This is a genomic window from Heterorhizobium halophytocola (assembly GCF_017873095.1).
Lineage (GTDB): Bacteria > Pseudomonadota > Alphaproteobacteria > Rhizobiales > Rhizobiaceae > Allorhizobium > Allorhizobium halophytocola.
Window position 1 is genome coordinate 1 of the sequence record NZ_JAGGJU010000012.1, and the last position, 55331, is coordinate 55331.

General features: G+C 63.8%; 54 protein-coding genes and 1 other annotated feature (1 of these 55 running past the window's edge). Of the genes, 28 read left to right on the forward strand and 26 right to left on the reverse strand.

All coding sequences use genetic code 11. The features are described from left to right. Nucleotides 1-76: 76 nt before the first annotated feature. Both J2Z17_RS19685 and J2Z17_RS19690 read left to right on the forward strand, forming a co-directional pair. On the forward strand, nt 77-652 hold the full coding sequence (locus J2Z17_RS19685; RefSeq protein ID WP_209947409.1) for a hypothetical protein: 576 nt from the start codon (nt 77-79) through the stop codon (nt 650-652). A 446-nt stretch (nt 653-1098) separates the two neighbouring features. After that, nucleotides 1099-3660: a GcvT family protein gene (locus tag J2Z17_RS19690; RefSeq protein WP_209947411.1), complete on the forward strand. Its 2562-nt coding sequence runs from the start codon at nt 1099-1101 to the stop codon at nt 3658-3660. A 113-nt stretch (nt 3661-3773) separates the two neighbouring features. Here J2Z17_RS19690 and J2Z17_RS19695 read toward each other — a convergent pair whose 3' ends face one another. Continuing rightward, nucleotides 3774-4319: a MarR family winged helix-turn-helix transcriptional regulator gene (locus J2Z17_RS19695; protein ID WP_209947414.1), complete on the reverse strand. Its 546-nt coding sequence runs from the start codon at nt 4317-4319 to the stop codon at nt 3774-3776. Nucleotides 4320-4470: 151 nt separating this feature from the next. On the opposite strand from J2Z17_RS19695, the gene J2Z17_RS19700 reads away from it, so the two are divergent. Both J2Z17_RS19700 and J2Z17_RS19705 read left to right on the forward strand, forming a co-directional pair. Then, entirely contained in the window at nt 4471-4815 is a 345-nt protein-coding gene (locus J2Z17_RS19700; RefSeq protein ID WP_209947416.1) for a cupin domain-containing protein, read from the forward strand. A 55-nt stretch (nt 4816-4870) separates the two neighbouring features. Next, on the forward strand, nt 4871-5203 hold the full coding sequence (locus J2Z17_RS19705) for an HNH endonuclease (protein ID WP_209947418.1): 333 nt from the start codon (nt 4871-4873) through the stop codon (nt 5201-5203). 90 nt (nt 5204-5293) lie between these two features. On the opposite strand, the gene J2Z17_RS19710 is transcribed toward J2Z17_RS19705, so the two are convergent. Then, nucleotides 5294-6217 (reverse strand): LysR family transcriptional regulator, encoded by a 924-nt coding sequence (locus tag J2Z17_RS19710; RefSeq protein ID WP_209947805.1) that lies wholly within the window; start codon nt 6215-6217, stop codon nt 5294-5296. Between the two features lie 132 nt (nt 6218-6349). Here J2Z17_RS19710 and J2Z17_RS19715 point away from each other — a divergent pair, with 132 nt between their 5' ends. The 3 genes from J2Z17_RS19715 (at nt 6350) to J2Z17_RS19725 (ending at nt 9873) form a co-directional block, all read left to right on the forward strand. Next, nucleotides 6350-7066: an SDR family oxidoreductase gene (locus tag J2Z17_RS19715; RefSeq protein WP_245224240.1), complete on the forward strand. Its 717-nt coding sequence runs from the start codon at nt 6350-6352 to the stop codon at nt 7064-7066. Between the two features lie 126 nt (nt 7067-7192). Beyond that, complete coding sequence (locus J2Z17_RS19720) at nt 7193-7672, forward strand: avidin/streptavidin family protein (RefSeq protein WP_209947420.1); 480 nt, start codon at nt 7193-7195, stop codon at nt 7670-7672. Between the two features lie 125 nt (nt 7673-7797). Next, nucleotides 7798-9873, forward strand: a complete 2076-nt coding sequence (locus tag J2Z17_RS19725; RefSeq protein WP_425342642.1) for an ATP-dependent helicase — start codon at nt 7798-7800, stop codon at nt 9871-9873. A 3-nt stretch (nt 9874-9876) separates the two neighbouring features. Here J2Z17_RS19725 and J2Z17_RS19730 read toward each other — a convergent pair whose 3' ends face one another. Next, entirely contained in the window at nt 9877-10995 is a 1119-nt protein-coding gene (locus J2Z17_RS19730; RefSeq protein ID WP_209947423.1) for a saccharopine dehydrogenase family protein, read from the reverse strand. A 123-nt stretch (nt 10996-11118) separates the two neighbouring features. On the opposite strand from J2Z17_RS19730, the gene J2Z17_RS19735 reads away from it, so the two are divergent. From J2Z17_RS19735 to J2Z17_RS19765, 7 genes are all read left to right on the forward strand, one after another. Continuing rightward, on the forward strand, nt 11119-11550 hold the full coding sequence (locus J2Z17_RS19735) for an Lrp/AsnC family transcriptional regulator (RefSeq protein WP_209947425.1): 432 nt from the start codon (nt 11119-11121) through the stop codon (nt 11548-11550). 110 nt (nt 11551-11660) lie between these two features. After that, nucleotides 11661-12257, forward strand: a complete 597-nt coding sequence (locus J2Z17_RS19740) for an exopolysaccharide biosynthesis protein (protein ID WP_209947427.1) — start codon at nt 11661-11663, stop codon at nt 12255-12257. A gap of 51 nt (nt 12258-12308) precedes the next feature. After that, entirely contained in the window at nt 12309-12458 is a 150-nt protein-coding gene (locus tag J2Z17_RS19745) for a hypothetical protein (RefSeq protein WP_209947429.1), read from the forward strand. Beyond that, nucleotides 12455-13039: an ATP-dependent Clp protease proteolytic subunit gene (locus J2Z17_RS19750; protein WP_209947432.1), complete on the forward strand. Its 585-nt coding sequence runs from the start codon at nt 12455-12457 to the stop codon at nt 13037-13039. Before J2Z17_RS19745 ends, J2Z17_RS19750 begins: the two co-directional genes overlap by 4 nt. A gap of 175 nt (nt 13040-13214) precedes the next feature. Next, the gene (locus J2Z17_RS19755; RefSeq protein ID WP_209947433.1) at nt 13215-13832 is read left to right on the forward strand and encodes an O-methyltransferase; all 618 of its coding nucleotides are present in this window, start codon (nt 13215-13217) and stop codon (nt 13830-13832) included. A 122-nt stretch (nt 13833-13954) separates the two neighbouring features. After that, nucleotides 13955-14010 (forward strand) — a sequence feature (sul1 is cis-regulatory element that is thought to sense ions involved in sulfur or methionine metabolism; They are found in Alphaproteobacteria). Between the two features lie 71 nt (nt 14011-14081). Next, nucleotides 14082-15563 carry a SulP family inorganic anion transporter gene (locus J2Z17_RS19760; RefSeq protein ID WP_209947435.1) on the forward strand — a complete coding sequence of 494 codons (1482 nt, stop codon included), beginning with the start codon at nt 14082-14084 and terminating at the stop codon, nt 15561-15563. A 238-nt stretch (nt 15564-15801) separates the two neighbouring features. Then, complete coding sequence (locus tag J2Z17_RS19765; RefSeq protein ID WP_209947437.1) at nt 15802-16038, forward strand: hypothetical protein; 237 nt, start codon at nt 15802-15804, stop codon at nt 16036-16038. A gap of 148 nt (nt 16039-16186) precedes the next feature. On the opposite strand, the gene J2Z17_RS19770 is transcribed toward J2Z17_RS19765, so the two are convergent. Further along, a complete protein-coding gene (locus J2Z17_RS19770; RefSeq protein ID WP_209947439.1) occupies nt 16187-17608 on the reverse strand; it encodes an aminotransferase-like domain-containing protein in 1422 nt (473 codons plus the stop codon). 124 nt (nt 17609-17732) lie between these two features. On the opposite strand from J2Z17_RS19770, the gene J2Z17_RS19775 reads away from it, so the two are divergent. Beyond that, on the forward strand, nt 17733-18596 hold the full coding sequence (locus tag J2Z17_RS19775) for a DMT family transporter (protein ID WP_209947809.1): 864 nt from the start codon (nt 17733-17735) through the stop codon (nt 18594-18596). A gap of 73 nt (nt 18597-18669) precedes the next feature. Here J2Z17_RS19775 and J2Z17_RS19780 read toward each other — a convergent pair whose 3' ends face one another. Further along, nucleotides 18670-18879: a hypothetical protein gene (locus J2Z17_RS19780; protein ID WP_209947441.1), complete on the reverse strand. Its 210-nt coding sequence runs from the start codon at nt 18877-18879 to the stop codon at nt 18670-18672. A gap of 489 nt (nt 18880-19368) precedes the next feature. Between J2Z17_RS19780 and J2Z17_RS19785 the strand changes: the two genes are divergently transcribed. After that, the gene (locus tag J2Z17_RS19785; protein ID WP_209947443.1) at nt 19369-20262 is read left to right on the forward strand and encodes a LysR family transcriptional regulator; all 894 of its coding nucleotides are present in this window, start codon (nt 19369-19371) and stop codon (nt 20260-20262) included. Nucleotides 20263-20274: 12 nt separating this feature from the next. Here the strand turns inward: J2Z17_RS19785 and J2Z17_RS19790 are convergent, their stop codons facing one another. Further along, nucleotides 20275-20778, reverse strand: coding sequence for a DinB family protein (locus J2Z17_RS19790; protein ID WP_209947446.1), 504 nt, complete (start codon nt 20776-20778; stop codon nt 20275-20277). A 264-nt stretch (nt 20779-21042) separates the two neighbouring features. After that, a complete protein-coding gene (locus J2Z17_RS19795; protein WP_209947448.1) occupies nt 21043-21543 on the reverse strand; it encodes a hypothetical protein in 501 nt (166 codons plus the stop codon). Between the two features lie 293 nt (nt 21544-21836). On the opposite strand from J2Z17_RS19795, the gene J2Z17_RS19800 reads away from it, so the two are divergent. Next, nucleotides 21837-22472 (forward strand): hypothetical protein, encoded by a 636-nt coding sequence (locus J2Z17_RS19800; protein ID WP_209947450.1) that lies wholly within the window; start codon nt 21837-21839, stop codon nt 22470-22472. Nucleotides 22473-22729: 257 nt separating this feature from the next. Here J2Z17_RS19800 and J2Z17_RS19805 read toward each other — a convergent pair whose 3' ends face one another. Together J2Z17_RS19805 and nspC are read right to left on the reverse strand one after the other, a co-directional pair. Further along, complete coding sequence (locus tag J2Z17_RS19805; RefSeq protein WP_209947453.1) at nt 22730-23971, reverse strand: saccharopine dehydrogenase family protein; 1242 nt, start codon at nt 23969-23971, stop codon at nt 22730-22732. A 42-nt stretch (nt 23972-24013) separates the two neighbouring features. Further along, the gene (gene nspC, locus J2Z17_RS19810) at nt 24014-25111 is read right to left on the reverse strand and encodes a carboxynorspermidine decarboxylase (protein WP_209947455.1); all 1098 of its coding nucleotides are present in this window, start codon (nt 25109-25111) and stop codon (nt 24014-24016) included. Nucleotides 25112-25480: 369 nt separating this feature from the next. Here nspC and J2Z17_RS19815 point away from each other — a divergent pair, with 369 nt between their 5' ends. After that, on the forward strand, nt 25481-26464 hold the full coding sequence (locus J2Z17_RS19815) for an OmpA family protein (protein WP_209947457.1): 984 nt from the start codon (nt 25481-25483) through the stop codon (nt 26462-26464). A gap of 18 nt (nt 26465-26482) precedes the next feature. Here J2Z17_RS19815 and J2Z17_RS19820 read toward each other — a convergent pair whose 3' ends face one another. From J2Z17_RS19820 to J2Z17_RS19830, 3 genes are all read right to left on the reverse strand, one after another. Next, a complete protein-coding gene (locus J2Z17_RS19820; RefSeq protein WP_342454440.1) occupies nt 26483-29263 on the reverse strand; it encodes an EAL domain-containing protein in 2781 nt (926 codons plus the stop codon). 116 nt (nt 29264-29379) lie between these two features. Beyond that, nucleotides 29380-30438, reverse strand: a complete 1059-nt coding sequence (locus J2Z17_RS19825) for a FecR domain-containing protein (protein ID WP_209947461.1) — start codon at nt 30436-30438, stop codon at nt 29380-29382. A 41-nt stretch (nt 30439-30479) separates the two neighbouring features. Beyond that, a complete protein-coding gene (locus tag J2Z17_RS19830; protein ID WP_209947463.1) occupies nt 30480-30659 on the reverse strand; it encodes a hypothetical protein in 180 nt (59 codons plus the stop codon). Here J2Z17_RS19830 and J2Z17_RS19835 point away from each other — a divergent pair. Next, nucleotides 30652-31833 (forward strand): benzoate/H(+) symporter BenE family transporter, encoded by a 1182-nt coding sequence (locus tag J2Z17_RS19835; RefSeq protein ID WP_209947466.1) that lies wholly within the window; start codon nt 30652-30654, stop codon nt 31831-31833. The genes J2Z17_RS19830 and J2Z17_RS19835 overlap by 8 nt on opposite strands. A 28-nt stretch (nt 31834-31861) precedes the next feature. Here the strand turns inward: J2Z17_RS19835 and J2Z17_RS19840 are convergent, their stop codons facing one another. Genes J2Z17_RS19840 through J2Z17_RS19850 form a run of 3 tightly spaced genes read right to left on the reverse strand, consistent with a single transcriptional unit; the run spans nt 31862 to nt 33766 of the window. Beyond that, nucleotides 31862-32833, reverse strand: a complete 972-nt coding sequence (locus tag J2Z17_RS19840) for a DNA/RNA non-specific endonuclease (protein ID WP_209947468.1) — start codon at nt 32831-32833, stop codon at nt 31862-31864. Between the two features lie 49 nt (nt 32834-32882). Continuing rightward, a complete protein-coding gene (locus J2Z17_RS19845) occupies nt 32883-33434 on the reverse strand; it encodes a hypothetical protein (RefSeq protein ID WP_209947470.1) in 552 nt (183 codons plus the stop codon). Then, the gene (locus tag J2Z17_RS19850) at nt 33431-33766 is read right to left on the reverse strand and encodes a hypothetical protein (RefSeq protein WP_209947472.1); all 336 of its coding nucleotides are present in this window, start codon (nt 33764-33766) and stop codon (nt 33431-33433) included. The genes J2Z17_RS19845 and J2Z17_RS19850 overlap by 4 nt, the downstream gene beginning before the upstream one ends. 348 nt (nt 33767-34114) lie before the next feature. Here J2Z17_RS19850 and J2Z17_RS19855 point away from each other — a divergent pair, with 348 nt between their 5' ends. Further along, complete coding sequence (locus tag J2Z17_RS19855) at nt 34115-35068, forward strand: hypothetical protein (protein WP_209947474.1); 954 nt, start codon at nt 34115-34117, stop codon at nt 35066-35068. 384 nt (nt 35069-35452) lie between these two features. Continuing rightward, the gene (leuA, locus tag J2Z17_RS19860; protein WP_209947476.1) at nt 35453-37168 is read left to right on the forward strand and encodes a 2-isopropylmalate synthase; all 1716 of its coding nucleotides are present in this window, start codon (nt 35453-35455) and stop codon (nt 37166-37168) included. A gap of 117 nt (nt 37169-37285) precedes the next feature. Here the strand turns inward: leuA and J2Z17_RS19865 are convergent, their stop codons facing one another. Next, nucleotides 37286-38194 (reverse strand): metallophosphoesterase family protein, encoded by a 909-nt coding sequence (locus tag J2Z17_RS19865; RefSeq protein WP_209947478.1) that lies wholly within the window; start codon nt 38192-38194, stop codon nt 37286-37288. Between the two features lie 38 nt (nt 38195-38232). Here J2Z17_RS19865 and J2Z17_RS19870 point away from each other — a divergent pair, with 38 nt between their 5' ends. After that, nucleotides 38233-38718, forward strand: a complete 486-nt coding sequence (locus J2Z17_RS19870; protein WP_209947480.1) for an NUDIX domain-containing protein — start codon at nt 38233-38235, stop codon at nt 38716-38718. On the opposite strand, the gene J2Z17_RS19875 is transcribed toward J2Z17_RS19870, so the two are convergent. Further along, nucleotides 38684-39709, reverse strand: a complete 1026-nt coding sequence (locus J2Z17_RS19875; protein WP_209947482.1) for a glutathione S-transferase family protein — start codon at nt 39707-39709, stop codon at nt 38684-38686. The genes J2Z17_RS19870 and J2Z17_RS19875 overlap by 35 nt on opposite strands. Before the next feature lie 265 nt (nt 39710-39974). Between J2Z17_RS19875 and J2Z17_RS19880 the strand changes: the two genes are divergently transcribed. Then, nucleotides 39975-40529 (forward strand): GNAT family N-acetyltransferase, encoded by a 555-nt coding sequence (locus J2Z17_RS19880; protein ID WP_209947484.1) that lies wholly within the window; start codon nt 39975-39977, stop codon nt 40527-40529. Between the two features lie 51 nt (nt 40530-40580). Here the strand turns inward: J2Z17_RS19880 and J2Z17_RS19885 are convergent, their stop codons facing one another. From J2Z17_RS19885 to J2Z17_RS19905, 5 genes are read right to left on the reverse strand one after another with little or no spacing between them, the layout of a single operon-like run. Further along, a complete protein-coding gene (locus J2Z17_RS19885; RefSeq protein ID WP_209947486.1) occupies nt 40581-41009 on the reverse strand; it encodes a GNAT family N-acetyltransferase in 429 nt (142 codons plus the stop codon). A 5-nt stretch (nt 41010-41014) separates the two neighbouring features. Then, nucleotides 41015-43087: a hypothetical protein gene (locus J2Z17_RS19890; protein ID WP_209947489.1), complete on the reverse strand. Its 2073-nt coding sequence runs from the start codon at nt 43085-43087 to the stop codon at nt 41015-41017. After that, complete coding sequence (locus tag J2Z17_RS19895; RefSeq protein ID WP_209947491.1) at nt 43084-45903, reverse strand: DUF4159 domain-containing protein; 2820 nt, start codon at nt 45901-45903, stop codon at nt 43084-43086. The genes J2Z17_RS19890 and J2Z17_RS19895 overlap by 4 nt, the downstream gene beginning before the upstream one ends. Then, nucleotides 45900-46820 (reverse strand): DUF58 domain-containing protein, encoded by a 921-nt coding sequence (locus tag J2Z17_RS19900; RefSeq protein ID WP_209947493.1) that lies wholly within the window; start codon nt 46818-46820, stop codon nt 45900-45902. The genes J2Z17_RS19895 and J2Z17_RS19900 overlap by 4 nt, the downstream gene beginning before the upstream one ends. A gap of 16 nt (nt 46821-46836) precedes the next feature. Continuing rightward, on the reverse strand, nt 46837-47847 hold the full coding sequence (locus J2Z17_RS19905; RefSeq protein WP_209947495.1) for an AAA family ATPase: 1011 nt from the start codon (nt 47845-47847) through the stop codon (nt 46837-46839). Between the two features lie 174 nt (nt 47848-48021). Between J2Z17_RS19905 and J2Z17_RS19910 the strand changes: the two genes are divergently transcribed. Genes J2Z17_RS19910 through J2Z17_RS19920 form a run of 3 tightly spaced genes read left to right on the forward strand, consistent with a single transcriptional unit; the run spans nt 48022 to nt 50524 of the window. Then, on the forward strand, nt 48022-48645 hold the full coding sequence (locus J2Z17_RS19910) for a DUF1285 domain-containing protein (protein ID WP_209947497.1): 624 nt from the start codon (nt 48022-48024) through the stop codon (nt 48643-48645). Then, nucleotides 48642-49280, forward strand: coding sequence for a CoA pyrophosphatase (locus J2Z17_RS19915; protein ID WP_209947499.1), 639 nt, complete (start codon nt 48642-48644; stop codon nt 49278-49280). Before J2Z17_RS19910 ends, J2Z17_RS19915 begins: the two co-directional genes overlap by 4 nt. Further along, nucleotides 49277-50524, forward strand: a complete 1248-nt coding sequence (locus tag J2Z17_RS19920) for a CCA tRNA nucleotidyltransferase (protein WP_209947501.1) — start codon at nt 49277-49279, stop codon at nt 50522-50524. The genes J2Z17_RS19915 and J2Z17_RS19920 overlap by 4 nt, the downstream gene beginning before the upstream one ends. 42 nt (nt 50525-50566) lie before the next feature. Here J2Z17_RS19920 and J2Z17_RS19925 read toward each other — a convergent pair whose 3' ends face one another. From J2Z17_RS19925 to hemF, 3 genes are all read right to left on the reverse strand, one after another. Further along, on the reverse strand, nt 50567-50752 hold the full coding sequence (locus J2Z17_RS19925; RefSeq protein ID WP_209947503.1) for a DUF1059 domain-containing protein: 186 nt from the start codon (nt 50750-50752) through the stop codon (nt 50567-50569). Nucleotides 50753-50954: 202 nt separating this feature from the next. Beyond that, nucleotides 50955-51245, reverse strand: coding sequence for a hypothetical protein (locus J2Z17_RS19930; RefSeq protein WP_209947505.1), 291 nt, complete (start codon nt 51243-51245; stop codon nt 50955-50957). Nucleotides 51246-51377: 132 nt separating this feature from the next. After that, the gene (hemF, locus tag J2Z17_RS19935; protein ID WP_209947507.1) at nt 51378-52292 is read right to left on the reverse strand and encodes an oxygen-dependent coproporphyrinogen oxidase; all 915 of its coding nucleotides are present in this window, start codon (nt 52290-52292) and stop codon (nt 51378-51380) included. A gap of 164 nt (nt 52293-52456) precedes the next feature. Here hemF and J2Z17_RS19940 point away from each other — a divergent pair, with 164 nt between their 5' ends. Continuing rightward, nucleotides 52457-52723, forward strand: a complete 267-nt coding sequence (locus J2Z17_RS19940; protein ID WP_209947509.1) for a hypothetical protein — start codon at nt 52457-52459, stop codon at nt 52721-52723. A 168-nt stretch (nt 52724-52891) separates the two neighbouring features. After that, nucleotides 52892-53851 carry a flagellin N-terminal helical domain-containing protein gene (locus J2Z17_RS19945; protein WP_209947511.1) on the forward strand — a complete coding sequence of 320 codons (960 nt, stop codon included), beginning with the start codon at nt 52892-52894 and terminating at the stop codon, nt 53849-53851. 112 nt (nt 53852-53963) lie between these two features. Here the strand turns inward: J2Z17_RS19945 and J2Z17_RS19950 are convergent, their stop codons facing one another. Further along, nucleotides 53964-55331, reverse strand: partial view of a cell envelope biogenesis protein OmpA gene (locus tag J2Z17_RS19950; RefSeq protein WP_209947513.1) — the 3' portion only. Its footprint extends 447 nt past the window's final position; 1368 of the gene's 1815 nt are visible here — the last part of the coding sequence; its start codon lies off the right edge, out of view; it ends in the stop codon at nt 53964-53966.

The following is a 55331-nucleotide window of genomic DNA, read 5'->3' on the forward strand; positions in this document are numbered from 1 at the left end:
GTCAGGTCGCCGCGAGCCAAAACCGCCTCCTAAAAGGCAGCCTTGAATCACGCTTCAGCTGATTTGGGAATCCACTTTGTCAACAGGACCTAGTGCATTTGCTCTAATTTCAATGATTTTATTGGGGTTTTTATTTCTCAATGAATTGATCTCTGCGTCCGCTCCGCCCGATGAAAGTCTCCAGTTCTCCGAGCTTCTTGTAGGGCGGCAGTTGGATTCTCAGATTGTTACTTTAGGGTTGGAGCAAGATGCGCTTGGATTGCGAAACAAAAGAGGTTTGGCGGCTCTCTATATGAGGGCATATTCTCAATTTCTTGCAATTATCGGCGGAACGATCCTGTCCATTCTGGGCGCCATATTTGTTCTGGCGAGGGTGGATGCGGTGCCGACTGCTGCGAGCGGTGAGTGGAACGACGTTAAGTGGGTCTTCAACTCCAGCTCTCCTGGAATAGTTTTAGCTTTGGTAGGGATCGGATTGATTGGTATGGTTGTTTGGATGACGTCCAGTCAACCGATTGTGGTCAATGACGCCGCATTGTTCGTGACGCGAAGTAACCCTTCCCCCGAGGCCCAAGAGACCGTCGCCGAATCTGAGTTCTATAAAGGGCGCCGTGAAGAGAGACTTAAAGATTTGCGGGGGGGCTATGAGTAAAATTATATTCGAGCTGTTTTCTTGCACCGGTATGTTGTTTTTTCCGATAATTGCAAGCGCTGATGCTCTTCAGGAGGCTTATGATCGCGGCTATGCCGACGGGCTCGCTGCTAGCACAGTATTCGGCAGATCGGCCGCGACAGTTCACCTTGGAACTGATGTGCCAAATGCACCACTCGTTCCTGGGACAACGTTCATTCCGGTGCCCCCGGGCGGGGCGTGGGCCGTTATGCCCAATAGGTCTTATGAAGGGTTCCTTGAGAAGCTGGGGAAGCCGTATATGGAAGGCAGCGGCATTATTTCCAATCAGGGCGCTTCGCAATAATTTAGAATTTGACCCCGTCGCCCCGCTGACCGTCCATGTCGCAGACAGGCTGTTTTGCATTTTCGCGCGCCCCTAATATCCTGACCTGATTTCCACTCCGTCCTTCAGGGTTTCAAACAGCATGGCAGAGTTTCCGACCAAGGCAAAAGTCGTCATCATCGGTCTCGGCGGGATCGTCGGCGCGTCGATCGCGCATCATCTGATCGAGCGCGGCTGGGACGATATCGTCGGCATCGACAAGTCGGGCATCCCGACCGATATCGGCTCGACGGCGCACGCCTCCGACTTCTGCTACACGACCAGCCATGACTATCTCTCGGTCTGGACGACGCAGTACTCGATCGATTTCTACGAGAAGATGGGCCATTACGCCCGGATCGGCGGGCTGGAAGTGGCGCGCACCGGCGACGACGCCTGGATGGAGGAGATCCGTCGCAAGGTGACCTCCGGCAAGGCCTTCGGCACCAATGTGCGCCTCGTCGATCCGGCCGAGATCAAGGCGATGTTCCCGCTGATCGAGGAGGACCAGGTGCAGGGCGGCATGTTCGACCCCGACGCCGGCCTTGTCATTCCGCGCAGCCAGACGGTTGCCGGCAAGCTGGTCGACGCGGCGGAAAAGTCCGGCAAGCTTCAGATGTTCGGCAATACGCCGGCCCAGTCGCTGATCGTCGAGGGCGGCAAAATCAAGGGCGTCGTTACCCATCGCGGCACGATCATGGCCGATCACGTCATCGTCTGTGCCGGCCTCTGGGGCCGGCTGATCGCCGAAATGGTCGGCGAGGATCTGCCGGTCATGCCGGTTGACCATCCGCTGACCTTTTTCGGCCCCTATACCGAATTCGAAGGCACCGGCAAGGAAATCGGCTTCCCGCTTTTGCGCGACCAGGGCAATTCGGCCTATATGCGCGATACCGGCGACCCGAAGACCACTGAGGGTGGCCAGATCGAGTGGGGCTATTACGAGACCACCAATCCGCGCATGTGCCATCCGCGGGAGCTGCTCGAAAAGCACGAGGCACGCCTGTCGCCCTCGCAGCGCGATCTCGACATGGAGCAGATCCTCGAGCCGCTGGAACGCGCGATGGAACTGACGCCGATCCTCGGCGAGCTCGGCTACAACGAGGGTCATTCGTTCAACGGGCTGCTGCAGGTGTCGGCCGGCGGTGGCGCCTCCTGCGGCGAAAGCCAGAAGGTGCGGGGCTTGTGGTACTGCGTCGCCATCTGGGTCAAGGACGGCCCCGGCTACGGCAAGCTGATCGCCGACTGGATGACGGATGGTCGCACCGAAATCGACCACAACTCGATCGACTATGCCCGTTTCTATCCGCACCAGATGACGGAAGAATTCATCGCCAATCGCTGCTATGAGGCGGCGCAGAAGATCTATTTCCCGGCCGTGCATCCGCGCGAGCCCTATGCGTCGTCGCGCGGCGTCAAGCGTTCGCCCTTCCACGAGCGCGAGAAGGAACTCGGCGGCCACTTCATGGAACTCGGCGGCTGGGAGCGTGCGCATGGCTATGCGGCCAATGAGCACCTGCTGGAAAAGTATGGTGACTGGGTTCCGGTGCGCGAAAACGAGTGGGACAGCCGACATTTCTGGCGCGTCTCCAATGCCGAGCATCTGGCGATGAGCGAGGATTGCGGCATCGTCAACCTCTCCCACTTCCATATGGTCGACATCGAGGGGCCCGACCATGTCGACATGCTGGAATGGCTGTGCGCGGCCAAGATCGGCGGCGACGCCAATATCGGCAAGGGCATCTACACCCACTTCCTCGACGACGAGGGCATGGTGCGCGCCGACTTCACGGTGATCCGCATGGCCGACCGCTGCCGGCTGATCAACGGTGCCGACGCCGGCCCGCGCGATTTCCACTATATGCGCCGCGTGGCCGAGGACCGGGGCTATGACGTCACCATCACCGATGTGACGGAGAAATTCATCACCATCGGCATCTGGGGCCCGAATGCCCGCGAGACGCTGAAAAAGGTGGTGGCCGATCCGGCCGGTCTCGACATCGAGAACTTCCCCTTTGCCGCGATCAAGCCGATCGAGATTGCCGGCAAGACCGTGTCCGCCTTCCGGCTCTCCTATGTCGGCGAGCAGGGCTGGGAACTGCATATGAAATACGAGGACGGGCTCGCCGTGTGGGATGCGCTGCGGGCGACCGGCGTGATGGCCTTCGGCGTCGAGACCTATGCGAACTCGCGCCGCATGGAAAAGTCGCTGCGCCTGCAGAACGGCGATCTCTTGACCCAGTACAACCTGATCGAAGCCGATCTGGCGCGCCCGAAGGTCAAGGAAGCCGATTTCCGCGGCAAGGCCAAGCATCTCGAATACAAGGCCCGTGACCATCAGCCGGCGATGCTCTGCACGCTGGTGATGACCGAGAATACCGACAGCCACGGCGTCAAGCGCTTTCCGGTCGGATCGATGCCTGTGATGGATCCTGATACGGGCAAGACGCTGGTCGACGACCTCGGCCGCATCTCCTACACGACCTCGGTCGCCTATGGCCCGACGATCGGCAAGAACATCATGCTGGCCTACCTGCCGCATGATTATTGCCAGGTGGGGCGGACACTGAATGTCGAGTATTTCTCGGAGGCCTACCCGGTCGAAGTGGCGGCCGTCGGCTACAAGCCGCTGTACGACCCGGAGAATCTGAAGCCGCGCAGCTGAGGCAAAAGCCCGGCAGTGCCCAGGTCCATCAGAACCCGGCGGTCGAAAGGCCGCCGGGTTTTGCGATATGGCGCAAGAGCGGCCTCGCTACCGGTGCGGCGTCTGAGGCGTGCTCAGCGGCTTTCGAGCGGCAGGAGGAGTTTGCGCAGCAGGCCGGCCAGCATCTCTCGCTCGGCGTCGGTAAGCGGCGCGAGCGCCTTCATCGCCTCCGCCATATCGGCGCGAAAGGCGGTTTCGGCGCGTGCTTGGCCGGTTTCGGTGAGGGCCACAAGCAGGCTGCGGCCATCCTGTTCCGACTTCCGCCGGCAGACGAGGCCCGCCTTTTCCAGCCGCCCCAGCCTGTGCGTCAGTCCGCCCGAAGACAGCATCAGCTGGGTATAGAGGTCGGTCGGGGTCAGCTCATAGGGTGGTCCGGCGCGCCGGAGGCTGGCGATGACGTCGAACTCGCCGCGATCGAGCCCATGCTCGGCAAAGAGCCTCTCGATGCCGGGGGCGAGGAGATCCGATAACCGCTTGGCCCGCCCGAGGATCGCCATCGGCGTGGTATCGAGGTCGGACAATTCTGCGCGCCATTGCCGACGCAAACGATCGACATGATCCGCCGGCGCGAGGGCGTCGGAGCGAGAGCGGTCATTGTTGATCTTCGGGCCTGCCGTCATGAGATATCTGCTCTTCGATGGAAAGGGTTCGACAATAGCGACCGGCAGGCATTGGTTCAAGATATCTTTGTGTGAAGATAATTACCTTGACGCAAAGATAATTATGGCGTTCCCTTCGCTTCTTTGAAATTGGCTTCGAGGGGGAATGACGATGATGGCGAGCCACGAAACCAGGCCGCCCGTCGGCGGTGAAAGCCGGACGATCAGGGTGGAAGGAGCCGAGATTGGCAGTGAGGCCTCGTTCTTTCTCGTCGATACCGATCCCGGCCGCGGCTCCCTGCTGCACAAGCATCCCTATGCGGAAACCTGGATCGTGCGGTCGGGGCAGGTGGCCTTCACAGTCGGGGATGAAACGGTGCTGGCTGCAGCAGGCGATATCGTGGTTGGCCCGGCCGAAACACCGCATCGGTTCGAAAATATCGGCGATGGACCGCTGAAAATGGTCTGCATCCATCCGCGGCCGACAATCGAGCAGACGAATATCGCTCCGGCCTGAGCAATCGCGGCGACCGCAGCTTGAGCCGGACGCGCGATCTTCCTAGATTGGGCGCATGCCCCGCAAACGCGATATCGAGATCAAGTCCTGGCACGCGGTGCCGCCGCCCGAGGTCTGTCCACTCTGCGGGCGGGCGATTCCGCCCGATCAGCGCGACCTGCACCATTTCATTCCGAAAAGCCGAGGTGGCCGCGAGACCGTGCCGCTGCACCGCATTTGTCATCGCCAGATCCATGCACTGTTTTCCGAGGCCGAGCTGGAGCAATCCTACTCCACCACCAAACAGCTGCTGACGGATCCGGCGATCCGCAAATTCGTCGCCTGGGTCAGAAAGAAGCCGCCCGGTTATTACGATGGCACGCGCCGCAGCCGGCGGCGGCTGGGATAGGCGGGCGCCTAAGCGACGGTCCACGGTTGCGGGGGCTTGACGGCCCGCGCCTTGATGGCAGGGCCGCCCCTGCCATGCGGGGCTTCGCCCTCAGGGATAGGCCGCCTTGCAGACGGTCATCACGGTGTGGCGCAGCCAGCGATGGGCGGGATCGGCGTCGAGGCGGGGATGCCAGATCGAGGAGATGACGAAGTCCGGCGTCCCGACGGGCAGGTCAAAGGCGGCAATGCCGAGCCCGGCTGCGTGCTCGCCCGCCAGCGCATCGCCAAGGCAGCTTTGTGGCACGAGGCCGACAAGATCCGAGGCGCGCACCACCCGCATCGCATCGGGATAATCCGGCACGACCAGCACCGCCCGGCGCGTCAGCCCCCGGTCTTCCAGCGCCGCATCGACCGGCTGGGCGAAATGGCCGCGGCGGGAGGCCGAGACATGGGCGCAGGCGGCGTAGCGCTCGGTCGTGACAGGCCCGCCGGCCAGAAGCGGATGACCGATCCGGGCAATCCCGACCAGCCGGTCGCGAAACAGCAATTGTGTGCGCAGCTCAGGCGCTGCCGTGCCGAGGACGCCGATTTCCAGATCGATCTCGCCTTCGCGAAGCGGCCGTGCGTCCTTGTCGGGTTTGGGCACGAAGCGGAGCCGGACGCCGGGCGCCGCCTTTGATATCGCCTGCATCAGCGGGGCTGCAAGCCGTTCGATAAAGCCGGTGCTGGCGCGAAGTGTGAAGGTGTGCTCAAGGGCGGTCAGATCAAGAGGGTTCACCGGGGGCTGCAGAACCGCCAGCGCTTCGCGGGTGAGGGCATGTACCCGTTCGCCCAGGGCTTCGGCATGCGGTGTGGGCACGAGGCCGCGCCCGGCCTGGACCAGAAGGGGATCGCCCGTCACCCGCCGCAGCCGCGCCAGGCTGCGGCTCATGGCCGAGGGGCTGAGGCCAAGGCGCTTGGCCGCACCCGTCACGCTGCGCGCTTGCAACAGGGCGTCGAGCGCGATCAGGAGGTTGAGGTCGATGGTCTGCATCCCCAGAGGATAGCCGGAATGGATGCCGAGGCATAGCGTCTTGTGCACATGTTGTTTGTATATCGTGCGTCTGGTGCATGAATTGCGATGGGCCATATGCCTTGTCACGACATTTTCAGAAGGAACAGACCCATGCCCAATCCAATGACACGACAAGATCGTCCCACCATCCTGATCGTCGGCGCCTCGCGGGGCCTTGGCCATGCGATGGCGGCCGAATTCGTCCGCCGCGACTGGAATGTCGTCGGCACGGTGCGCGCAGCGGCGCGCACGCCGTTGCATGATCTGGCAGCGGCCCATCCGGAACGCGTCGAGATCGAGACGGTCGACATCAACGAACCGCAAGAGGTCGCCGGCCTGCACGAGCGCCTGTCCGGCCGCAGGTTCGACATACTGTTCGTCAATGCCGGGACGACCACGAAGGACGAGCATGTGGCGATCGGGACCGTGACGACGGACGAGTTCATGCGGGTGATGATCACCAATGCGCTGAGCCCGATGCGGGTCATCGAGCGGCTCGAGGACCTGGTGCCGCCGGACGGTCTGATCGGCGCGATGTCGTCCGGCCAGGGCAGCATCGCCAACAACGAGACGGGGTTGCGCGAGGTCTACCGCGGCAGCAAGGCGGCACTGAACCAGTTCATGCGCAGCTTCGTGGCCCGGCAGGGCGACACGCCGCGTGCCATGGCGGTGATGGCGCCGGGCTGGGTCAAGACCGATCTCGGCGGACCGGGCGCCCGGCTGACGATCGAGGAAAGCATTCCCCGGCTGGTCGACGTGCTGCTCGCCAAGCAGGCGCGGCCGGGTCTGGAATATCTGGACTATCAGGGAAAGACGGTGCCGTGGTGAAGGACATGCTGTAGGCGGCCGAAGGATCCCTTCGTTCCTATGATTGCTTGTTCCTGAAATACAATCATAAGTAGATATTTGCCTTTACCTGTGCTAGGTGTTTTCAATCATCAAGGGGAGGTGGCAATGGTTAGGCAAATAACGCTTACGCTTGGCAGCTGGTTGTTGGTAACGGCTTCCGCACTCGCTTTCAGTGATTTTGAACCGGGATCATTCAAGGGATTTGACAGCCTGGTCTCCACAGCGACAAACTGGCAAAACCAGTCCGGTTCGACGATGACGATTACGGTGGACGGGGCAGGCAATGTCACCGGACAGTATATCAATCGTGCCGCCAACACAGGCTGCATGAATTCGCCTTACCAGATCTCAGGTCGGGTCAATGGCAACTTCATTTCCTTTTCCGTTGCGTGGAGCAATGGTGCTGAGAATTGCAACTCCGTGACTGGTTGGACTGGATTTGCCAAGATGAACAGCAATTCCCTCCAGATCGTGACTGACTGGAACCTAGCCTATCAAAGCCCGAGTGTTCCAACAATCCAGAAGGGCAGTGATACTTTTACCTATCAGCCGACGCTTAGGACGACGTCGCTTTTAAAGAAGTAAGCTGAGACCCACTGGTTGTTCGGCTTCATCCGGCGGAACGGCAGGCTTGCGAGCCTGTTGTTCGCGCGCCCATGCGCACCCTTGCGAACAAACCGTAAACTTGGCATCAAGGGCGCATGGACCAGATGTCGCTCGATTCGCTGCAGCCGGAATATCTCAATCACCTCAATGACGCGCAGGCGCAGGCGGTGCTGCACGGGGGCGGCAGGCCGGGGCGGCCGCTGCTGATCATCGCGGGCGCCGGATCCGGCAAGACCAACACGCTGGCCCACAGGGTGGCGCATCTGCTGATCTCCGGTGCCGATCCCAGGCGGATCCTGCTTGCCACCTTTTCCAGGCGTGCCGCGCGCGAACTGGTCGGCCGGGTAGAGCGTGTCGCGCGCCGGGTGATGGGCGACAAGGCGGCGATCCTGACCGAGGGGCTTTCGTGGACCGGCACCTTCCATTCGATCGGCGCCCGGCTGTTGCGCGACTATGCCGAACAGATCGGTCTTGCCCCGGAATTCGTCATCCATGACCGGGAGGACAGCGCCGACCTGCTGAACCTTGCCCGCAACGATCTCGACCTCTCCCGGCTCGACAAGCGCTTTCCGACCAAGGGCACCTGCCTTGCGATCTATTCGCGCGCGGTCAATGCGCAGGAAGAGCTCGATGTTGTGCTGGCGAAACACTTTCCCTGGTGCCTGGAATGGGAGGTCGAGCTGAAGGCGCTGTTTGCGGCTTATGTCGAGGCCAAGCAGGCGGCCAATATCCTCGATTACGACGACCTGCTGCTCTACTGGCAGGCCATGGTGGAGGATGGCGGGCTCGGCGCGGAGATCGGCGCGCGTTTCGACCATGTGCTGATCGACGAATACCAGGATACCAACCGGCTGCAATCGGCGATCCTGATGGGGATGAAGCCGACGGGCGAGGGGGTGGCCGTCGTCGGCGACGACGCCCAGTCGATCTACAGTTTTCGCGCGGCCGAGGTGCGCAATATCCTCGATTTCCCGAAGCTCTTCGATCCGCCGGCAAGGGTGGTGACGCTTGCGCGCAATTACCGCTCCACGGCGCCTGTGCTCGATGCGGCAAACCGCGTCATCGGCGCTGCCCGCGAACGCCATGCCAAGGAACTGTTCACCGAACGCGAGGGCGGGGCAAAGCCGAAGCTCGTCACCGTGCTCGACGACAACGGCCAGGCCGACTATGTCGCGACGTCCGTGCTGGAAGCGCGCGAGGCCGGCGCCCGGCTGAAGGATCAGGCGGTGCTCTTCCGCGCCTCGCACCATTCCGGGGCGCTGGAGATCGAACTCACCCGCCGCGGCATTCCCTTCGTCAAGTTCGGCGGTCTGAAATTCCTCGATGCCGCGCATGTGAAGGATGTGCTCGCCGTGCTGCGGCTGGCGATCAATCCGCGTGACCGGATCGCCGGGTTTCGCGCCCTGCAGCTTCTGCCCGGTATCGGGCCGAAGGCGGCAGCCGCCGTGCTCGATGCGCTGGCGCTCTCGGAGGATCCTGTCGGAGAGCTGGAAGGTTTTCCCGTACCCCCAAGGGCACAGCAGGATTGGGCGGGCTTCGTGGCGATGATGGGCGAACTGAAGCGCGGCGACGCCGGCTGGCCGGTGCCGATCGAGCGGGTGCGCACATGGTATCAGCCGCATCTGGAGCGGATTCACGAGGACTACGAGACGCGGGCCGCCGACATCCTGCAGCTGGAATCGATTGCCGGTGGCTTTCGCGGCATGTCGGAATTCCTGACCGAACTGGCGCTCGACCCGCCGGAGGTGACCAGCGACCAGGCCGGCCCGGCGTTGAAGGACGAGGATTATCTGATCCTGTCCACCATTCATTCGGCCAAGGGACAGGAATGGACCCATGTCTTCCTGCTCAACTGCGTCGATGGCTGCATCCCGTCGGATCTGGCAGCCGGCGAGACGGACGAGATCGAGGAGGAGCGACGGCTCCTCTATGTGGCGATGACGCGGGCCAAGGACGGGCTGCACCTGATGGTGCCGCAACGCTTCTACGTGCACGGCCAGCACCGGCGCGGCGACCGGCATGTCTATGCCAACCGCACCCGGTTCATCTCGCCGCACATGCTGGACAAGTTCGACCGCACCAGCTTTCCGTTGGCCGACGCAGGCGGGCCGTCTGCCCGCCCAGGCGGCGCACGCCCGGTGGTCGACCTGAAGGCGAAGATGGCCGGGCGCTGGAAATAGGCGTCAGGCGAATTCGCGCGAGCGCGCCGGCTGCGGATCGTAGAAACGGCCGAAGCGGTTGGCGAGGAAGGCGTCAAGCGCGATCTCTTCCTGGCGGACGAAACCCTTCTGCGGCAGTGCGCCCGCGGCGAGCAGGTCCAGCGTGGCGCAGATGCCGCTGGCCGTGGTGATCTGGATGGCGCTCATCTTCTTTTCCGCGATCGTGCCGGCATAGACCTTGTTGGCATAGGTCTCCTGCAGATAGCGGCCGTCCTTCCAGCCGCAGGCGGTGACGAAGATCACCACCACGTCCTGCAGCGTGGCGGGAAGCGCGTTTTCGAACAGGTCCTTCAGCACGTCGCGACGGTTCTTCAGGTTGAGGTCGTTCAGAAGCGCCTTCATGATCTGCTGGTGGCCGGGATAGCGGATGGTGCGGTAGTTCATCATGCGCACCTTGCCGTCCAAAGTGCGGGCCAGGGTGCCGAGACCACCCGAGGTATTGAACGCCTCGTAGGTGACGCCGTCGAGGGAGAATTCCTCGCGCTCCTCCATCGCCGGCACGGTGGTCAGACGGCCTTCGACGATCGCCTCGCAGGGCTCGATATACTCGTTGATCAGACCGTCGGTCGACCAGGTCAGATTGTAGTTCAGCGCATTGGACGGATATTGCGGCAGCGCGCCGACCCGCATGCGCAGGCTGTCGAGCGCGTCGAAATTCTTCGCAAGATCATGGGCGACGATCGAGATGAAGCCGGGTGCCAGTCCGCATTGCGGGATCAGCGCGCAATCCGCGCCTTCGGCCAGAGCCTCGACGGTCCTGGTGGTGGCGACATCCTCGGTGAGGTCGAGATAATGCGTGGCCGTCTCGGCGGCCGCGGCCGCGACGGCACCGGTCAGATGGAAGGGGGCAGCCGAGAGGACGGCGAAGCGGCCGGCGAGCAGTGCGGTCAGCGCCTTCTGATCCGTAATGTCGATCTCGGCGCCCTTGATCGCCGGGTGGCGGTCGAGCTTGCCAAGCTGTGTGGCGCTGCTGTCGGCCACCATGACGCGGTAGTCGCCGCTGTCTGCCAGCATCAGGGCGATGGCGCCGCCGATCTTGCCGGCGCCGATGACGACGATGTCTTTCTGCTGGTCGCTGCGCATGGTCGGTTCCTCTGGTGGGGTTATCGTTGTGACCAGTCTGCGCTTAGCCAAGGTCGATTCCTAGTGACGCTCTGCGCGGTTTGCCGTATGTCTTTCAGCATATCGACGAGAGAAATGTGCAGAATGTCCATGACCGACGGCGACCGCAAGCTTATCGCGCTTCTGGGTGAGAATGCCCGCATGCCGGTGGCGGAACTGGCGCGCCGGCTCCATCTGTCTCGCACGACCGTGCAGGCGAGACTGGAAAAGCTGGAGCGGGAAGGCGTGATATCAGGCTATGCGGTGAAGCTGTCGGAGGCCTATCTGTCGGGGCTGGTGCGGGCACATCTGCTGATCACCATTGCGCCGAAGTCGCTCGCCGCCGTCACCGCCGAGCTTGCCGCCATCCGCGAGGTGACGACGCTGCATTCGGTAAGCGGCAGTTTCGACCTGATCGCCGTCATCGCGGCGCCGTCGATTGCCGAGCTCGACCGGCTGATCGATCTGATCGGCGAGCTCTCCGGCGTCGAGCGGACCCTGTCGTCGATCATCCTGTCGACGCGGATCTCGCGGTAACGGGGCCGGGGATCGCCCGCCTTCAGGAACCATGCCTGCAACAGGGCGTTGGCCATCAGCAGGCAGTGCCGCAATCGGTGGTGGTGCGGTTTCCAGAACCGGGACGAAAGATGACATCGACGAACAGTCAGACGACAGCCGAACTTTGCACCGTTCTCGACCGTGTGCAGGCGGCGGGCCATGACGACGGATCGGTGACGGTTGCCGACGTGCAGCATATCGCCGGCGATCGCGGCAGCGGGCCGCTGCTGCTGGTGCCGGGTCTGCTGGCGGTCTCGCCGCTGTCGGGTATTCCAAGCGTTCCGACGATCATCGGCGTGATCGTGCTGCTGGTCAGTGTTCAGATCGTGCTCGGGCGCCGTCATATCTGGCTGCCGCAGAAGATCCGCGATGCAGGGCTTTCGGCAAGGAAGGTCGACAAGGCGATTGCCTATCTGCGGCCGGTGGCGGGTCGGATCGATCGCTTCGCCACGCGGCGCTGGGCCTGGATGACGAGCCGGATCGCCGTCCGGCTGGCGAGCCTCGTCTGCGTCCTCATCGCGCTTGCCATGCCGGTGATGGAGGTGATCCCGTTCTCCAGCTCGGTCGCGGGCCTGGTGATCACCGTCTTCGGCCTGGCATTGATGACCGGCGACGGGCTGATGCTGCTGTCGGTCTTCGTGCTTTTCGTCGCAGGCCTCGGCCTTGCGGTGCCGCTGATCTGGTGATCGCAGGGGTGATGCGACCGCAGCGGGCGGTCCTGCAGGGACATCGAATTGATGCGCGTTCTTCTCGCGCCATTTACCTTTCCCGTGGCCAAGAGCGGTATTCCGGCCTTCGCCGCTTTCCCTTTCGCGGCCATTGTTTTAGGACTGATTTGGCACTATGTGCGGGAGAACGATACCCCAAGTGGAGACAAGTCCAGATGAATGAAGACGAAGACGACAAGAGCAAGGAACTGCCGATCGGCAAGGAGACGGAAGCCAATCTTTTCAAGTCGCGATCGATCTTCATCTATGGCGGCATCACCATGGAACTGGCGCAGAAGGTCTGCACCCAGCTCGTGGCGCTGGCGGCAGCCTCCGACGACGACATCCGCGTCTATGTCTGCTCGCCGGGCGGCCATGTGGAAGCGGGCGACGCCATCCACGACATGATCAAGTTCATCAAGCCGAAGGTCTTCGTGATCGCCAGCGGCTGGGCAGCGTCCGCCGGTTCGCTGATCTATGTCTCGGTGCCGAAGGAACGCCGGCTTTGCCTGCCGAATACCCGCTTCCTGATGCACCAGCCCTCCGGCGGCACCCGCGGCATGGTCTCCGACATCGAGATCCAGGCCAAGGAAATCATCAAGATGAACAAGCGCCTGATCGCGATCTACGCCAAGGCCACCGGCCAGACGGAAGACAAGATCGCCAAGGACATCGACCGTGACTACTGGCTGTCTGCCCAGGAAGCCAAGGAATACGGTCTGGTCGGCAAGATCATCGAGTCCGAAGCCGAAGTCGGCTGATCCGACGATCCGTTTCGTTTTTCAAGGAAGCCCCGCCTTTTGCCGAAGGCGGGGCTTCCTGTCTTTCAGGGCCATTCCACCTTTGGCTGCAAGCCATGCCAGCCTTACCGGTTTGTAACTGGTGATCCGTCTTTTCGCCCGCTTAGATGGCCGGTGATGTGACAGGAGACAGATCATGGACGCAAGGATCAGGGCGGTGCTCGACGAATATCACCAGCGCATGGAGGCCGAGCGGCAGACAGGCCGGGTCGAGGCGCCGGGCGGCCGGGACGGGGGCCACGACATGCGCATGCGCGCCGTCGGACCGCAGACCGGCCAGCTGATCAACATCCTGGCCAAAAGCCTTTCCAAACCCGTCATTCTGGAGATCGGCACCTCCTTCGGCTATTCCGGCGTCTGGCTGGCGGAAGCCGCGCGTGCCACCGGCGGGCGGCTGATCACCATGGAACTGCATGCCTACAAGAGCGATTTCGCCCGCGACATGCTCGACAAGGCAGGGCTTTCCGAACATGTCGAATTTCTGGTGGACGATGCCGAACAGCTGATCGGGGCCATGGCCGGCAAGGCCGACTTCGTCCTGCTCGATCTGTGGAAGGACCTCTATGTTCCCTGCCTGAAAGCCTTTCTGCCCAAGCTGGCAGCCGGTGCCATCGTGGTGGCCGACAACATGATCCGGCCCGGCGACGGTGATGTGCTCGCCTATCAGCGCGCCGTTCGCGCCATTCCGGGCATGACGAGCGTGATGCTGCCGGTCGGGCAGGGCCTTGAAATCAGCCGCTACCAGCCGGCCTGACCGCGGCACGGCAGGGTCTGCAGCGCCGGGCGCCCCGTCACTTTTTTGCCGCCTTTCGCCGCGTTGCAGCATTTGACCGTTGTCAGGCAGGCGTCTCCTGACATATAAGCACAGTCACTCACCACGGACCCGGTGCAATCCCGGGTGGCTCCTCTGGCCGCCGATCCGCCAGACAACGCATCAGCATCAAACCTTTGAACGGCCGCAGTCTCGTGTGGCCCGGTGCACTACTTTTGCGAAGAAGACCCAATGAATCTAGCAACTTACAAACGCGAATGGTTTCAGAACATCCGCGGCGACGTGCTGTCCGGCATCGTCGTCGCCATGGCGCTCATCCCTGAGGCCATCGGCTTTTCCATCATCGCCGGCGTCGATCCGAAGGTGGCGCTGTTCGCCTCGTTCGCGATTGCCTGCACCTCGGCCTTTGTCGGCGGACGGCCCGCGATGATCTCGGCGGCGACCGCCGCCACCGCCGTGCTGATGGGCTCGCTGGTGCGTGAGCACGGCGTCGAATACCTGTTTGCCGCAACCCTGTTGATGGGCGTCATCCAGATCATCGCCGGCATGCTGAAACTCGGCCGCGTCATGCGCTTCGTCTCGCGCTCGGTGATCACCGGCTTCGTCAATGCGCTGGCGATCCTGATCTTCATGGCGCAGCTGCCGGAACTGACCAATGTTCCCTATGCCACCTATGCCATGCTGGCCGGCGGTCTCGCGATCATCTATCTCTTCCCCTATCTCAACAAGTCCATCCCGTCGCCGCTGGTCGCCATTGTCGTCCTGACGCTGATCGCCTGGTTTACCGGCATGGACATCCGCACCGTCGGCGATCTCGGCGACCTGCCGGGCAGCTTCCCGATCTTTGCCATCCCGAATGTCCCGTTCAGCTTCGAGACGCTGCAGATCATCTTCCCGTATTCCGTCGGTCTTGCGGCCGTCGGCCTGCTGGAATCGCTGATGACGGCGCAGATCGTCGACGACATGACCGATACGGCGAGCTCCAAGAGCCAGGAATGCGTAGGCCAGGGCACGTCCAACATCGTCTCCGGCTTTCTTGGCGGCATGGGCGGCTGCGCGATGATCGGCCAGTCGGTGATCAACGTGACCTCCGGCGGCCGCGGCCGCCTGTCGACCTTCGTCGCCGGCGCCTTCCTGCTTGTGCTGATCGTCGTGCTCGACGACATCGTCCGGGTGATCCCGATGGCAGCGCTGGTCGCCGTCATGGTGATGGTGTCGATCGGCACCTTCTCCTGGCGCTCGATCCTGGAACTGAAGACCAATCCGCGCACCTCGTCCTTCGTCATGCTGGCAACGGTCGTCGTCACCGTCGGCACGCATGACCTGTCGAAGGGCGTGCTGGTCGGCGTGCTGCTGTCCGGCGTGTTCTTCGCCTCCAAGGTGGCGCGTCTGTTCCATGTCCGCTCGAAGCTTTCGGACGACGGCAGCACGCGCACCTATCATGTCGACGGTGCCGTGTTCTTCGTTTCGTCGGAGACCTTCATCATGGCCTTTGATTTCACGGAGCCGCTGAAGAAGGTGGTGATCGATGTGCATGAGGCGCATTTCTGGGACATCACCGCGGTCGGTGCGCTCGACAAGGTGGTGCTGAAATATCGCCGCCACGATGTCGAGGTCGAGGTGATCGGTGCCAATGAGGCGTCGAGCCATATGCTCGACCGCTTCGCCGTGCACGACAAGGACGATGCCGAGGCGCTGGCTGCAGCGCATTGAGCTTCGATCCTTCGATTGACTGACGGATCCGCCGAAGCGATTCGGCGTTTCTTTCGTCTCTGCTGACAAACGCCAGTTCGTCAGGGAAGACGCGGAAAAGGATTGTCGGGACGCTGATCCCCCGGCAGCTCAGGATAGGCGTGAATGTCGGGTCGCAAGCCATCACATGCATACTTGACAGTGTGCTTACTTTTGGATTCGACGGGGTCGGGCTGGTTTTGAGAGAAGGATAAGACTTTTGAAAAAGACCCGTATTGCGCTGTGTGTAGCCTCCGCCATGCTGCTGGGCGCCTCTTCGTCCATGGCGGCGATCCCATCCACGGTCACTGATCTGTCGGCTGCCGCTCAGACGAGCGCGCCGGAGTTGACCCAGACCGCCTCGTTCGCTTTGGGCTGCCACGATCCGAACTATTCCTGGTGGGAATATAGCGGCATCGAAGCCCTGACCTGCCTCTATAGCGGCCAATGGGGCTGATGCTCGCTGACACAGGTGAGCGGTGACGGCAAATGTCCATCGCTCGCCTTGACGCGGCCGAGACACAGTCTCCATGACGTATCGACAATTTTGGCGGGAGCAGTCCCGCCACTTTCATTCATAGGCGGGTGTGGGGCACGCCCCACTGTTAGCCACCCGCCTTCGGTGACCGATCAAGCGCCCTTTCCAGCACATGGAAGACTCGCGGATCGACCGACTGCGCCACGTTGAAGCGCATGAAATCGCCTGAAGTCTGCGAGACCGAAAAGACATTGCCGGGCGCCAGTACGACATTGTCCTTGATGGCGCGGCGCGCGATCGCGGCGGCGTCGAGGCCGTCGGGCAGGCGGCACCAGAGCAGCATGCCGCCGCGCGGTTCGATCCACGGGGTCAGCCCGATCGCGCCGACGCGCCGGATGGTCTCGCCCATGGCCCGCGCCAGCCGGGTGCGCAGCCCGTGGAGATGGCGGCGATAGCTGCCGTCCTTCAACACGCTGTAGGCCAGATGCTGCGGCAGCGCCGAGCCGGCAAACGAACTGGCGATCTTCAGGTCGATCAGGCCCTCGATCCAGTCCGGGCGCGCGGCGATATAGCCGATGCGGGCGGCTGCCGACAGCGTCTTGGAAAAGCTGGAAATCTGGATGACCCGCTCGAAACCGTCGAAGGCCGCGAGCCGGGGGGCAGGCTCGTGCTCGAAATCGCCGAAGATGTCGTCCTCGACGATGGTCAGTCGCGCCTGCTCGGCAAGTTTCAGCAGCCGGTGGGCGGTGACCGGCGACAGCGTCGCGCCAGTCGGGTTGTGAATGCCCGAATTGGTGATGTAAAGGCGCGGGCGATGGTCTGCCAGCGCTTCGGCGAAGCGTTCGAGATCGGGACCGGTCGCAGTGTAGGGCACGCCGACAGCCTTGACCCGGTGGGCACGCAGCAGCGCCAGAAAGTTGAAATAGCAGGGGTCGTCGACCAGCACGGCGTCGCCGGGCTCGAGGAAGAAGCGGCAGATCAGGTCGAGTGCTTGCGAGCCGGAATCGGTGAGCAGAATGCCGTCGGGCCCGATCTCCACGCCGTTTTCCGCCATGCGGCGGGCTAAAAGCTGGCGCAGCGGGCCGACGCCGAGCGGTGTGCCATAGTCGGTAAAGCCGGACGGGGTTGCGCGCGACAGGCTGCGCATCGCCCGGCGCAGGTCCTCCTGCGGCATCCAGTCCGGCGGCAGCCAGCCGCAGCCGGGCTTGAGCACGTCGGCTCCGGCTTCCAGAGACTGGCGCGACACCCAGAAGGGATCGACAGCACGGTCGAGGCGGGGCGCGAGATCCGCCAGCACCAGCGGTGCCTGCGGTGCCGAGACGTAAAAGCCGGAGCCCGGCCGCGAGCGGATCAACCCCTCGGCGGCCAGCCGCTCATAGGCCTCGACCACGGTGGAGGGCGAGACGGCAAAGCTCTGGGCACCCTTGCGGATCGAGGGCAGCCTCGCGCCGGCCTGCAGGGTGCGGGCGGCGATGCGGCGGCGGATCGCCTCCATCACCTGTTCGACACGGGTGCCGTCCGCTTCCCGAATATCGGCTGTCAGCGCCATCCGTACTGCTTTCAGTTTCCATACAGTTTGCCGAAACCGTACTCCTCCGTCTCTCCACGGTCCAGCCTTTCCCGGCTAGGAAGGAAGGATGCAGAAGGAGCATTGTGTAGCGATGAACGGGATGATGGACAGGACGACAATCGGCTGGCTCAACGGCGCGCTCGGCATGCTGATCTTTTCGGCCTCCCTGCCGGCAACGCGGCTGGCGGTGTCCGGTTTCGACCCGATCTTCCTGACGGCGGCGCGCGGCGCGATCGCGGGCACGCTGGCGCTGGCCCTGACCGTGGCACTCGGCTCGAAACGGCCGGAGCGTGGCGACCTCGTCTCGCTTGTGGTGATTGCGCTCGGTGTCGTGGTCGGCTTTCCGCTGCTGACGGCGCTGGCGCTGCAGCACATCACCTCGGCGCATTCGCTGGTGTTCATCGGGCTGCTGCCGCTGTCGACCGCGACCTTCGGGGTGTTGCGCGGCGGCGAGCGGCCGAAGCCGGCCTTCTGGGCGTTTTCGCTGGCCGGCAGCGGCATTGTCGCCGGCTTTGCGCTGATGGGCAATGGCGAGGCTTCGCTCAGCGGCGACCTGCTGATGGTCGCGGCGATCATCGCCTGCGGGCTCGGCTATGCCGAAGGCGGTCGGTTGACCCGGCGGCTGGGTGGCTTTGCGGTCATTGCCTGGGCGCTGATCCTGGCGCTGCCGATGATGCTGGTGATCGCAATCCTGCTCAAACCCATGTCGTTCGGGGGCGTCAGCGATGCGGCCTGGATCGGGCTTGGCTATGTCTCGCTGTTCTCCATGCTGATCGGCTTCGTGTTCTGGTATCGCGGCCTTGCGATGGGCGGCATCGCGGCGGTCGGGCAATTGCAGTTGCTGCAGCCGTTTTTCGGCCTGGCGCTCGCAGCGCTCCTGCTCGGAGAAACTGTCAGCTGGTCGATGGTGGGGGTCACGATGGCCGTCGTGCTCTGTGTGGCCGGTGCGCGGCGGTTCGCGCGGTAGACCAGGGCCGAACGAAAAACGTCCCCGCGGCTTTTTCCGCAGGGACGTCAAGGTCTCGGATCGTGTGCCTGCCTCACCGGTTGGTCCTGTGGCCGTTGAAACCATATTGGATCATCCGCTCGGCGCTGCTGCGGGTGAGGCCCACGTCTTCGAGCAGATGGCTATCCTTGCGGCGCATCAGATTGGTGAAGGCCAGCCGTTCGGCTTCCACCTTGCGGCGGCGTTGCAGCGCCTGGCGGACGGACTGGAAGAGGGTGGGGGACGGGGTGAGCATTTGCATCATGGTCTTAACTCCTTCGTGTTGCTGATCCGAAGATGATGTCCCAGCTGCCATATCGCAAACGAATAGTCTTTATAGCTGGTATCTGGAAACCGAATGGCTATTTTCGGACATCATTCATGCGGCTAACGGTCGAGGAGGTGCGGCGAAAAGTCGGTCTTCCCGGCGCCATTTTCACTCTTGCGGCATGGATCGGCAATGCTTGAATCCGCCCTTCGCCGTCTCGGCCGGATCGCGCGTCATGCCGATATCGTCCCGTAAGTGCCCGTTTTTCCGCAGCATTATCATGACAAAGGCACGCCGCTCTGCGGCGACCTGGCGCCGGGCATGCCAACACTGCGCTAGACGTTGCAGCAGGTGTGCCCGTGGCTGTTGCCGCCCCATATGGCTCTCCCGTGGTATTGCGATGGCAAGAGTGTGGCCGGCATGCTCGACATTTGGCTAACGAATAGTCATGATGCCTGGAATCAAATAATCAGATGGAGTGCGGTCATGGCGCTGCCGCTCGAAAGTGATCTGCTGCGGATTTTCCTTGCGGTCGCCGAATATGAGAATGTGACGCGGGCAGCCGACGTGCTGGGACGGACGCAATCGGCCGTCAGCATGCAGGTCAAGCGGCTGGAGGAGGTGGCGGGCACGCCGCTGTTTACCCGGGGGCCGCGCGGAATGACGCTCACGGAAACCGGCCAGCGGCTGCTGCCCTATGCGCGGCGCATCGTCAGGCTGGTGGACGAGACCACGGCCTCGCTTCGGGTTCAGCCGCTCGACGGACCGGTCAGGATCGGCATTCCCGAGGAATACAATCAACTGGTGCTGCCCCGGGCGCTGGCGGCCTTTGCCGAACGGCATCCGGCGACCGAGGTGACCGTCATGTGCGGCTACAGCGAGCAGCAGACGCGGGCGCTGACGGCGGGCCAGATCGACCTTGCAGTGGTGTTCGACGTCAATGGCAGCAGCGGCGAAGTGCTGGCGATCGACCCGACGGTCTGGGTCAGTTCGGTCGCCCATGACTGTCATCTGCGCGATCCCGTGCCCATTGGCATCTACTGGAATTCGAGCTGGTGCCGGGACTTCGCCATCCGCTCGCTGCAGAATCACGGGGTGAATTACCGGATCAGCTATACCTGCGACACGACGGGCGGGCTGAAGGGGGCGGCGGCGGCCGGACTTGCGGTGGTGCCGCTCGCCCGCTCCACCATTCCGGCCGACTGTCGGGAGCTGACGGCGGCGGAGGGGTTTCCGCCGATCGACGCCTCGCGCGTGGTGCTGCGGCGCAACCGCGAACGTTCAAGCCCGGCGGTCGAGGAACTGGCAAGCATGTTGCGCGATGCCTTCAGTCCGCTCACCAGTCCGTTGCCGCCGGGCAGTGCTGGCGATCCCGACTGACGGTGGCAGGTGTCACGCGCGCCGTTCCGGCTCGACGCGGTGCAGAAATCCGGACAGGATGTCGCGTCTGCCGACCGCGCCGACATGCGGCAGCAGCACCCCGACCTCGCCGCGGTGATAGCCGCTATGGGTGACGACATGGGCGAGCATTTCCTCGCGTGTCATGCGGCCCTTCTTGCCGTCTGCGAAGGTGAAGGCGATCTCTTCCTCGAAGGTCTCGGGCGCCAGGGCTGCGACGTGATCGATATACCACTGGTCGGTCTTGCGGATGTGCCGGGCGATATCCGGCAGCGGTAGGGTCTTCTCCGGCCAGTTGCTCTTCGGTGTCTGCTGGGTACCCGAGAGGTGGGCCTGGAAAATCCGGTCGACCGTGTTGATATGGCCGAGTCGCTCGAGCACGGGGTTGAGCAGGCCCGGCGAGGAGAGTTCGGCGATCGCCTCGATGGCGTACAGCAGTTCGTCTTCGATGCTCGCCTTCTGGGCGAAGAGCGCGTTGAACAGGCTCTGGGTGGACATTCGTGCCTCCATCCGGGGGGGAGGCCCCCGGTCACTACGTTGTTGCCTCCAAGAGAGCAGATGGCCGGAAACCGGTCTATCTTGAATTCACAGGGGTTTTTGTCGCAGTGCCAGAAACGCACAGGCAGCGCACACAAAAGGCCGCCGGGGCGCTGCGGCGGCAGCAGGTGAAGGGGGCGAGTTGAGGCTCGGTGTCAGGCGGCAGCGGGATCGAATGCCGGGTCACCGTCCCCGATAGCGAGGGTCGTGCGCCCCTGCACGGCGCTAGCGCCAGTCGTGCGCGTCTTGTCCGTCCGGATGCGCCGCTTTGAAGGCATGCGATCTGCCGGATGTCTCGACATAGGCGAGCGCGTCGGCTTTGTCATTGAACCCCACGAAGACCATGTCGAGCGAGCGGGTCTTCGGGGCGCCTTTCTTGCGATAGGCGAATCGCACCGCGCAGTGCGGGTAGTCGGCGTCCGGGACAGTGCCCGCCTGCGGACTGTCGGCAAGCGCCACGAACGCGCCAAGCGCAAGGAAACGCTCGATCGCGGCGAAGGCGGTCGCCTGGCTGATCTGCTGATTGGTGCCGGTCTTGACCGAACGGCCGTAATAAAGGCTGTCCGTCAGCCCCTTTCGTCGCTTCGTCTCATAGACCATCACATTGCCGGCAGCGGCCAGTTCCAGATGCACGTCATAGGTCTGGAAGCGGTCCGGCGTCTGGTCGAGTTCGGTGAAAAGGAGGCGGAGGTCGGCGATGAGGTCGGCATAGAGGGCAGGGGGCATGGTCGGGCTCGGAGGAGGCTGGCGTGGCGGCAGAACGCAGGAAGGCGGCTCGTAGCATGACGGCGGCCGCATGGATACAGGGCGGCCTCGGGGATCTGCGGCGTGAGATCGGCGCGTCTCCCTGCCGTCCGGGGATCTCGAAACAGGCTCGATACCCCCGCCGACCGATCTTCGAGCACTTTTCAGAGGGCTCCCATCTTAAAAAAAAACGCCTCTTATGAACCTTCGCGTCGGATCGGGTCACGTAGGCAGTGAAGCAACGATGGGCTCACCGCCTGGAAGGGGAAAATACCATGGCCACTCCGAATCTCGACAGAATCCGCAAGAACTCGGACATCGGAACCGTTTTCGTCAAGTTTCTTGCCGCCCAGAAACTCAGCCGGCTTTATCAGAATTACTACGAAATGGACGCAAAGGAGGCCTGGGATTGGTTCTCGACAATGACGCAGCAGGAAAAAAAGCTTGTCGGCAACGTCCATGCACTCCCTGCCATCATGACCATGAAAGCCATCGCGGCGGCCGAGGCCAAGAATGGCGGCACCCTCTCCACGGCAGAAAAGACCAAGATCGAAGACCGGATCAAGGCGGACTCCTGGGGCAATATCTACATCAAGGCGATGGAAACCATCGGCAAGAAGCTCGAGGAACTTGCCACGGATACATTCCTGAAGTCGAAGGAATACCAGAGCTATGTGAAGAAGACGATCAAGAGCCAGGGAAGCGCGCTGCGCAAAGACCTGAAGCTGGAGGCGGATGTCGACGATGTCATCGGCCTGGCCTTCGCGCTCGAAACGGGCGATACCGGCGCCGCCAACCGCATTTCCGTGCAGATCGCCAAGGCGGAAGTGGCTGCCGGCCGCAAGGGCACGAGCGCAAGCAGCATCCTAAAGATGATGCGCGCGAAGGTCGCCCAGAAATTCGGGTTCTAGCGCTGAAGCAGGTCCGGTAAACACGCGTTCACCGGACCTGCTCCAGCTTTTTTGTGCTTACGCATTTCCGGACGGAAAACCGCGACTACCCTTTTTCTGGAAATGCACGGGGATGGTCTGAAGCCCGTTTCGACCGGGTGATATACCGGCGAAGTGCACGTTACGAGACCTTTCCCGTTGACCTCTCCGGCAAAAAAACCCCGCCGGATCGCTCCGGCGGGGTTTTTGAATTGCGCGGTGTCGGGCCCGGATCGGCTTTACGAAAAGTCGATCGCCCGGTCGCCGTCCTCGTCCTTGATCCGCGTCGGCAGGCCGATATGGTTGAGGATGTGGAGGAAGGGCTTGGGCGGCAGTTCCTCGACGTTTGCCATCTTCTTCACATCCCATTCGCCCGAGGCGACCAGCATGGCGGCGGCGACCGGCGGAACGCCGGCGGTGTAGGAAATGCCCTGGCTGCCGACCTCGTTGTAGGCGTCCTTGTGATCGGCGACATTGTAGATGAAGACGGTCTTTTCCTTGCCGTCCTTGATGCCCTTCACATAGTCGCCGATGCAGGTCTTGCCTTCATACTCGGGTGCCAGCGAGGACGGGTCGGGCAGGCAGGCCTTGACCACCTTCAGCGGCACGACCTCGTCGCCATTGGCAAGCTTGACCGGCTGCTCGGACAAGAGGCCGATCGACTTCAACACGGTGAAGACGTTGATATAGTGGTCGCCGAAACCCATCCAGAAGCGGACGTCGGCGCCGTCCATGTTTTTCGCCAGCGAATGGACCTCGTCATGGCCGCACAGATAGGCGCGGCGGGTGCCGACGACGGGCAGGTCGTAGTCCTTGCCGATCTCGAACATCTTGTTGGTCTGCCATTCGCCGTTCTGCCAGGAATAGACGACACCGGTGAATTCGCGGAAATTGATCTCCGGGTCGAAGTTCGTGGCGAAATACTTGCCATGGCTGCCGGCGTTGATGTCGACGATGTCGACGTCGGTCACCTTGTCGAGATATTCGTCCTTGGCAAGCTTGGCATAGGCGTTGACCACACCCGGATCGAAGCCGGCGCCGAGAATGGCGGTGATGCCCTTCTCTTCGCATTCGGCGGCGCGCTTCCACTCGTAATTGCCGTACCAGGGCGGGGTTTCGCAGATCTTGTTCGGCTCTTCATGGATCGCCGTGTCGATATAGGCAACGCCGGTGTCCATGCAGGCGCGCAGCACCGACATGTTGAGGAAGGCGGTGCCGACATTGATGACGATCTCAGACTTCGTCGCGGTGATCAGCGCCTTGGTGGCCTCGATGTCCAGCGCATCCAGCGCATGACCTTCCAGCGCGCCCTCCTGCTTCATCGCCGCCTTCTCGCGGATCGAGGCGATGATCGCGTCGCATTTCGCCTTGGTGCGCGAGGCGATATTGATGTCGCCCAGAACGTCGTTGTTCTGCGCGCATTTATGCGCGACCACCTGGGCGACGCCGCCAGCACCGATAATGAGAACGTTCTTCTTCATGAGGGGGACTAACTCCTTATGTCCAATCGTCAGACGCCTTTTTCACGAAAGGCTTTGTTCGTAGTCCGTGTAGGAAAATTCACGGACCGTCCTGAGGCTGCCATCCAGTTCGCGGATGGCGATTGCCGGCATTTTCACACCGTTAAACCAGTTCTTCTTGACCATGGTATAACCGGCGGCATCCTGAATAGATATCCGGTCTCCGACCTTCAATTCGTGGTCGAAGTTGAACTCGCCGAAGATGTCGCCCGCCAGGCATGACTTGCCGCAGATCATGTAGCGGTGTTCTCCGTCATTCGGCGCCATGCGGGCGTTTTCGCGGTAGATCAGCAGGTCGAGCATATGCGCCTCGATCGAACTATCGACGATCGCGAGGTTCTTGCCGTTGTAGAGCGTGTCGAGAACGCTGACTTCGAGCGTGGTCGATTTGGTGATCGAGGCCTCGCCGGGCTCCAGATAGACCTGGACGCCGAATTCACCGGAGAAACGCTTCAGCCGTTCGGCGAGCCTTTCGAGCGGATAGTCGGGACCGGTGAAATGGATGCCGCCCCCGAGGCTCACCCATTCGGCCTTCTTCAGCAGCGTGCCGAACTTTTCCTCGATCTCGCCCAGCATCCGGTCGAAAAGCGCGAAGTCGCCATTCTCGCAGTTGTTGTGGATCATGAAGCCGGAGATCATGTCCATCACCGGCTCGACCTTGGCGACATCCCATTCGCCGAGCCGCGAGAAGGGGCGGGCGGGATCGGCGAGATCGAAACTGGACGACGACACGCCGGGGTTCAGCCTGAGGCCGCGGGTAATGCCGGCGGACTGGTCGGCGAAACGGGTCAGCTGGCCTGCGGTGTTGAAGATGATCTTGTCGGCATGCGACACGACTTCATCGATCTCGTGATCGGCATAGGCCACGGAATAGGCATGGGTCTCCTTGCCGAAGCGCTCGCGGCCGAGGCGCACCTCGTTCAGAGACGAAGAGGTGGTGCCATCCATGTAGTCGCGCATCAGGTCGAAGACCGACCAGGTGGCGAAGCATTTCAGCGCCAGGAGGGCTTTTGCGCCCGACTGCTCGCGCAGCATGGCGATCTTCTCCATGTTCTGGAGCAGCTTCGACTTGTCGATCAGGTAATAGGGAGTCTGGATCAAGGCTTTATCCTTCGTGTACCTCGCCGCGCTGTTGCAGCGGAAATAAGACGGGACGCCTCGAATGCGTCGGCTGGGTCCTTAGAAAAAAGGGGGGGCTATGGCAAGGGCCGGGGGGCCGCATTGGCAGAATTCACAATTTTGTCGTCTGCGAAACGGGATTTCGAACGATGTCGGCGCCCAAAGCACCGGTGTGGCACGGGGTGCTATACGCGGCCAGGCGGCGGGCATCTATGGACGTCTGGCTGTCACCCGGTCCTATTTACGAGCGATGGCGACGGCAGGCTTGCCACCCTGTAGCCGCATTCGGATCGGAAAAACGGCGGGCGCTGCGGCGAATACGATGCCGACCGAATGTTTGAAGGATATCAGATGCGCTCTTGCCTGACTGTCGGCCTTGTCGGCCTCGTCCTTGCCACCCTGACCATCGCGCCGGCCCTTGCCACACCGGTTCCGACCGCCGATGTCGACGGCGGCCATGACAGTCCGATCGTGTCCCGCTTCAAGGGGTCGGTGATCATCGGCTACCAGAACCAGGACTATGCCGAATTGACGCTGCCGCTCGGCCCCTATGACGAGGGCGGGTTCCAGAAGTCGCGCAAGGTCGAGGGGCGGCTCAGCCGCATTGCCTATGCCGTGCCCGCAGGCAAGTCCGCACTCGAAGTGTTTCGCAACTACGAACAGGCGCTGCAGGCGGCCGGCTTTGCCGTCGCCTATCAATGCGACCGCAACAGCTGCGGCGGGTTCGACTTCGCCTCGCAGGTCGTTGACCCGCTGCTCGACGAGATGTCGGGCGAGCGCAATGTGATGATCGACACGCTGATGGCGACCAATGGCAATGTCAGTGCGCTGACGGCCCATCTCGACCGGCCGCAGGGCGCCGTCGATCTGACGGTGCTGGTCAGCCAGGACGGGAACCGCCAGGCGGGCGTTCTGCTGCAGATTGCCGAAGGCAAGGCCATGCAGGGTGGCCAGGTGGCCGTCGATGCCAAAGCTATGAGCGAGGGTCTGGCCACGGCCGGCCATGTGGCGCTCTACGGTATCCGGTTTGCCAATGACAGCGCCGAGCTGGACCGGAGTTCCGACGAGACGCTGCAGCAGATGACGGCGCTGTTGCAGCAGCAGCCCGATCTCAAGGTCTATATCGTCGGGCACACCGACAATACCGGCGTCATCGACCACAATATGAGCCTGTCGCAGCAGCGGGCCGATGCGGTGGTCGACGTCCTCGAGAAGGCCGGCATTTCAGCTGCGCGCCTGGCGGCAAAGGGGATCGGCCCCTATGCGCCGGTTGCCAGCAATGACACGGACGACGGCCGGGCCCGCAACCGCCGCGTCGAACTGGTCAAGCAGTAGCGGGACAATCCGCGACGGTCAGGAGACGGCGGCCAGCGACCAGGTTTCGCGACCATGCAGTGACAGCAGCTGGGCTGGCCCCTGCGGCTTGCCGAAATGATAGCCCTGGCCCTGCTGGCATCCCATCTGCTGCAGCATGCGCCATTCGATCTCGCTCTCGATCCCCTCGGCGACGACCTTCAGTCCGAGGCTGTGGGCGAGCGACAGAATGGTGCGCACGATCGCTTCCGCACCCGCATCGCTTGCCATCTTGCGCACGAAGCTCTGGTCGATCTTCAGCTTGTCGAAGGGGAAGGCAGCGAGATAGCTGAGCGACGAATAACCGGTGCCGAAATCGTCGAGCGCCACGGTGATCCCGTCGGCACGAAGGGCCTTCAGGATATCGGCGAGCTTGTCGGTGTTGTGGATGAAGACCGATTCCGTGACCTCGATATGCAGCCGCCGCGCCGGCAGGCCGCTTGCGGCAAGCGCCCGGCGCACCGAACCCAGCATGTCGGCGCTGAGGAACTGATGGGCCGAGACGTTGACCGCGACGGTCAGATCGTCCGGCCAGCCGGCCGCCTCGCGGCAGGCCTCGTTCAGGATCCATTCGCCAAGCTCGGCGATAAAGCCATTGGCTTCCGCGATCGGGATGAATTCCACCGGCGGGATCATGCCGAGATCCGGCTGCACCCAGCGGATCAGCGCTTCCGCGCCGATCAGATCGCCGCTGACCAGGTCGATTTGCGGCTGGTAGACCAGGAAGAATTCGCGGCGCTCAAGGCCGGTGTGCAGGTGACGCTCGACCTCGCGGGCGCGGCTGACATGCAGGGCGGTCGCCGGGTCATAGCTTCGCCAGCCGCTGCCGGCGACCAGCTTGGCGTCTTCGAGCGCCCGTTCGGTCTCTTCCAGCCAGCGGGTCGCGTCGCCATCGGGGCCCGGGCGGGTGCGCAGGCCGACATGGACGCTCGATTGTACCTGCCGGCCGCCGAAGCTCAGCGGCTTGTCGAACAGTGCCAGCAACCGTTCGGCAAGGGCCGATTCCGGTTGATATCGTGCCGTCGGGACGGCCAAGCAGAAGACGTCGCTGCCGAGCCGGCCGACAAGCGCGGAAGGTTCTGCCGCGCGCAATTTGTCTGCCACCGCCTTTAGCAATTCGTCGCCGGCATCCCGGCCGAGCGTTGCGTTCAGCACCGAGAAGCGGTGCAGATCGAGAACCGCGATATGCACCCAGCCCTCCATCCTGTCGAGCGCTTCGGTGAAGGCATGGCGGTTGAGCAGGGCGGTCAGCGCGTCGGAATGGGCCAGCTCCTCCAGCTTGTCCTCGTAGAGCCGCCGGGCGGTATCGTCGCGCATGATCAGCGAACCGAGGAAGGCAGGGCCATGCACGCGTACCTTGTCCGGGCGGGCAATCGCCGGCGAGATGGTGATCGTGGCTTCCAGGTGGCGTGTACCGCCGTCATGCGCGATCCGCGCTGCGACCGTGCGGGAACGCGCCCTATCCGGAGAGGCGGTGTAGTCGGCGATCGTCTTGCGCACATTCTGCATCAGATCATCGGGCAGCAGTTGCGGCAGGGAGGCACCCCGACGGATCCGGCGCGGCCGCGAAAGCAGGGTTCTGACCGAGCCGCTTTCCTCGATCACATCAAGGCTTTCGTCAAAGGCGATGACGCCATCGGCACTGTCGGCGACGATCCGGTGCAGGACCCGTCGCGTATTGTAATGCTCCGCATTGGCGATCGCGACGAGCAGGTTCGACAGATCGATCTTCTCGGTCATGAACATGAACAGCCCGGCGGCCAGAAGCACCCAGAAGCTTGCGGTGTCGAGCGTAAAGGCGAGCTGGCGCTGCAGGGCGAAGGCGGCGACCTCGCCCGTGGCAAACAGCGCCAGCGCGCCGGTCACGACGATCAGCACCGATCGCCGGCGAAGGGCGAAGATGGACACGAGGATCAGCAGGACGAGCAGCAGCTGAAGCGGTTTTTGATTGAAGCCGTGCAGGGCGCGCTTCTGCAGCAGGGTCTCGGTTGCCAGGATGTGCAGGACAGGGCCGGGCAGGGTGCGATAGACCGGCACCGCGAAGATGTCCTGCAGCTCGGTCGCATAGGCGCCGATGACGATGTTGCGACCGTTCAGCTCCTTGCTGCCCACCTTTCCGTCGAGCAGATCGCCGAAGGAATAGGTCGGAACGGTGGATGGCTGGATGGAGTAGTCGATCGGCAGCGGTCCGATCGTCTGATGCGCGCCGGCGAGGAGGGCGGCTGCCGACTGCACGGGCGCGCCGTCGAGCACGTCTCCCATCACCATCTGCCGCACGCGGCCGTCGCGGTCGGGGAAGACATTGGCAAAGGCCAGCCAGGCCTTGTCTGCCAGTTGCGGGATCGGGCGGGTGATGGTGACGTCGTTTTGCGATCCGGCCGTGCGATACTGATGAAACACCGGCAGGATGACGCCGCCGGCATCGTCGAGTGCCTTTTCGAGCTTGGTGTCCTCGCCGGGCGTCGAGGGGTTGCTGAAATCGACATCGAGGAAGATGTCGCCCGCTCCGCTTGCCAGCAGCTTGTCGATCGCCTCGGCATAGATGCCCCGGGGCCACGGCCAGGTGCCGACCCGGTCGAGGCTCTGCTTGTCGATGGCAAGGTAAACCGTATCCCCGGTGGCGGGACGGGGGGCCGCCTTGAAGCGCAGGGCCCTCAGGTCATTGTCGATCTGCCGGACAAAGCCGAAATCGCTGCCGCCGACGGCGAGCACCAGCATAGCCGCCACCATGCAGAGCCTGAACAGGCCGGCCAGCCAACGGCCTCTGAGAATAGCAATCACCTGGTCCAAGGACCACCTCTGCAAATCGGTTTGCGGCGCCGTGCGGACGCCAAGTCATTCGTCATCAAATATGTCGAGGCGGCGCGCGTTAGCGGTCCGCTCAAGCCCTTGCCGGCCTAGTCGTCATCGCTATTCCCGTTTCCGTTTCCGTTTCCGTTTCCGTTCCCGTTTCCGTTTCCGTTTCCGTTTCCGTTCCCGTTTCCGTTTCCGTTTCCGTTTCCGTTTCCGTTCCCGTTTCCGTTTCCGTTTCCGTTTCCGTTCCCGTTCCCGTTTCCGTTGCCGTTCCCGTTCCCGTTTCCGTTCCCGTTCCCGTTTCCGTTTCCGTTTCCGTTCCCGTTCCCGTTCCCGTTTCCGTTTCCGTTTCCGTTGCCGTTCCCGTTTCCGTTCCCATTACCGTTTCCGTTCCCATAACCGTTGCCGTTCCCATTGCCGCGGTTGTTGGCATTTCCATTGCCGTCCCCGCGGCCGGCACTGAGACCGCCGGAATTGCCATGCGAGGATGCGGATGTAGAGGATGACGACGAGGAAGAGGACGAGGACGATGAGGCGCCGTTGAGGGACTTGGCACCCACGGCCCGAACCTGGGCGGTGCTTGGCGCCACGGATGTGATGCTCGGTGTGGTCGCGCCGGCAACCGTCATGCCCTTGACGGCATCCACCCTGGCGCGCTGGCCGGCGCGCAGGTCGGAGCGCTGGCCACTGGCAAAGGATGTGACCTCGACGATGCCGCGGTCGACGGATACGGCGGTTGTCCGGCCCTTGATGGAGACGTGGAAATGCGTGCCCTTGACGACGGCGGCGAGAAACGGTGTCTGCACCGTTGTGTGCGGATGGTCGCGGTGTTCGATTTCGAGCTCGATGCTGCCCTTCTGTTGCACGACCGTGGTCTTGCGGTCCTCGGCCGTGGTGGAAAACAGGCCGGCCAGCGTGTTCGGCTGGAAGGCGATCATCTCCACGCCACGCGTGAGCTGGACACGCCCGCGCGGACCCGTGGAGACCCAGGCCGTGTTCGGGATCACGTCGCCGCTGCGCACCGGCAGCCAGTTGGACTTGTCGATCGTATAGGCGACTTCCCGGCTGCTTCGCGCCACGTGCCAGTCCAGCTGGGATGCGAAGGCGGTGGCCGGACAGACAAACAGAAGCGCAAGAACGCAGAACCGCGCGGCAAGGGACATGGGAACTCCACAAAGTTGAAGTCCACTAAAGCAGTATCTTCTTAAATTTGAATTTCATCGATGATGAAAATTGCACCCACTATCTTTCTGGGGGTCTCGGGCCGATAGGCGCGATCCGCGCGTACCGTTTCCGCGTCATGCGCTCTTGCTTTCGGGGGCCAAGTTGGCGACTGGTGCTGGATCGCGCAGTTCAGATATTCGGTTTTTGCCTCGATGCTCAAGGATTTTTCCGCCCAGAGCCTGTTCATGGGACTGCTGACGGCTTTTGTCGGTTTTGCCAGTTCGTTTGCCGTCGTGCTGCAGGGATTGCGGGGCGTGGGGGCCACCGAGCTCGAGGCGGCGTCCGGGGTGATGGCGCTGTCTGTCGCCATGGGCGTTTGCGCCATCCTGCTCAGCCTCTGGACACGCCAGCCCGTGTCGATCGCCTGGTCGACGCCGGGGGCCGCACTGCTGGTGACGGCCGGGATGCCGCAAGGCGGCTTTGCCTATGCGGTCGGGGCCTTTGCCGTCTGCGCCGTGCTGATCGTCATTGCCGGCCTCTTCAAGCCGCTCGGCCGGGCGGTTGCGGCGATCCCGGCGCCGCTTGCCAATGCCATGCTGGCCGGCGTGATCCTCGGCCTCTGCTTCGCGCCGTTCACCGCGATTGCCAGCGATCCGCTGCTGGGCCTGCCGATTTTTGTCGCCTGGGCGATCGTCGCCGCCTTCAAGCGTCTCTATGCCGTGCCGGCGGCGCTGGCTGCCTTCGTGCTGGTCATGGTGCTCGGGGTCGATCTCTCCGGCGATCCGGCAGGTGGCGTGATCTCGGCGCTGGCGCCGCCGGTCGCCTTCGTCCTGCCGCAGTTTTCGCTGGCCGCCACGATCTCGATCGCATTGCCGCTGTTCGTCGTCACCATGGCATCGCAAAACATTCCAGGCATCGCGGTGCTGAAGGTCAACGGCTACGAGCCGAAGCCGGGACCGCTGTTTGCGGTGACGGGCGGTTTTTCGTTCCTGTCGGCGTTTTTCGGCGGCCATGCGGTCAATCTTGCGGCGATCACGGCGGCGATGTGCGCCGGTGCCGACGCGCATCCGGATCCCGCTCGGCGCTACTGGGCGGCGGTCGTGGCGGGCGCGGGCTATATCGTCTTCGGCCTTCTGGCGGGTGCAGTGACCGCTTTCGTCTCGCTGGCGCCACCGATCCTGATCGAGGCCGTCGCGGGCCTGGCGCTGATCGGTGCCTTTTCCGGCTCGGCGGTCGCCGCCTTCAAGGCGCCGGAGACCCGTGAGGCTGCTGCCGTCACCTTCCTGATCACCGCGTCCGGCATCTCGATCGGCGGCATATCGGGTGCCTTCTGGGGGCTGGTCGCCGGGGCGGCCATGCTGATGCTTCTGCGGCTGGCCCGCAAGGAGGCCTGACGCCGGCGCAGCCACATGGGCGTGCGCGCTACCAGGTCCAGAAGGGCGACGTGGCGTCTTCCAGCAGGCTCTGCTCGCGATGGGACAGGCCCGGTAAAAAGTTGAAGCCTGTGACCTCCTCGATCGCATCTATGGTGGTGCGGAATTCGGCGTCCTCATGCGCACGCTTGCACAGCGCCGCGTTGGGGAAGCGGAAGGCCATGGCGCGGCCCCGCTGCGGGTCGAAGACGATCTTGAAGAAGGCATCGGGAATGGCTGCAGAACCGGGCGGCTGATTGTCGTCGCTGCTGGTCGTTTCGCGCGCGGGCACGAGGGGCTGGACGGGATTGCGGGCCCGCTTGACGTCCTCCAGGGTGCGCAGCGGTCCCTCGAAGATCGGGCCGGTAAAGACGATCAGCCGTTTTCGCGTGGTGACGAGATCGCGCACTGCAGTCTCCAGTTCGCGCCATATGCCCTGGTTGAAGCAGCGGCCGACCTGCGGGCCGATATTGGATAGCACGAAGCTCGCATCCTGCTTGGTCTGGTCGCCGGAGAAATCCCCGGCCGGCGCCTGGTGCCCGCGATCGAAGCCGCTGCTGCGATAATCGGCAAGCGTCGCCGAATAGAGCGCCTCGTCCGGGGCGACGAAGAAGCTGTTGCTGCGTTCGGCCCCCGATTGCACCTCGTCCGGGGTGATGTCTTCCGCCACCCAGTCCGGATCGCGGGTAATGCCGTTCAGTCTAAGGGCAAAGGCCGCGGCGTGGCAGCGGTGGATGGCGGTCGGCACCGGCGGTGTCGGATTGCTGCCATTGGCAAAGACATAGGTATGGGTGTCGGCGCCGTCTGTCCCGTCGGGCGCCCCTATCGGCTCGAAGATCGCCCGGCATGCTTCCAGTTCGGACGGCAGGGTCGGCGGTTCCTCGGCCCGTGACGGCATGGCGGCGACCGACAGCGCCGCGGCCATGCCGAATGTCGGGCGCAGCAGGAGACGCAAGGCCATGGCTGCTGTTGCGGGTCCCATCTCTGGCTCCTTTGACGTTGCGAATGTGTCGCGCCGTGCGGGCCGCGTCTCAGGCTCCGGCGGGTGGGGTGGGTCTCACCGTTTCGGCGACCCCTTGCGCTTCACCGGCGGAATGAGCGGCGCTGACGGCGGACGTGGCGGCGCTCTGCGATGCCTCCCGGGCGGTGGAAGAGGCCTGGGTGGCGACGGCCGCTGCATCGCCGCCGCCCGGCGCGGGACCTGGAGACCCGAGCGGGCCCTTGTCCTTCGACGGGCCTTGGCCGTTCATCGCCTTGCCGGCTACATAGGTGCCGCCGCTGATGCCGAGAAGCACGAGCGTGCCGTTCGGCACGTCGATCAGCGTGCCTGTCTCCAGCGACAAGACGAGATAGAGGCCGGCGACGACGAAGGTGAACAGCAGGAACTGGAACCGGCTGAGGCTGGCCTTGGGTGCCGTGCCGGGCAGCGCGGTCGATTCGCTCAGAAGATGGCTGATCTCGATCGTGCCGTTCCACATGGCCCTGACAACGGTCAGGCCGGCTGCCAGGATGAGCGTGGCGACGACGACCGCGACCAGCAGAGCGATGACCTGCGGCTGGAGCAATGCGGCGATCTCCTTCATGAGATAATCCCTTTCAGTTTCATGAACTTGCCAGAGAGATAAGCGAGATTGGTTCCGCCGAGAAAGGGCAGCAGTTCTTCCGGGAAGTCCGGCATCCGGCCGGTCTCCAGCCCGATCTTCATGCCGTAGATGAAATAGCCGGCAGCCGCAGCGACCGAGGCGAAAAGCAGCGTCTGCCGCTCGAGCCCCGCCGTTTCCCCTTCATGCTGCTGCGTGATCAGCATGCCGGCTGTCGCGATGGTTCCGTCGAGCAACCTGACGACGACGACCAGCAGGAATGCGACCAGCACCACGACCAGTGCCGTGCCGATGACCGGGTGCAACTGTTCCAAGGCAGCCCCCTTTGTGACCCGCATAGATTGTCTCATCGGGCCTGATATCGGTCAATCGGGCGGGCGCCGCCGGATCGTTATCCCGGGGCTGGCGGGCGTGAAAAAAGCGCGAAAAGCGAAAACGGTCCCAGCCGCAACAAAAAAATCGGAGGCGGAAAAGGTCGTGTGAGACCTTCCAAGGCCAGCATTGACGGGCTCTAGCAGCGCTCGCTCACATAATACGGCCGTTGTTGCGCTGCCGCGAAATGCTGCATCGCCACAAATTTGACGCGAGTGCTTACTATTTATGCGGGCATATGTTTTATTTTAGCAATCTATCATTGTCCCCCGCGATCTAGGAGAAATGCATTGGCCGGCACGCACAAGGATCTCGAAGCCGCCGCCCGCAACGGCAGCCAAATCCAACGTATCCGGGCGCGTATCCCGACCTATCTGAAGGATCTGCGTGAAAATCCGGCATGGTTGCCGATGTTCGTGCTGGCCAGGACCATGCCGGGCCGGCGGCTCCACTGGCTGGCCTCGAAGCGATATGCGGGGCAGGGCGACGGCGCTCCCTCGATGTTCGGCGATGTCGACGCCCGCGCTGCGGCCGACAGCCTGCGAAAGGACGGGATCTTCACCGGTCTCGACTTGCCGGCCGGGATCCATGAGGGCATTTCGGCCTTTGCCGCCTGCACGCCGTGTTTCGGCAATTTCGACCGCCGGCTGGAATTTCTGCCGGGCGAGCATGACGCCGCCGAAAAGCGGTTCGACCGGGCGATCCTCAGCGGACACTATTTCGATCGCAGCATCGAATGCCCGCAGGTGCTGAGCGTTCAGCGGGACCCGCGGCTCGGCGAGATCGCCGCGCATTACCTCGGCGCCCAGGCGAGGCTGATCACCACCCGGGTCTGGTGGAGCTTTCCGACCGCAGCCGCCAGCGAGAAGGACATGAGCCAGGCGTCGTTCAAGTATCACTTCGACCTGGATGACTGGCGGATGCTGAAATTCTTCTTCTACATCCTGCCGGCCGACGAGGGCACCGGCCCGCATGTCTTCGTGCGCGGCAGCCACAAGCGCCGGGCGCTGCGCCACCAGTTGACGCTGATGGTCGGTCATCCGGCAGACGAGGTGCTCGGCGTCTACGGCCAGGACAGCGAGATCAAGATCACCGGCCCGGCCGGCACCGGCTTCGTAGAGGACCCCTTCGGCTTTCACATGGGCACGGTGCCGACCCAGCGCCCGCGCCTGATGATGGAGGTCGGCTTCGGGGTATCGCCACCCTCCAAACGCCGCTTCCACGGCGAGCCGGTCGTGCGCTGACCGTCCGACTGCGGTCTGCAGTAAGAGGCGGAGACTGCCCGCCGTTCTGCGCTGTTCATATTTGGCTTGCCTGATGCGGCGACTGCGGGTATCAGTTTTCCCATGACGATCTCGGGCAAGAACATTGCGATCTCATTCGACGCGGGCCGCTTCACGGCCGGCGCGTCGAGCTCTGCCCTAAACTCGCTTCTCCTTCTCGGCCTTATCCGCGGTTGCCGGGTCCTTTGAGGAGCGCCCGGCGGCCGAATGGCCATGCCGGCTCAGCTCCTCGTCCATCACGAACATTCAAGACCTGATTTTACCCGAAGGGGTAAGCATTTTCCGTCGCCTTAACAGGCGCGTTGCGCTAGATCCGCGACGGGAATGCGGAAGAGGAAGAAGACGATGATTTTGAAGACCCACGCCGTCAAGGACGGCATGCCGGAAGCGGCGGTGAAGTACCGGCCCTATCCGCAGGTGAACATTCCCGACCGCACCTGGCCGACCAAGACGATCGACAAGGCGCCGATCTGGTGTTCGGTGGATCTGCGCGACGGCAACCAGTCGCTGGTCAACCCGATGGGCCATGATCGCAAGGCGCGGATGTTCAATCTGCTGCTCGACATGGGCTTCAAGGAAATCGAGATCGGTTTCCCCTCGGCCTCGCAGACGGATTTCGACTTTGCCCGCTGGTGCGTCGAGGACAGCAAGGTGTCCGACGACGTGTCGCTGCAGGTGCTGGTCCAGTGCCGGCCGGAGCTGATCACCCGCACCTTCGAGGCGCTGGAAGGGGCCAAGCAGCCGATCATCCACTTCTACAATTCCACCAGCGAGCTGCAGCGTCGCGTGGTGTTCGGCAAGGATGTTGCCGGCATCAAGCAGATCGCGGTCGATGCAGCCAAGATGATCATGGACATGGCCGCCAAGGCCGGCGGCGACTATCGCTTCGAATATTCCCCGGAAAGCTTTACCGGCACGGAACTCGAAGTGGCCCTGGAGATCTGCAATGCCGTCGTCGCCGAGGTCAAGCCGACCGCCGACAACAAGCTGATCCTCAATTTGCCCTCCACGGTCGAAATGGCGACGCCGAATGTCTATGCCGACCAGATCGAGTGGATGTGCCGCAATATCGACAACCGGGAGAACGTCATCGTCTCCCTGCATCCGCACAACGACCGGGGTACCGGCATCGCGGCGACGGAACTCGGCCTGCTGGCCGGCGCCGACCGGGTGGAGGGCACGCTGTTCGGCAATGGCGAGCGCACCGGCAATGTCGATGTGGTGACGCTGGCGCTCAACATGTTCACCCAAGGGGTCGATCCGCAGCTCGACTGCTCCGACATCGAGCGGATCAAGGACGTCTACGAATATTCCAACGAGATGGTCATCCCGGAACGCCACCCCTATGTCGGCGAGCTGGTCTACACCGCCTTTTCCGGGTCGCACCAGGATGCGATCAACAAGGGGATGAAGGCGATCAAGGTTGCCAACCACCCGGTCTGGGAAGTGCCCTATCTGCCGATCGATCCGCAGGATGTCGGGCGCACCTACGAGGCGATCATCCGGATCAACTCGCAGTCCGGCAAGGGCGGCATCGCCTATATCCTCAACCAGGACTACGGGCTGAACCTGCCGCGCGGCATGCAGGTCGAGTTCCGCGAGGACATCCAGAAGATCACCGACGAGGAAGGCAAGGAGCTTGCCTCCAGGCGGATCTATGAGCGCTTCATGGAGCGTTATGTCGAGCAGCCGGAAGGGCGGCTGAAGTTCATCGACCACCACACCTATCCGGTCGGCACCGACCGCAAGGGGGTAAGGGTGGTCGCCGCCGAGATCACCGACAAGGGCGAGACGAAGCGGATCGAGGGGCAGGGTACCGGCCCGATCGACGGCTTCATCAACGCGCTGTCGAGCTATCTCGGCATCGAGATCTCGGTCGCCGACTATTCCGAGCATTCGTTGCAGCACGGCTCCAATGCCTCGGCCATCGCCTATGTCGAGATGGAATATCCGGGCGGCAAGCTGTTCGGCGCCGGCGTCAACACCAATATCGTGGCCGCCTCGCTGGAGGCGGTGGTGTCGGCTGCCAACCGCGTGCTCGAGGAGCGCGCCAAGGCCTGACGGCAAGCCGGGTCGGACCCCAATGAATAAAGCCCCGGCAGCCTTGGCGTCCGGGGCTTTTCTTGTTGATGAACAGAGCCTTGGCCGGAAGTCTTCGCCATCGCCTCCAGGGCGCGGCTAGACGCGAAGCCGCTCCTTGTGGACGGTCTGAAATGCATCCGCCTCGTCATCGAGCCGGCGGCGTTCCCAGTCGAGCGTCCAGTTGCCGGGGCCGCCTTCGATCTCGAAAAGGTTGACGCTGGTCGCCGGTTTTTCGCCGCCGGGGCCCTGGCTTGCCGAGGCGATGCCGATCACCGGCACTTCGCGACCCTTGCTGGGCAGCGTGTAACGGCTGTTGAGATGGGTATGGCCGTGCAGCACGAGCTCGGCGCCACCGACGGAAATCGCCGCGCGAAAGCGGCGAAGCCCGACCATCCGCTTGTAGGCAGGGGCAGCCCCCCGGATCGGCGGATGGTGGATCATGACGACGCGAAAGAGGCCCTCGGAGCCGGCCTGGGCCAGCAATTGCGCCGTTTCGCGCGCCTGCCGGCTGCCGAAATAGCCCATGGCGGAAAACGGCGGCGTGGCGATCGAGGTGGAACAGCCGATGATCGCGATCGGCCCGCGCCGGCGGATATAGGGAAAGAGCTTGTGGTCCTTTTCCCACGCGTCCGGGTCGTCATCGCCGCGCACATAAGGATACCAGGCGTGGATCGCCTTGTCGTGCGCACCCGGCACATAGGCATCGTGATTGCCTGGCACGACCGAGAGATGCTGGGCATCGCCCGCCTGCCGCAACCAGTCCGCGACCATGCGGATCTCGATGCCGGTGGCCAGATTGACCATGTCGCCGGTGATCGCCAGGTGATCGGGTGACCATCGTCCGGTTTCTGCCATAACAAGGTCAAGAGCGTTTGCAAACATATGCTTGCGGCGGTTCCGCTGCCAGTTGATATAGCCGATAATTCGCTTTGAGAAGAGTTCGCGCCACGTTATTGCGGGAAGGGGACCGAGATGGACGTCCGAGATATGTGCGAGTTTATACATGAAGACATCCATAGCGGCACTGGCGTGAAGGAACAATGATGACGCAACGCAATGCGCCGATGGAAGGTTCATATCGCCGGCTATTGATGTGGTTGATGCACCGCTATTTCGCCTTCAGCCGGGGCATGACGCTGGGTGTCAGGGCCGCCTGCTACAACGACAAGGGCGAGATCTTTCTCGTCCGTCACTCCTATCTGCCGGGCTGGTACATGCCGGGCGGCGGGGTGGAACGCGGGGAAACGCTTCCCAATGCGCTGGAAAAGGAAATCCGCGAGGAAGGCAATCTGGTGCTGACGGCACCTGCCGAACTCGTCCATGTCTATCTGAACACGAAGGCCAGTCCCCGGGACCACGTGGTGTTCTACAAGGCGAAGGTCAAGCAGACCGCGCCGCGCCCGCGCGACTGGGAGATCGTCGAGTGCGGCTTCTTCGATCCCGAAAACCTGCCGGACGGCACATCCGCATCGACGCGCCGCCGGCTGGAAGAGCTCAGCGGATTGCTTCCGCACGACGATTTCTGGTGACTTCCACCGCCTCGTGCAGGCGGTCGCGACCATGTGGGCGGTCGAAGTCGAGCATCGGTCCGACGGGCACGATGCCGGATGGATTGATCGTCTTGTGGCTGCGGTAATAGTGGTGCTTGATGTGCTCCATATTCACCGTGTCGGCCACGCCGGACCACTGGTAGAGATCGCGCAGATAGGCCGAGAGATTGGGGTAGTCGGCGATCCGGCGGATATTGCACTTGAAATGTCCGACATAGACGGCGTCGAAGCGCACCAGCGTGGTGAACAGCCGCCAGTCGGCCTCGGTCAGCCGGTCGCCGGCCAGGAAGCGGTGGGCGGTGAGGCGTTGCTCCAGCCAGTCGAGACTGTCAAACAGCGGTGAGATCGCGCTCTCATAGGCCGACTGGGTCGTGGCGAACCCGGCCTTGTAGACGCCGTTGTTGACGGTGTCGTAGATCCGCGCGTTCAATGCGTCGATCTCGCCGTGCAGATCGGCCGGATAGTAATCGTCCCTCGAACCCGTCAGCTCATCGAAGGCCGAATTGAACATGCGGATGATCTCGGCGGATTCGTTGGAGACGATGGTGTTTTCCCGCTTGTCCCAGAGGACCGGCACCGTGACGCGGCCGCTATAGTCGGGCTTGGCCTTCACGTAGATCTGCCAGAGGGCATCGGCGCCGAACAGCGGATCGGCGGTGGCGCCGTCGGCTTCCTTGAATTCCCAGCCGTTTTCCAGCATCAGCGGATGCACCACCGAAACGGTGACATGCGGCTCCAGTTTCTTCAGCTTGCGGAAGATCAGCGTGCGATGCGCCCAAGGGCAGGCGAGCGACACATAGAGGTGATAGCGGCCGCTTTCGGCCTTGAAGCCGCCCTGGCCCGAGGGGCCGGGGGCACCATCTGCCGTCACCCAGTTGCGGAAGGCCGAGGCGTCGCGCTTGAAGTGCCCCTTGTTGGCCCCGGTGTCGTACCAGACATCGTGCCAGACGCCGTTTTCGAGCATGCCCATCGGCCATCTCCCTGTTTGATCGTTTCTCCATCCAGAAAATATGGTCTTTGACCGGGAATGCGAGCCGGTAAAACCTGAACAGTGCGTTTTCCGTTGGACGGGCTTTTGAAATGCTGTTATCCACGATGTCACTTTCGGTAAGGAACCACCGCTGCAATGACCGACTTCAGGACCCCGCGACGACGTTGAAGCTTCTCCGGCACGGCCCCTCGGCCGCGACCGTCCCAGCCCCATGTCTTCCGTTCCGTTAGTCCAGGTCCCTTTCATGCACGCTCACGAGTTCGTCTACCTCACCGAGGATGCTTCCCACGACGCCATCATCGATATCATCAACGAAGAAGCGTTCGGTCCCGGTCGCTTTGCCAGAGCGGCTGCGCGCATCCGCGAGCAGGGTCCGCATGACCGGTCGCTCTCCTTCGTCTGTGCCGACCGCGGCGAGACGATCGCCTCGGTGCGGATGACGCCGGTCATGGCGGGGGAGGTCAAGGGCCATCTTCTCGGTCCGCTCGCCGTCCGCCCGACCCACAAGAACTTGGGCATCGGCCGTGAACTCGTCCGCATCGCGATCGCGGCTGCGGTGCGGCGGGGCTCCGAAGGCGTGATCCTGGTCGGCGATCCGCCCTATTACATGCCGCTCGGGTTCGAGAAGGTGGCCTGGAACGCGCTGGTGTTTCCGGGACCTGTCGATCCGGGCCGGGTGCTGATCGTGCCGAATGGCGACAATGTCCATGCGCGCCTGAAGGGGTCGATCGTTTGGCGGTCGGACGAGGTTGCGCGGCAGGGCGAGCGCGGGGCCGCTCTGGCCGAGGCTGCGGAGTGACGGATAGCACGGGGGATCGGACCGGCGTCTCGGCTCCCGCTCGATCATTCGTCAGGGTTGCGCATACCGCTTGATCAGCCAGGTGAGGTCGAAGTCTCCGGTAAAGCCGTCTATCCGGCCGAACACCGAAAAGCCCTGGGCCTCGTAGGCCCGCCTTGCGACCGGATTGATCGTGTCGATGACTGCGCCGCGGCATCCGCGACGCCTCGCCTCGTCTTCGGCCGTTTGCAGCAGTCTGCCTGCCATGCCCTGGCCGCGCAGGCGCTCTGGCACATAGACCATCTCGATCGACAGCCAGCCGCGACCGGTATAGCCGATCAGACCTCCATCGATTTCGCCGGCATCATTGCGCAGCGGAATGAACAGCTCGCGGCGGTCGGTCGGGCCAAGCAATGCATTGTTGTAGGCTTTCAGCCGATCGAGAATGTCTGCACGGGCCGCCTCCGGGACGTGATCGGTGAAGGCGAGATCCTCGCTCATCGCGGTCATCGTCCCTCGCGCCACCACATGCTCGACATCGCCAGCAGGATCAGCGCCAGACCGGCAAAACCGGCAAACAGCGGCATGGTGTCGACGCCCTTGAGGATCGTCTCGTCGGTCATCCGCACCGTCAGGCGATTGTTATCGGCGACGCGGACCGGACCGTTGACCGGCAGGATGGCCGGCATGCGGGCACTGCCCTTGCCGCCGTCGAGCCGCGTGGTGATGCCATGTGTGGCCTCGCTCAGCGGCGACAGCGTATCGGTGGTCGAGATCATCGCCTTGAACTCCGGCGCATCGACGGCACCGACATGGACGAGGGCGGAGAAGTCGCCATTGGTGACGGTGAAGAGACCGGTCTCTTCCATCTGCTTTTCCGCGCGCCACAGGCCGGGGGCGGCCCTGGTCAGCGCCAGCTGCTCTTCGCGGCCGGAGGGATAATGCACGGTGGCCGGGCCGGGATCGTCGCCGATCGTCTGACGGGTGACGATCAGGTTGCGGCCGGTGGCGCGCGCCGTCAGTGCCTCTTCCTCCAGCTCGGGTTCCTTCATCAGCCAGTGGGCGATGCGGCGATAGAGCGAGACATGCGGGCCGCCGCCTTCGTAGCCGCGGGCCCAGAGCCAGCCCTGGTCGGAGAGCAGCATGGCGACGCGGCCCTTTTCGGCGCGGTTCAGCACCAGCAACGGGCGATTGTCGGCCCCGGTCATCACCGTCTCGCCGTCGGTCTGGCCGACATCGATGGTGCGGAACCAGCGCCCCCATTTCGGCGGCTCGGCGGCAGAGCCGTCAAGACCGCGGGTCACCGGGTGGCGCTTGCCGATATCCGAGAGCCGCGGATAGAACCCGGCCTGGTCGATGTCGCCGGTCGGGGAGGCCGGCAGGACAGAATTCAACGGCGTCGCGGCAATCGAGTCCGGACCGGAAAATTCTGGCCCGGCGGCGATCAGCAGCGCTCCGCCATTCTTCACGTAATCGGCGATGTAGTCGTAATAGAGGATCGGCAGCACGCCGCGATGCTGGTAGCGGTCGAAGATGATCAGGTCGAAGTCGTGGATCTTGTCGATGAACAGCTCGCGCGTCGGAAAGGCGATCAGCGACAGTTCGTTGATCGGCGTGCCGTCCTGCTTTTCCGGCGGCCGCAGAATGGTGAAATGCACCAGATCGACCGAGGCGTCGGATTTCAGCAGGTTGCGCCAGGCGCGCTCACCGGCATGCGGTTCGCCGGAGACCAGCAGCACGCGCAGGTTTTGACGGATGCCGTCGATCAGCTGGATGGCGCGGTTGTTGGCATCGGTCACTTCGCCCGGCAGGCCGGCGACGGAGAATTCGAGGACGTTGGAGCCGGCGCGCGGCACCTTGAAGGTAAAGGGGGTCGGCTGGCCCGGTACCGCCGTGACGTCGCCGAGCACCTCGCCATTCATGCTGATCGTCACATCGGCGGGCGAGGGCGCGGCAACCCCGTCGTCGAAGACCCGGAAGGTCAGTTCCTGATCCTCGCCGACAATGCCGAAGCGCGGGGCACGGACGATCTCGATCCGGCGATCGGTCTCGTCGGCGCGGCCGGTGATCAGGCCGTGCAGTGGCGCATCGAAGCCGAGCGCCTGGGCATTGGCCGGCAGATCGTGGATCTGTCCGTCGGTCACCATCACCGCGGCGCCGATGCGGGCGGGCGGCACGTCGGCGATCGCCGCCTTCAACGCCTCGAACAGGCGCGTGGACGGGCTGTCGGAGCTCTCCGGCGTCTTCACCTCGACATAGCGCGGCTCGATATCGGGAAAGCGGGCAAAGCGGGTCTTCAGTTCGGCCAGCGCCTCGTCGGTCATCGCCTTTCGCTCGGGCGTATCCTGGCTGGCGCTGCGGTCGACAATGACAGGCACGACGGTCGACAGCGGATCGCGGTTTTCCTGCATCAGCTGCGGGTTGGCCAGTGCCAGCAGCAGGGCGGCGAAGGCGGTCAGCCTCAGCCAGCTGCCGCGCACCGCACGCACGATGCCGAGCATGCCGAGCAGCACGGCGCCGACAGCCAGTACGCCGAGAACCCAGAGCGGCAGGAAGGGATCGAAAGCGATGCTGGTCATTGGCCGAGCCTTTCCAGCAGGGCCGGGACATGCACCTGGTCCGCCTTGTAGTTGCCCGTCAGCATATACATCATGATATTGACGCCGGCACGGTAGGAGAGTTCTCGCTGGCGCTCATCCGGCGGCACGGTCGGCATCAGCGGCTGGCCGTTGGCGTCGATCGCCCAGGCGCCCAGCAGGTCGTTGCCGGTGATCATGATCGGAGACACGCCGTCGGCCGACGATGTCACGCCGCCGCTGGCGGACTTCGCCTCCTGCCGCGCCTCGACCCAGAGCGGGCTGCCGGAATAGCGACCGGGAAAGCTCGACAGCAGATAGAAGGCGCGGGTCAGAACGTGATCGGAGGGCACCGGCTCCAGCGGGGGAATGTCGATGCTGGCAAGGATCGCCTGCAGGCGCTGGCCGTTCGGCGTCGGTCCGCCGTCATTGCCAAGGCTGGACAGCTGGTCGCGTGTGTCGAACAGCACGGTGCCGCCGGCGCGCATATAGGCGTCGATGCGGCTGACGGTTGCCGCTGACGGCATCGGCGCACTGGCCGAAACCGGCCAGAACAGGATCGGATAGAAGGACAGCTCATCCTTGGAGATGTCGACGCCGACCGGCTCTCCGGGTTCCAGCGTGGTGCGATAGGTGAGAAACTCGGTCAGCCCTTCAAGCCCTTCGCGCGACAGCGTGTCGACGTCGTCCTCGCCGGTGATGACATAGGCAAGATGGGTATTGTCGAGCCGCTCGAGCACCTGGGCGTCGCCGGGCTTGCTATCGTCGGCGCGGGCAGGCGGCGCCGGTGACAGGGCGAAGATCGCGGCGATGGCCATACCACCGGCCGTCGCGGCGGCGCGACGCGGAATGCGCGCAAAGGCGCCGTTCATGAACAGTACGATCAGTGCATCGAGGAAGAGCAGGGCGAGCGCGAGCGCCAGCAGCGTCGGCTTCAGTGGGGTTGCCTGCGCACCGATCAGCGGCTCGCGGCTGATGCCGGAGACACCGGCAAGATCGAGCGGCTTCAACTCGGCCCGATCGGGCAACAGGTTGAGCGCGGTAAAGCCGTCCTCGCTGCCATAGAGGCCCGGCGGATTGTCGAAGCTCGCTGCCAGCGGCTTGGCCGGGCCGAGGTCGAGCGGGCGAGCGCTCCCGGCGTCGGCGGTGAGGGCACCGTCGGCTGTCAGCAGTCGCCAGGGTGCGACGCTCGTTGCCGCCTGCGGATCGGCGCTGTCGCCGGCCGCTGCCGTTGCCGGCGAGAGCTGTACGAGGCGGCGCAGCATTTCGACGAAGTCGCCGGAGATCGGCAGGTTGGACCATGTGGCCTCGGCGGTCACGTGAAAGAGCACGATACGACCCCGGCCGATGGCGCGGGCGGTCACCAGCGGCGTGCCGTCGGCAAGGCTCGCCCAGGTGCGCTCGGCAAGATCCGGCGTCGGTTCGGCCAGAACCTGGCGCTTGACGCTGACATCGGTCGGGCGCGGCATGCCGGCAAAGGGTCCGTTGGCGGGAAAATCGGCAAGCGGTTGCGGCTCGGCCCAGGATAGCGCGCCGCCGAGCGCGCGCTCGCCCTGGCGCAGGGTCACCGGCACCAGCGGATCGCCGGTCGGCGTCGCTGCCAGCCGCGGTCCGGCAAAGCGGATCAGCGTGCCGCCGCGGCCGATCCAGCGCTGCAGCGGATCATAGACATCGGGCGGCAGTCGGCCGATATCGGCCATGACGATGGCGGACGGGTTCTGCGTCAGCAGTTCCGGGATCGAGACGGCGAGGTCCGATTCCTTCGGCTTGATCAGATCGGCATAGGGATCGAGTGCGCGGTCGATGTAGTAGAGCGGCGACAGCAGCGGCTGGAATTCGTCGTTGCTGTCGCCTGCGAGCAGTGCCACGCGGCGGCGGCGGAAGCCGTCGTCGAGCAGATGCACGGAGCCGGCCGTCGCAAGCCCGGCCACCGAGACGCGGGCAAAATCGTTGCGGAGCTCGAAGGGGGCTGCGATCTCGCCGCGCGCGGTGGCCGCACCCGCCGGGAATGTGATCGTCCCGGAGGCGATGGCGCGGCCCTGGGCATCCTGTGCATTGACGGTGATGGTCCGTGCGTCTGCGGTCGTCAGGCGACTGGCGGTGACAGCGAGGGCATCGGCACCATTGCTGGCACTGGTCAGCGCAATGGCGGCATTGCCATCGCCTTCGATTATCCGGAACTGGCGCGGCGACAGCGCTTGTAGCGCGGAAATCGTCTCGTCTGGATCATCCCCTTGGCGGGCCATGCCGTCGGTGAGGAAGGCGAGCGTTCCGGGGCGGGTGCCGTCGAGCGCCTCCTTCAGCGCCTGGATGGCGTCCGGCCGGTTGGCGCCGAGCGGCCGGGGGCCGGTGGCGACCAGCTTCTTTTCGGCCGCTGCGGCAACACTTGGCGTGGCGTCCTGCCGGTCTTCGGCGGTAAAGACGATCGAGACGGGCACATCGGCGCCGTCGGCTTCGGCAATCAACGCCTCTGCCGTCTGGCGGCGGCGCTCCCAGTCGCCGGCCGAGGCCCAGCTGTTGTCGATCACCAGCACCAGCGGGCCGTCGCCGGACACCGAATTGCTGCGCGGGTCCAGCACCGGATCGGCGAGGGCGACGATTACCAGCGCGGCCATCAGGATGCGCAGCAGCGTCAGCCACCACGGGCTCTTGGCCGGTGTCTCCTCGCGCTTCAGGATGGTGGCGAGGATCTTCAGCGGCGGAAACACCTCCTGGCGCGGCCGCGGCGGGGTCAGTTTCAGCAGCCACCAGATTAGCGGCAGGGCGGCAAGGGCGACCAGAACGAAGGGTGTCGTGAAGGCAAGCGACAGGAAACTCACGAGCGGGCACTCCTGTCGCTGAGCGGGGGCGTGCCGGAGAGATACATGTGGATGGCGACCAGCGCCTGCGAGGCGAGCTGGTCGGTGCGATGGGTGACGAAGCTCCAGCCGAGCCGGCGCATGCCTTCCCCGAGCCGGTCCCGGCGGGCGGTATAGGCCAGGCGGTAGTCGTCGCGCAGGGTCTCTGCCCGCCCGGATGTCAGCTTTTCGCCGGTTTCCGGGTCGGAAAATTCGGTCCGCCCGGCATAGGGGAAGTCTTCCTCGGCAGGGTCGGCGATCTCGATGACATGGCCGCGCTGGCCGCGTTTTGCCAGAGGCGCGATCTGGCTCAGAATGGCGTCGGCATCGTCGAGAAAATCGCCGATCAGCACGAGGTCGCTTGCGCCGCGCACCATGGCTGTATCGGGCATGCCGGTGATCGCCGGCGCATGAATGAGCGCTGCGGCCAGCCGTTCGGCGGCATTGCGCGCCGCAACCGGCTCCATCACGCCGGGGCAGCCGATCCGCTCCCCGGACCGGGCAAGGATTTCGGCCAGCGCCAGCATGATGACCAGCGCGCGACCTTCCTTCGACACATGGCCGAGCGTCGACTTGAACATCATCGAGGGCGACAGGTCGGCCCAGAGCCAGACGGTATGGGCGGCCTCCCATTCGCGGTCGCGGATGTAGAGATGATCATCGCGGGCCGAGCGCCGCCAGTCGATGCGCGACAGGCTCTCGCCGTCGGAATAGGGGCGAAACTGCCAGAAATTCTCGCCGATGCCGCGCTTGCGGCGGCCATGCCAGCCGGCAATCACCGTATTGGCGATCCGCTTGGCCTCGACCATGCAGTCGGGCACCAGAGTCGCGCGCTGACGGGCGCGGCCGAGCGCATCCGCTGCCGGGGTCTGCTCGACGATCTGGCCGATCGATGCCATCAGCTATTCAACTTTCTCAGCCAAGCCGGTCGGCGAGGCCGGCAATCAGGTCGCGGATCGAGGTTCCCTCGGCGCGTGCGACAAAGGTCAGTGCCATGCGATGCTGCAGCACGGGTTCGGCGAGCGCCTTCACGTCGTCGATCGATGGGGCCAGCCGTCCTTCGTAGAGCGCGCGGGCGCGGGCGCAGAGCATCAGCGCCTGGCCGGCGCGTGGGCCCGGGCCCCAGGCGACCTGCTTGTCGGTCTGGCTGTCGCCCTGGTTCGGGCGGGCCGAGCGGACCAGTTGCAGGATGGCATCGACCACGGTGTCGGAGACCGGCATCTGCCGGATCAGTTTCTGAATTTCCGACAGCCGCTCGGCGGTGATCACCGGCTGCGGGTCGGCCTCGTGCATGCCGGTGGTTTCCAGCAGGATGCGACGCTCGGCTTCCAGCGCGGGATAATCGACGTCGACCTGCATCAGGAAGCGGTCGAGCTGCGCTTCGGGCAGCGGATAGGTACCTTCCTGCTCCAGCGGGTTCTGGGTGGCGAGCACGTGGAAGGGGGATGGCAGATCCATGGTCTGGCCGGCGACCGTCACGTGATATTCCTGCATCGACTGCAGCAGTGCCGACTGGGTGCGCGGGCTGGCGCGGTTGATCTCGTCGGCCATCAGCAGCTGGGCGAAAACCGGGCCGCGGACGAAGCGGAAAGACCGGCGGCCGGTCTCGTCCTGATCCATTACCTCGGTGCCGAGAATGTCGGACGGCATCAGGTCGGGGGTGAACTGGATCCGGTTGGCGTTGAGGCCGAGGACGGTGCCGAGCGTGGTCACAAGCTTGGTCTTGGCCAGTCCCGGCACGCCGACCAGCAGCGCATGGCCGCCCGAAAGGATGGCCAGCAGCGTGTTTTCGACGACGCTTTCCTGGCCGAAGATCGCCTTGGAGACTTCCGCCCGCACTGTTGCGATGTCTGCCAGCGCCCGTTCGGCGGCATCGACGGCGGATTTTTCATCCAGAACGCCGTCAGACGTCGTGTTCATCCCCATGCGACTCTCCGTTTGGTTTGCCCGGCTCTGTTTCGCGTAGCACGGCGGCGAATCATCCGGCTATCCGTTTTTTCAGCTGCAGAATTAACTTATTGCGCGTGACCCGGCTGACAAGCACGCCGTGAATGACTATCTCGTGAGAAATACCTTATGAGAAAAAACCGGGACGCAATAATGGCAGACGGAGCTCTCAATGCGGGCCAGGATGCGGCCGGACTGGCTGCCCTCATCCAGCGTGCGTCGGACCAGTCGAACGGCAAAAACGGCGCGCTGCCGCCTGTGGAACGCTGGAATCCGCCCGATTGCGGCGATATCGACATGGAAATCGGGGCCGACGGCACCTGGTTCTACATGGGCACGCCGATCGGCCGCGCGCCGCTGGTGCGGTTGTTCTCCACTGTTCTGCGCCGCGACGAGGACGGAAAGACCTATCTCGTCACACCTGTGGAAAAGGTCGGCATCCGCGTCGTCGATGCCCCGTTTCTGGCCGTCGAGATGTCCTGCAGCGGAGAGGGCGCTGAGCAGCGCCTGACATTTCGCACCAATGTCGGCGATGTCGTGGAGGCCGGGGCAGAGCATGGCCTGCGGTTTTCCATCGACGGCGAAGGGGCCGAGCTGAAGCCCTATCTGCATGTGCGCGGCCGGCTGGAAGCGCTGGTGTCCCGCGCCGTGATGTATGATCTCGTCGACCTCGGCGAGGACATCGAGATCGACGGCGTTCTGATGTTTGCCGTGCGCTCAGGCGGCTCGGTGTTTCCCATCATGCCGGCGGCCGAACTGGAGAGATTGTCGCGATGACGCTCGCCGGGCAGAGATTTACGGCGGACGACTTTCGCCGCCGCGCGCTCAACCAGTCGGGTGCGCCGATCGATGAGGCCTGGCGCGATCACGGCGATCACCTGCTCAATCCCGAAACCATCCTGGAAGTGGCCGACCTGAAGCTGAAGGATGCGGCCGTGCTGATCGGCGTCATCGACGACCAGGATGCGCCGCGGGTGATCCTGACCCAGCGCACGGCAACGCTGCGCAAGCATTCCGGGCAGATCTCGCTGCCGGGTGGCGGCATCGACGATACCGATGCCTCGCCGGAAGAGGCGGCCTTGCGCGAGGCCGAGGAAGAGATCGGTCTCGATCCGGCGCTGGTCGAGCCGCTGGCACGGCTGCCGGTCTATCTTGCCGGCAGCGGTTTTCGCATCGTGCCCGTGCTGTCGCTGATCAAGCCCGGCTTCTCGCTGAAGCCCAATCCCGACGAGGTGGCGGAAGTCTTCGACGTGCCGCTGTCGTTCCTGATGGACCCGGACAATCATCGGCAGGAAAGCCGGATGTGGCAGGGGCGCGTGCGCCACATCTACGCCATGCCCTATGGTGAGCGCTATATCTGGGGCATTACCGCCGGCATCCTGCGCACCCTTTATGAAAGGCTTTATGCATGACCAATCTCTCCGCCGAGGCGTGGTTTCAGTCGCCAAGGCTCGCCCGCGTGTTCGATCTGCTGAACCGGGACGGCGGCGAGGTGCGGGTCGTGGGCGGTGCCGTGCGCAACAGCCTGATGGGGCTCGACGTCGAGGATATCGATCTGGCAACGACGCTGTCGCCGCAGGACGTGACCCGCAGGGCAGGGGCCGATGGCATCAAGGCGGTGCCGACGGGGATCGATCACGGCACCGTCACGCTGGTGATCGAGGGGCAGCCCTTCGAGGTGACGACGCTGCGCCGCGATGTCGAGACCGACGGGCGCCATGCCGAGGTCGCCTTCGGCGTCGACTGGGCGGAAGATGCCGCCCGCCGCGACCTGACGATCAATGCCCTCTATGCCGGTGCCGACGGGGAGGTCATCGACCTGGTCGACGGGCTTTCCGATATCGAGACGGGCACCGTGCGCTTCATCGGCGATGCCGCCCGGCGGATCGACGAGGACTATCTGCGGGTGCTGCGCTTCTTCCGCTTCTTTGCCTGGTACGGCAAGGGCCGCCCCGATGCCGACGGCCTGCGGGCAAGCGCGCGGGCCAAGGCCAAGCTGTCGACGCTGTCGGCCGAGCGGGTCTGGGCCGAGACGAAGAAGCTGCTGTCTGCGCCCGATCCGGGCCGGGCGCTGCTCTGGATGCGCCAGTCGGGCGTGCTGAGCGCCGTGCTGCCGGAAACGGAAAAATGGGGGATCGATGCGATCCCGGGGCTGGTCAGGGCCGAGCAGGCGCTTCACTGGACGCCCGATCCGCTGCTGCGGCTGGCGGCAATCGTGCCGCGCGATGCCGAGCGGCTGGCGGCGATGGCCGAACGCCTGCGCTTGTCGAAGGTGGAGGCCACCTGCCTGGACCGATTTGCCAAGGCGCCAAGCGTCGACGCCGACACCAAGCAGGCGGCCCTGGACCGGATGATCTATCGCAATCACAAGCAGGGTATCGTCTACCGGCTGAAGCTGGAGCTCGCATCGGCCCGGGAGGCGCTGACCCGGGGGCAGGGGGCGATGGAGACGGTGGCGCGCTATGCCACGCTGCTCAGCCGTGCCGAGGCCTTCGAGGCGCCGCAGATGCCGGTCGCGGGCGGTGATTTGCTGGCTGCCGGCATTCCGGCCGGGCCGGAACTCGGACAGAAGCTGAAGACACTCGAGGAAGAGTGGGTAAACAGCAATTTCGCCCTTGATCGCGACAAGCTGCTGGAACGGTTGAAGGGCGGCTGAACCGCCGCCCCTTGAGAGCCGAGATGTGCCGCTGCCTGATTGTCAGGCCGCCTTTGCGTCGTCCCGGATGCGTTGCTTGATGTTGTCGACCATGTTTTCGCGCACCACGGTCTCGCCGTGGGTTTCGCGCAGATGCTCGACAGCGCGGCGGACAACCTCCGCGTCATCCTCTGCACGGGCATGCCATTTGCAGCCCGGCACCAAGGTACCACATTCGAACAGTCTCATTGGATTTCCTCCTCTTCTCGATGGCGCCAGGTTTTCAGATCGATACAACTGGGGCGCCTATTGTCCTGATATTTCAGGGCAATTCGTAGATGAGTATGCATCATTCGGGCCCGGTCGCAGCGCCCGAATGGCTTGTCGGTATAGCGAACGTACCGGCTCGACCGGTCTCCTCAGCCCGGTCGACAGTGCGATCGTCGTGCTTTTATCCGTTATCCGGCATCGCCCAGGACTGGAACAGCGAGGATGATGTCGGAGCCGCAAGGTTGCGATCGCGGCGGCGCTTGAAGGCCTCGCCTGCGTCGGTGTCGCCGGCTTGTCCGGCGGCCAGCTTCAGTTTTACCTGCTCGATGAAATAGGCGTGCGGCAGGTCGGTTCCGCTGGTCGCGCGCATCTCTCTGGCAAGCCGGTCTATGCTCTCCGGCGTTTCCATCAGATGGACGTTTTCGGGCTCGTAATATACGCGGGTTACCGGAGTGTCGTTAGACTGTGGCATGATGGGTCTCCTCCCGTGTTCCTAACGCGAAAGTAGCATGCCGGGTTGCCTCTGCCCATGGAAATATTAGCAGATGAATACTGACAATATTTCGTGGGATTACGCCGTTATTCCGCCTATCCGAGCCCGCCCTCAGGGCCAGCGGACGACCGGCGGCATGGAGGAGAGGATGGAATCGACATTGCCGCCCGTCTTCAGGCCGAAAATCGTGCCACGGTCGTAGAGCAGGTTGAATTCGACATAGCGGCCGCGGCGCACCAGCTGTTCGTCGCGATCGGCTTCCGTCCAGCCATTGTTGAAATTGGCTCTGACCAGCCGCGGATAGACGAGATTGAAAGTGCGCCCGACATCCTGGACAAACTGGAAATCGGCGTCGAAGCCGCCGGCCTGGGGGCTCGAATGCAGCCAGTCGAAAAAGATGCCGCCGACGCCACGTGGTTCGTTGCGGTGCTTGAGGAAGAAATATTCGTCGCACCAGGCCTTGTAGCGCTGATAGTCGGCAATGCCGGCATGACGGGTGCAGACGATTTCCATCGCCCGGTGGAACAGGCGCGTATCGGCGTCTTCCTGGGTGCGCCGGCGGTCGAGGACCGGCGTCAGGTCCGCGCCGCCGCCGAACCAGCGGCTGGTGGTCACCACCATGCGCGTGTTCATGTGCACGGCCGGTACATTGGGATTGATCGGATGGGCGATCAGCGAAATGCCGGAAGCCCAGAAGCGCGGATCCTCGTCGGCGCCGGGGATCTGCGCGCGGAAGTCGGGAGAGAATTCGCCGTGGACGGTCGATGTGTGCACGCCGACCTTCTCGAACACGCGGCCCTCCATCATCGACATGCGGCCGCCGCCGCCCTCGCCACCGTCGCGTTGCCAGTCCTTGCCCACGAAACGGCCGGGCTCGAGATTGGACAGCGGGCCGGCAAGCTCGTCTTCCAGCGCTTCGAACGAGGCGCAGATCGTGTCGCGCAGGCTTTCGAACCAGCTGCGGGCCGCCGCCTTCTTGTCCTCGATATCCTCGGGCAGCCCCTTGGGCAGTTCCGGTCGTTCCATGGCATGACGCCCCGTTAGTCGATCGCTGGTAAATGATTCAAAAGGTTGGATTTCGGGTGTAGCAAGTCGCAATCCGCTCCGAAAGCCCGGCTGCCCGTTTCCCTCAGATTCGACTCGCAATTGGACGAGACGGTACCTAATATTACCCTGAACCAGGAGCGCGTATGGGAAAGATACCGGGACCTCCGCCTTTTGACGGCCTGAAACGCCGCATTGCCCGCCACCGGCAGGAGCAATCGGGCGTGCCGGGGCAATCGGGGCAGTTCGTACGCCAGACCTATTGCCTGACCCGGGCGGAAGCGCGCGTCATCGCCCGCGAGTGGTTCGATGCCTATCCGAAAGCCGCCTACTGGACCGAAGTCGAGAGCTGGCGTCAGCTCGAGGGTGACTGTATCGAATTCACCATGCGGCGTTTGCCCACGGCCGACTGAGGCTCGATAGCCTCGCTTTCGTCTGTTCCGTTCTGCTAATTTCGTTATCCCTAAAATCTTACGGGTTTGATAAACGTCGGCGCAAGAGCTCATTGCTTAGTTTGGCATGACCGGGAAGCCAACTTTGCATGGTGCGAGGTGGGGTCCCGACAAGTTGGGCTGGTTCTTATGACGAGTATCTCTTTCAACTCCACGGCCGCGTCGGCCCTGTCGCTGCTGACGGGATCCAACAAGGCTCTGCAGGAGAGCCAGGACAGGATCTCTTCGGGTCTCAGGGTCAATCAGGCCGCCGACAATGCCGCCTACTGGTCGATCGCGACCAGCATGCGCGCCGACAACCTGTCGCTGTCGAGCGCCGAGGATGCGACCGGACTTGCCGCGGCGGTGACCGATACGGCAGCGCTCGGCATGGAACAGGCCACCAGCATCGTTTCCGATATCCAGTCCAAGCTGATCCTGGCCAAAGCCGTCGGCGGCGACAAGACCGCGATCAACTCGGAAATCGACGTGCTCAAGGACCAACTGAAGACGGTTGCCAAATCCGCCTCGTTCAACGGCCAGAACTGGCTGAACCTCGACAAGGGGCAGAGCCCGCAGGTCGAATCCATGGTCGCCTCGGTGTCCAAGTCGAGCGAGGGCCAGCTTTCGGTCAATGTCATCGATTTCGACACGGCCGGCTCGACTCTGGTGAGCGCGGAAAATGCCGATGACGGCATGCTGACGCGTTCCTATTCGGGCACCACTGCCACGGGCAGCGCCTATGAATATTATCTGCTCGATCCCGGTGCGACGACGCCGACCTCGGCCTCGGCCAAGCCGATCTCTTTGTCCGCATCGACGACGAATGACGATATCGACGGCATGATCGCCGCCACCAATGCGATGATGTCGAGCCTGACGGATGCCGGCGCGCAGATCGGCGCCACCGCCAGCCGCATTTCGCAGAACACCGAATTCCTCGCCGACCTTCAGGACGTCACCGCCAAAGGCGTCGGCCGGCTGGTCGACAGCAATATGGAGGAGGAGGCAACCCGGCTTTCCGCCGCCAAGGTGCAGCAGCAGCTGCAGACGCAGATGCTCAATATTGCCAATAGTGGCACGAGATCCTCGCTCAGCCTGTTCATGTAGGGCACGGTCTGCCCTGCCAAGCGGTTCGGGCGCATCAAGACGAAGAAAAACGGTCGCGAGGCAATCGCGGCCGTTTTTTTATGGCGCCTTTTTATGGCGCCGTCTCGGCTGCTCAGTGCCGGTCGGTGCGGCGCGAACGACGCCCGGCGCTACCTGATGGCGCGCGGCGCGCCTTGGACGATGATTTTGCACTGGCAGGCTTGCCAGTTGTGGACGTGGCGGGGCCGGGTTGGGCCGCCTGCGGCTTCAAGGCCGCTTCGGGTGCGGCGCCATTCGAGGCGTCCGGGCCTGGCGTGGCTGCCTTCGGACGCGGGGCCACGGGCACGGCAGGCTTCGGCCTTGCGGATCTCTCGCTGTCGCGCCCGTTGGCTGCCGGTGTTTTTCCGGCCTCTCTCTTCTGATCGGTGCGTGCGCGCTTTTCCGTGATGCTTGCGGTCCGGGCCAATGCAGGCTTGCTCGCCGTCGCAGCGGCGGGCCGCGTGTCGGAATTTGCAGCGGTCGGCCGCGCCGAAGGGGCTGGCGGTTCCGGGGAGGGCGGTTCCGGAGAGGGCGGGCTCTCCTCCACCTGCGCGGCGGCGTCGGCCTTGGCGGCCTCCGCTAACGGAGTATCCTCCGACGAGGGGGCGGTAGCCTGACCGGGCTTTCCGCTCAAGAAAGCTGCCGCATCGTCCATGGTATCTTCGGCGACCTCGGCAACGGTGTCGCTAGCAGCCTCTGCGACACTCTCGGGCCGGTCGGGCTCGGTCGGGGGCACGGCCGTCTCGACCGCCATGGCCGGGACCCCGGTGTCGATGGCCGGCTGGTCGGATGCCATGGTGTCCGCTTCGATTGCCGGTGCCGCATCGGCTTGCGGTGCGAAGGGCAGCCCCTTCGTCTCTTTCGGCTTCGTCTCCTCCGGTCCCGTCTCGGACGGCATCGTCTCGGCCAGCGCGGCCTTGGCCGGTGGAGCCTTGACCGGTTCGGCCGCCGGCGCCTTCGCCGGCGCGTCCGCCAGGATCGTCTGCAACAGCGTCGTGACGCGCAAGGCGCCGGGGAAACTGGCATTGGTCGAATGACCGGCCATCGGCACCCGCATCTCGGTGCCCTGACCCGGATGCGAATTCATCTCGCCATACCAGTCATAGCCGCCCATGACATTGGTCACATGGTGAAATTCCGCCGGCAGCGGCATGTGGGCGCCGAAGGTTATGATCCGGGTCGTCGCCGCGATTGCCGAGAGCCTTGCGGCGTCGCTTTCCTCCAGTTCGGAAAGGGCTTCCGACAGCACCAGGCTCCCACGGGAATGGCTGACCAGCAGGCCCAGGTCCAGCCGCTTGTCGGCAAGCAGCCCTTCCACCGTCTCGACATCGAGGCAGGCATGCAGGCCCGCCGTGTCGCTGGCCGTGGCCCGATCGCCATAGGCGCCGAAATGCGGACGGCCGATGACGTCGTCGATCATCTCGCACTGGCTGCGGATCCGGCCGAGCCAGCCGAACAGGAA

Bases quoted from the DNA above. Each gene is read 5' to 3' on its own strand.
- J2Z17_RS19745 (WP_209947429.1), top strand. From the start codon at position 12,309: ATGCGCGTTCTTCTCGCGCCATTTACCTTTCCCGTGGCCAAGAGCGGT.
- J2Z17_RS19710 (WP_209947805.1), bottom strand. From the start codon at position 6,217: ATGCAGACCATCGACCTCAACCTCCTGATCGCGCTCGACGCCCTGTTG.
- J2Z17_RS19695 (WP_209947414.1), bottom strand. From the start codon at position 4,319: ATGACGGCAGGCCCGAAGATCAACAATGACCGCTCTCGCTCCGACGCC.
- J2Z17_RS19845 (WP_209947470.1), bottom strand. From the start codon at position 33,434: ATGAAGGAGATCGCCGCATTGCTCCAGCCGCAGGTCATCGCTCTGCTG.
- J2Z17_RS19785 (WP_209947443.1), top strand. From the start codon at position 19,369: ATGGCGCTGCCGCTCGAAAGTGATCTGCTGCGGATTTTCCTTGCGGTC.
- J2Z17_RS19735 (WP_209947425.1), top strand. From the start codon at position 11,119: ATGTCCATGACCGACGGCGACCGCAAGCTTATCGCGCTTCTGGGTGAG.
- J2Z17_RS19945 (WP_209947511.1), top strand. From the start codon at position 52,892: ATGACGAGTATCTCTTTCAACTCCACGGCCGCGTCGGCCCTGTCGCTG.
- J2Z17_RS19760 (WP_209947435.1), top strand. From the start codon at position 14,082: ATGAATCTAGCAACTTACAAACGCGAATGGTTTCAGAACATCCGCGGC.
- J2Z17_RS19865 (WP_209947478.1), bottom strand. From the start codon at position 38,194: ATGTATAAACTCGCACATATCTCGGACGTCCATCTCGGTCCCCTTCCC.
- J2Z17_RS19910 (WP_209947497.1), top strand. From the start codon at position 48,022: ATGGCAGACGGAGCTCTCAATGCGGGCCAGGATGCGGCCGGACTGGCT.
- J2Z17_RS19800 (WP_209947450.1), top strand. From the start codon at position 21,837: ATGGCCACTCCGAATCTCGACAGAATCCGCAAGAACTCGGACATCGGA.
- J2Z17_RS19890 (WP_209947489.1), bottom strand. From the start codon at position 43,087: ATGACCAGCATCGCTTTCGATCCCTTCCTGCCGCTCTGGGTTCTCGGC.
- J2Z17_RS19775 (WP_209947809.1), top strand. From the start codon at position 17,733: ATGGACAGGACGACAATCGGCTGGCTCAACGGCGCGCTCGGCATGCTG.
- J2Z17_RS19825 (WP_209947461.1), bottom strand. From the start codon at position 30,438: ATGTCCCTTGCCGCGCGGTTCTGCGTTCTTGCGCTTCTGTTTGTCTGT.
- J2Z17_RS19780 (WP_209947441.1), bottom strand. From the start codon at position 18,879: ATGATGCAAATGCTCACCCCGTCCCCCACCCTCTTCCAGTCCGTCCGC.
- J2Z17_RS19880 (WP_209947484.1), top strand. From the start codon at position 39,975: ATGCACGCTCACGAGTTCGTCTACCTCACCGAGGATGCTTCCCACGAC.
- J2Z17_RS19690 (WP_209947411.1), top strand. From the start codon at position 1,099: ATGGCAGAGTTTCCGACCAAGGCAAAAGTCGTCATCATCGGTCTCGGC.
- J2Z17_RS19930 (WP_209947505.1), bottom strand. From the start codon at position 51,245: ATGCCACAGTCTAACGACACTCCGGTAACCCGCGTATATTACGAGCCC.
- J2Z17_RS19900 (WP_209947493.1), bottom strand. From the start codon at position 46,820: ATGGCATCGATCGGCCAGATCGTCGAGCAGACCCCGGCAGCGGATGCG.
- J2Z17_RS19770 (WP_209947439.1), bottom strand. From the start codon at position 17,608: ATGGCGCTGACAGCCGATATTCGGGAAGCGGACGGCACCCGTGTCGAA.
- J2Z17_RS19705 (WP_209947418.1), top strand. From the start codon at position 4,871: ATGCCCCGCAAACGCGATATCGAGATCAAGTCCTGGCACGCGGTGCCG.
- J2Z17_RS19835 (WP_209947466.1), top strand. From the start codon at position 30,652: ATGCTCAAGGATTTTTCCGCCCAGAGCCTGTTCATGGGACTGCTGACG.
- J2Z17_RS19730 (WP_209947423.1), bottom strand. From the start codon at position 10,995: ATGCGCAGCGACCAGCAGAAAGACATCGTCGTCATCGGCGCCGGCAAG.
- hemF (WP_209947507.1), bottom strand. From the start codon at position 52,292: ATGGAACGACCGGAACTGCCCAAGGGGCTGCCCGAGGATATCGAGGAC.
- J2Z17_RS19750 (WP_209947432.1), top strand. From the start codon at position 12,455: ATGAATGAAGACGAAGACGACAAGAGCAAGGAACTGCCGATCGGCAAG.
- J2Z17_RS19915 (WP_209947499.1), top strand. From the start codon at position 48,642: ATGACGCTCGCCGGGCAGAGATTTACGGCGGACGACTTTCGCCGCCGC.
- J2Z17_RS19870 (WP_209947480.1), top strand. From the start codon at position 38,233: ATGACGCAACGCAATGCGCCGATGGAAGGTTCATATCGCCGGCTATTG.
- J2Z17_RS19805 (WP_209947453.1), bottom strand. From the start codon at position 23,971: ATGAAGAAGAACGTTCTCATTATCGGTGCTGGCGGCGTCGCCCAGGTG.
- J2Z17_RS19875 (WP_209947482.1), bottom strand. From the start codon at position 39,709: ATGGGCATGCTCGAAAACGGCGTCTGGCACGATGTCTGGTACGACACC.
- J2Z17_RS19940 (WP_209947509.1), top strand. From the start codon at position 52,457: ATGGGAAAGATACCGGGACCTCCGCCTTTTGACGGCCTGAAACGCCGC.
- J2Z17_RS19815 (WP_209947457.1), top strand. From the start codon at position 25,481: ATGCGCTCTTGCCTGACTGTCGGCCTTGTCGGCCTCGTCCTTGCCACC.
- J2Z17_RS19725 (WP_425342642.1), top strand. From the start codon at position 7,798: ATGTCGCTCGATTCGCTGCAGCCGGAATATCTCAATCACCTCAATGAC.
- J2Z17_RS19740 (WP_209947427.1), top strand. From the start codon at position 11,661: ATGACATCGACGAACAGTCAGACGACAGCCGAACTTTGCACCGTTCTC.
- J2Z17_RS19720 (WP_209947420.1), top strand. From the start codon at position 7,193: ATGGTTAGGCAAATAACGCTTACGCTTGGCAGCTGGTTGTTGGTAACG.
- J2Z17_RS19885 (WP_209947486.1), bottom strand. From the start codon at position 41,009: ATGAGCGAGGATCTCGCCTTCACCGATCACGTCCCGGAGGCGGCCCGT.
- J2Z17_RS19700 (WP_209947416.1), top strand. From the start codon at position 4,471: ATGATGGCGAGCCACGAAACCAGGCCGCCCGTCGGCGGTGAAAGCCGG.
- J2Z17_RS19840 (WP_209947468.1), bottom strand. From the start codon at position 32,833: ATGGGACCCGCAACAGCAGCCATGGCCTTGCGTCTCCTGCTGCGCCCG.
- J2Z17_RS19755 (WP_209947433.1), top strand. From the start codon at position 13,215: ATGGACGCAAGGATCAGGGCGGTGCTCGACGAATATCACCAGCGCATG.
- J2Z17_RS19920 (WP_209947501.1), top strand. From the start codon at position 49,277: ATGACCAATCTCTCCGCCGAGGCGTGGTTTCAGTCGCCAAGGCTCGCC.
- J2Z17_RS19790 (WP_209947446.1), bottom strand. From the start codon at position 20,778: ATGTCCACCCAGAGCCTGTTCAACGCGCTCTTCGCCCAGAAGGCGAGC.
- leuA (WP_209947476.1), top strand. From the start codon at position 35,453: ATGATTTTGAAGACCCACGCCGTCAAGGACGGCATGCCGGAAGCGGCG.
- J2Z17_RS19905 (WP_209947495.1), bottom strand. From the start codon at position 47,847: ATGGGGATGAACACGACGTCTGACGGCGTTCTGGATGAAAAATCCGCC.
- J2Z17_RS19795 (WP_209947448.1), bottom strand. From the start codon at position 21,543: ATGCCCCCTGCCCTCTATGCCGACCTCATCGCCGACCTCCGCCTCCTT.
- J2Z17_RS19925 (WP_209947503.1), bottom strand. From the start codon at position 50,752: ATGAGACTGTTCGAATGTGGTACCTTGGTGCCGGGCTGCAAATGGCAT.
- J2Z17_RS19715 (WP_245224240.1), top strand. From the start codon at position 6,350: ATGCCCAATCCAATGACACGACAAGATCGTCCCACCATCCTGATCGTC.